Annotated in this window: 60 protein-coding genes (3 of these 60 only partly in view); 34 read left to right on the top strand and 26 right to left on the bottom strand. The window is 70.5% G+C overall.

From position 1 onward, the window contains the following. Positions 1-17, top strand: the end of a protein-coding gene (gene mutT / locus ACO06I_RS11785) for an 8-oxo-dGTP diphosphatase MutT (protein WP_421932760.1). Its footprint begins 394 nt before the window's first position; only the last 17 of its 411 coding nucleotides appear in the window; the start codon falls outside the window, past its left edge; its stop codon occupies positions 15-17. Then, a protein-coding gene (locus ACO06I_RS11780; RefSeq protein WP_421932759.1) for a Flp family type IVb pilin crosses the window boundary here: on the top strand, positions 1-175 show its 3' portion. 68 nt of this gene lie to the left of the window's left edge; the window shows 175 of its 243 coding nt (coding positions 69-243); its start codon lies beyond the left edge, outside the window; its stop codon occupies positions 173-175. Before mutT ends, ACO06I_RS11780 begins: the two co-directional genes overlap by 85 nt. Positions 176-207: 32 nt before the next feature. Then, entirely contained in the window at positions 208-1,065 is an 858-nt protein-coding gene (locus ACO06I_RS11775; RefSeq protein WP_421932758.1) for a kinase, read from the top strand. On the opposite strand, the gene ACO06I_RS11770 is transcribed toward ACO06I_RS11775, so the two are convergent. Beyond that, positions 1,062-1,817, bottom strand: coding sequence for a helix-turn-helix transcriptional regulator (locus ACO06I_RS11770; protein WP_421932757.1), 756 nt, complete (start codon positions 1,815-1,817; stop codon positions 1,062-1,064). The two genes, ACO06I_RS11775 and ACO06I_RS11770, sit on opposite strands and share 4 nt — an antisense overlap. An 83-nt stretch (positions 1,818-1,900) precedes the next feature. Between ACO06I_RS11770 and ACO06I_RS11765 the strand changes: the two genes are divergently transcribed. After that, complete coding sequence (locus tag ACO06I_RS11765) at positions 1,901-2,644, top strand: glutathione S-transferase family protein (RefSeq protein ID WP_421932756.1); 744 nt, start codon at positions 1,901-1,903, stop codon at positions 2,642-2,644. A gap of 195 nt (positions 2,645-2,839) precedes the next feature. On the opposite strand, the gene ACO06I_RS11760 is transcribed toward ACO06I_RS11765, so the two are convergent. After that, a complete protein-coding gene (locus ACO06I_RS11760; protein ID WP_421932755.1) occupies positions 2,840-3,751 on the bottom strand; it encodes a methyltransferase domain-containing protein in 912 nt (303 codons plus the stop codon). On the opposite strand from ACO06I_RS11760, the gene ACO06I_RS11755 reads away from it, so the two are divergent. From ACO06I_RS11755 to ACO06I_RS11730, 6 genes are all read left to right on the top strand, one after another. Continuing rightward, complete coding sequence (locus tag ACO06I_RS11755; RefSeq protein ID WP_421932754.1) at positions 3,750-4,535, top strand: ComF family protein; 786 nt, start codon at positions 3,750-3,752, stop codon at positions 4,533-4,535. The genes ACO06I_RS11760 and ACO06I_RS11755 overlap by 2 nt on opposite strands. Positions 4,536-4,568: 33 nt before the next feature. Further along, positions 4,569-4,826 carry a glutaredoxin 3 gene (grxC, locus tag ACO06I_RS11750; protein WP_421932753.1) on the top strand — a complete coding sequence of 86 codons (258 nt, stop codon included), beginning with the start codon at positions 4,569-4,571 and terminating at the stop codon, positions 4,824-4,826. A 40-nt stretch (positions 4,827-4,866) separates the two neighbouring features. Continuing rightward, positions 4,867-5,700: a carbon-nitrogen hydrolase family protein gene (locus ACO06I_RS11745; RefSeq protein ID WP_421932752.1), complete on the top strand. Its 834-nt coding sequence runs from the start codon at positions 4,867-4,869 to the stop codon at positions 5,698-5,700. Next, entirely contained in the window at positions 5,697-6,128 is a 432-nt protein-coding gene (locus tag ACO06I_RS11740) for a DUF1178 family protein (RefSeq protein WP_421932751.1), read from the top strand. The genes ACO06I_RS11745 and ACO06I_RS11740 overlap by 4 nt, the downstream gene beginning before the upstream one ends. 95 nt (positions 6,129-6,223) lie before the next feature. After that, positions 6,224-7,633 (top strand): M20/M25/M40 family metallo-hydrolase, encoded by a 1,410-nt coding sequence (locus tag ACO06I_RS11735; RefSeq protein WP_421932750.1) that lies wholly within the window; start codon positions 6,224-6,226, stop codon positions 7,631-7,633. A gap of 75 nt (positions 7,634-7,708) precedes the next feature. Further along, positions 7,709-9,940 carry an arylsulfatase gene (locus ACO06I_RS11730; protein WP_421932749.1) on the top strand — a complete coding sequence of 744 codons (2,232 nt, stop codon included), beginning with the start codon at positions 7,709-7,711 and terminating at the stop codon, positions 9,938-9,940. Positions 9,941-9,942: 2 nt separating this feature from the next. Here the strand turns inward: ACO06I_RS11730 and ACO06I_RS11725 are convergent, their stop codons facing one another. Then, a complete protein-coding gene (locus ACO06I_RS11725; RefSeq protein WP_421932748.1) occupies positions 9,943-10,455 on the bottom strand; it encodes a TetR/AcrR family transcriptional regulator in 513 nt (170 codons plus the stop codon). Positions 10,456-10,609: 154 nt separating this feature from the next. On the opposite strand from ACO06I_RS11725, the gene ACO06I_RS11720 reads away from it, so the two are divergent. The 3 genes from ACO06I_RS11720 (at position 10,610) to clpB (ending at position 14,963) form a co-directional block, all read left to right on the top strand. Next, a complete protein-coding gene (locus tag ACO06I_RS11720) occupies positions 10,610-11,584 on the top strand; it encodes a class I SAM-dependent methyltransferase (protein ID WP_421932747.1) in 975 nt (324 codons plus the stop codon). 64 nt (positions 11,585-11,648) lie between these two features. Continuing rightward, positions 11,649-12,269 (top strand): pyridoxamine 5'-phosphate oxidase family protein, encoded by a 621-nt coding sequence (locus ACO06I_RS11715; protein WP_421932746.1) that lies wholly within the window; start codon positions 11,649-11,651, stop codon positions 12,267-12,269. Between the two features lie 111 nt (positions 12,270-12,380). Continuing rightward, positions 12,381-14,963: an ATP-dependent chaperone ClpB gene (gene clpB, locus ACO06I_RS11710; protein ID WP_421932745.1), complete on the top strand. Its 2,583-nt coding sequence runs from the start codon at positions 12,381-12,383 to the stop codon at positions 14,961-14,963. 79 nt (positions 14,964-15,042) lie between these two features. Here clpB and ACO06I_RS11705 read toward each other — a convergent pair whose 3' ends face one another. Beyond that, positions 15,043-15,399, bottom strand: coding sequence for a hypothetical protein (locus tag ACO06I_RS11705; RefSeq protein ID WP_421932744.1), 357 nt, complete (start codon positions 15,397-15,399; stop codon positions 15,043-15,045). 170 nt (positions 15,400-15,569) lie between these two features. Here ACO06I_RS11705 and ACO06I_RS11700 point away from each other — a divergent pair, with 170 nt between their 5' ends. Together ACO06I_RS11700 and ACO06I_RS11695 are read left to right on the top strand one after the other, a co-directional pair. Then, complete coding sequence (locus ACO06I_RS11700; RefSeq protein ID WP_304699325.1) at positions 15,570-15,908, top strand: hypothetical protein; 339 nt, start codon at positions 15,570-15,572, stop codon at positions 15,906-15,908. 74 nt (positions 15,909-15,982) lie between these two features. After that, a complete protein-coding gene (locus tag ACO06I_RS11695) occupies positions 15,983-16,699 on the top strand; it encodes a DUF899 family protein (protein WP_421932743.1) in 717 nt (238 codons plus the stop codon). A gap of 3 nt (positions 16,700-16,702) precedes the next feature. Here the strand turns inward: ACO06I_RS11695 and ACO06I_RS11690 are convergent, their stop codons facing one another. Both ACO06I_RS11690 and arfB read right to left on the bottom strand, forming a co-directional pair. Continuing rightward, positions 16,703-17,245 (bottom strand): hypothetical protein, encoded by a 543-nt coding sequence (locus ACO06I_RS11690; RefSeq protein WP_421932742.1) that lies wholly within the window; start codon positions 17,243-17,245, stop codon positions 16,703-16,705. Positions 17,246-17,307: 62 nt separating this feature from the next. Continuing rightward, on the bottom strand, positions 17,308-17,733 hold the full coding sequence (gene arfB, locus ACO06I_RS11685) for an alternative ribosome rescue aminoacyl-tRNA hydrolase ArfB (RefSeq protein WP_421932741.1): 426 nt from the start codon (positions 17,731-17,733) through the stop codon (positions 17,308-17,310). Positions 17,734-17,940: 207 nt separating this feature from the next. Between arfB and ACO06I_RS11680 the strand changes: the two genes are divergently transcribed. Then, the gene (locus tag ACO06I_RS11680) at positions 17,941-18,432 is read left to right on the top strand and encodes a GNAT family N-acetyltransferase (protein WP_421932740.1); all 492 of its coding nucleotides are present in this window, start codon (positions 17,941-17,943) and stop codon (positions 18,430-18,432) included. Position 18,433: 1 nt separating this feature from the next. Here the strand turns inward: ACO06I_RS11680 and ACO06I_RS11675 are convergent, their stop codons facing one another. From ACO06I_RS11675 to ACO06I_RS11660, 4 genes are all read right to left on the bottom strand, one after another. Beyond that, a complete protein-coding gene (locus ACO06I_RS11675) occupies positions 18,434-18,910 on the bottom strand; it encodes a Fur family transcriptional regulator (protein ID WP_421932739.1) in 477 nt (158 codons plus the stop codon). 106 nt (positions 18,911-19,016) lie between these two features. Beyond that, a complete protein-coding gene (locus ACO06I_RS11670) occupies positions 19,017-20,084 on the bottom strand; it encodes a DUF4167 domain-containing protein (RefSeq protein ID WP_421932738.1) in 1,068 nt (355 codons plus the stop codon). Positions 20,085-20,351: 267 nt separating this feature from the next. Further along, the gene (gene prmC / locus ACO06I_RS11665) at positions 20,352-21,221 is read right to left on the bottom strand and encodes a peptide chain release factor N(5)-glutamine methyltransferase (RefSeq protein WP_421932737.1); all 870 of its coding nucleotides are present in this window, start codon (positions 21,219-21,221) and stop codon (positions 20,352-20,354) included. Next, the gene (locus ACO06I_RS11660; RefSeq protein ID WP_421932736.1) at positions 21,218-21,994 is read right to left on the bottom strand and encodes an MOSC domain-containing protein; all 777 of its coding nucleotides are present in this window, start codon (positions 21,992-21,994) and stop codon (positions 21,218-21,220) included. Before ACO06I_RS11660 ends, prmC begins: the two co-directional genes overlap by 4 nt. Positions 21,995-22,157: 163 nt before the next feature. Between ACO06I_RS11660 and ACO06I_RS11655 the strand changes: the two genes are divergently transcribed. Continuing rightward, positions 22,158-23,408 (top strand): YihY/virulence factor BrkB family protein, encoded by a 1,251-nt coding sequence (locus tag ACO06I_RS11655; protein WP_421932735.1) that lies wholly within the window; start codon positions 22,158-22,160, stop codon positions 23,406-23,408. Here the strand turns inward: ACO06I_RS11655 and prfA are convergent. Beyond that, on the bottom strand, positions 23,366-24,442 hold the full coding sequence (prfA, locus tag ACO06I_RS11650; protein ID WP_421932734.1) for a peptide chain release factor 1: 1,077 nt from the start codon (positions 24,440-24,442) through the stop codon (positions 23,366-23,368). The genes ACO06I_RS11655 and prfA overlap by 43 nt on opposite strands. A 149-nt stretch (positions 24,443-24,591) precedes the next feature. Between prfA and ACO06I_RS11645 the strand changes: the two genes are divergently transcribed. The 3 genes from ACO06I_RS11645 to ACO06I_RS11635 all read left to right on the top strand — a co-directional run bounded on the left by ACO06I_RS11645 (position 24,592) and on the right by ACO06I_RS11635 (position 26,384). After that, positions 24,592-25,176, top strand: coding sequence for a hypothetical protein (locus ACO06I_RS11645; protein ID WP_421932733.1), 585 nt, complete (start codon positions 24,592-24,594; stop codon positions 25,174-25,176). Between the two features lie 126 nt (positions 25,177-25,302). Then, on the top strand, positions 25,303-25,914 hold the full coding sequence (locus tag ACO06I_RS11640) for a hypothetical protein (protein ID WP_421932732.1): 612 nt from the start codon (positions 25,303-25,305) through the stop codon (positions 25,912-25,914). 98 nt (positions 25,915-26,012) lie between these two features. Beyond that, the gene (locus tag ACO06I_RS11635) at positions 26,013-26,384 is read left to right on the top strand and encodes a hypothetical protein (protein WP_421932731.1); all 372 of its coding nucleotides are present in this window, start codon (positions 26,013-26,015) and stop codon (positions 26,382-26,384) included. Here the strand turns inward: ACO06I_RS11635 and ACO06I_RS11630 are convergent. The 5 genes from ACO06I_RS11630 to ACO06I_RS11610 all read right to left on the bottom strand — a co-directional run bounded on the left by ACO06I_RS11630 (position 26,381) and on the right by ACO06I_RS11610 (position 30,207). After that, the gene (locus tag ACO06I_RS11630; protein WP_421932730.1) at positions 26,381-26,851 is read right to left on the bottom strand and encodes a DeoR family transcriptional regulator; all 471 of its coding nucleotides are present in this window, start codon (positions 26,849-26,851) and stop codon (positions 26,381-26,383) included. The genes ACO06I_RS11635 and ACO06I_RS11630 overlap by 4 nt on opposite strands. Positions 26,852-27,060: 209 nt before the next feature. After that, complete coding sequence (locus ACO06I_RS11625; RefSeq protein WP_304700977.1) at positions 27,061-27,354, bottom strand: hypothetical protein; 294 nt, start codon at positions 27,352-27,354, stop codon at positions 27,061-27,063. Positions 27,355-27,453: 99 nt separating this feature from the next. After that, complete coding sequence (locus ACO06I_RS11620; protein WP_421932729.1) at positions 27,454-27,918, bottom strand: hypothetical protein; 465 nt, start codon at positions 27,916-27,918, stop codon at positions 27,454-27,456. A 95-nt stretch (positions 27,919-28,013) separates the two neighbouring features. Beyond that, positions 28,014-29,150, bottom strand: a complete 1,137-nt coding sequence (gene ispG / locus ACO06I_RS11615) for a flavodoxin-dependent (E)-4-hydroxy-3-methylbut-2-enyl-diphosphate synthase (protein WP_421933622.1) — start codon at positions 29,148-29,150, stop codon at positions 28,014-28,016. Between the two features lie 52 nt (positions 29,151-29,202). Then, entirely contained in the window at positions 29,203-30,207 is a 1,005-nt protein-coding gene (locus ACO06I_RS11610; protein ID WP_421932728.1) for a RodZ domain-containing protein, read from the bottom strand. Between the two features lie 288 nt (positions 30,208-30,495). Between ACO06I_RS11610 and ACO06I_RS11605 the strand changes: the two genes are divergently transcribed. Beyond that, positions 30,496-31,281 (top strand): class I SAM-dependent methyltransferase, encoded by a 786-nt coding sequence (locus tag ACO06I_RS11605; RefSeq protein WP_421932727.1) that lies wholly within the window; start codon positions 30,496-30,498, stop codon positions 31,279-31,281. A gap of 39 nt (positions 31,282-31,320) precedes the next feature. Here ACO06I_RS11605 and ACO06I_RS11600 read toward each other — a convergent pair whose 3' ends face one another. Then, on the bottom strand, positions 31,321-32,082 hold the full coding sequence (locus ACO06I_RS11600) for a hypothetical protein (RefSeq protein WP_421932726.1): 762 nt from the start codon (positions 32,080-32,082) through the stop codon (positions 31,321-31,323). Between ACO06I_RS11600 and ACO06I_RS11595 the strand changes: the two genes are divergently transcribed. From ACO06I_RS11595 to ACO06I_RS11580, 4 genes are all read left to right on the top strand, one after another. After that, positions 32,081-32,227 carry a hypothetical protein gene (locus ACO06I_RS11595; RefSeq protein ID WP_421932725.1) on the top strand — a complete coding sequence of 49 codons (147 nt, stop codon included), beginning with the start codon at positions 32,081-32,083 and terminating at the stop codon, positions 32,225-32,227. The genes ACO06I_RS11600 and ACO06I_RS11595 overlap by 2 nt on opposite strands. Positions 32,228-32,244: 17 nt before the next feature. After that, positions 32,245-33,396, top strand: a complete 1,152-nt coding sequence (locus ACO06I_RS11590; protein ID WP_421932724.1) for a saccharopine dehydrogenase family protein — start codon at positions 32,245-32,247, stop codon at positions 33,394-33,396. 46 nt (positions 33,397-33,442) lie between these two features. Further along, positions 33,443-33,922 carry a transcription elongation factor GreA gene (gene greA / locus ACO06I_RS11585; protein WP_421932723.1) on the top strand — a complete coding sequence of 160 codons (480 nt, stop codon included), beginning with the start codon at positions 33,443-33,445 and terminating at the stop codon, positions 33,920-33,922. A 168-nt stretch (positions 33,923-34,090) separates the two neighbouring features. Continuing rightward, positions 34,091-34,876, top strand: coding sequence for a hypothetical protein (locus tag ACO06I_RS11580; protein WP_421932722.1), 786 nt, complete (start codon positions 34,091-34,093; stop codon positions 34,874-34,876). Here ACO06I_RS11580 and ACO06I_RS11575 read toward each other — a convergent pair. Then, positions 34,873-35,883, bottom strand: a complete 1,011-nt coding sequence (locus ACO06I_RS11575; protein ID WP_421932721.1) for a nucleotidyltransferase domain-containing protein — start codon at positions 35,881-35,883, stop codon at positions 34,873-34,875. The genes ACO06I_RS11580 and ACO06I_RS11575 overlap by 4 nt on opposite strands. 155 nt (positions 35,884-36,038) lie before the next feature. After that, on the bottom strand, positions 36,039-38,300 hold the full coding sequence (gene ptsP, locus ACO06I_RS11570) for a phosphoenolpyruvate--protein phosphotransferase (RefSeq protein WP_421932720.1): 2,262 nt from the start codon (positions 38,298-38,300) through the stop codon (positions 36,039-36,041). Positions 38,301-38,571: 271 nt separating this feature from the next. On the opposite strand from ptsP, the gene ACO06I_RS11565 reads away from it, so the two are divergent. The 4 genes from ACO06I_RS11565 to ACO06I_RS11550 are packed head-to-tail and all read left to right on the top strand — an operon-like array spanning position 38,572 to position 41,245. After that, positions 38,572-39,339 carry a DUF2189 domain-containing protein gene (locus tag ACO06I_RS11565; protein ID WP_421932719.1) on the top strand — a complete coding sequence of 256 codons (768 nt, stop codon included), beginning with the start codon at positions 38,572-38,574 and terminating at the stop codon, positions 39,337-39,339. A 45-nt stretch (positions 39,340-39,384) separates the two neighbouring features. Beyond that, complete coding sequence (locus ACO06I_RS11560) at positions 39,385-39,867, top strand: MarR family winged helix-turn-helix transcriptional regulator (RefSeq protein WP_421932718.1); 483 nt, start codon at positions 39,385-39,387, stop codon at positions 39,865-39,867. A gap of 14 nt (positions 39,868-39,881) precedes the next feature. Next, entirely contained in the window at positions 39,882-40,523 is a 642-nt protein-coding gene (locus ACO06I_RS11555) for a glutathione S-transferase family protein (RefSeq protein WP_421932717.1), read from the top strand. 59 nt (positions 40,524-40,582) lie between these two features. After that, a complete protein-coding gene (locus tag ACO06I_RS11550; RefSeq protein ID WP_421932716.1) occupies positions 40,583-41,245 on the top strand; it encodes an SOUL family heme-binding protein in 663 nt (220 codons plus the stop codon). Here ACO06I_RS11550 and ACO06I_RS11545 read toward each other — a convergent pair. The 3 genes from ACO06I_RS11545 to ACO06I_RS11535 all read right to left on the bottom strand — a co-directional run bounded on the left by ACO06I_RS11545 (position 41,229) and on the right by ACO06I_RS11535 (position 42,646). Next, entirely contained in the window at positions 41,229-41,618 is a 390-nt protein-coding gene (locus ACO06I_RS11545) for a hypothetical protein (protein ID WP_421932715.1), read from the bottom strand. The two genes, ACO06I_RS11550 and ACO06I_RS11545, sit on opposite strands and share 17 nt — an antisense overlap. A gap of 14 nt (positions 41,619-41,632) precedes the next feature. Next, positions 41,633-42,319: an ankyrin repeat domain-containing protein gene (locus ACO06I_RS11540; RefSeq protein ID WP_421932714.1), complete on the bottom strand. Its 687-nt coding sequence runs from the start codon at positions 42,317-42,319 to the stop codon at positions 41,633-41,635. 114 nt (positions 42,320-42,433) lie between these two features. Further along, on the bottom strand, positions 42,434-42,646 hold the full coding sequence (locus ACO06I_RS11535; RefSeq protein ID WP_421932713.1) for a DUF4287 domain-containing protein: 213 nt from the start codon (positions 42,644-42,646) through the stop codon (positions 42,434-42,436). Between the two features lie 160 nt (positions 42,647-42,806). On the opposite strand from ACO06I_RS11535, the gene ACO06I_RS11530 reads away from it, so the two are divergent. Further along, positions 42,807-44,543: an alpha/beta fold hydrolase gene (locus ACO06I_RS11530; protein WP_421932712.1), complete on the top strand. Its 1,737-nt coding sequence runs from the start codon at positions 42,807-42,809 to the stop codon at positions 44,541-44,543. Positions 44,544-44,582: 39 nt separating this feature from the next. Here ACO06I_RS11530 and ACO06I_RS11525 read toward each other — a convergent pair whose 3' ends face one another. Together ACO06I_RS11525 and ACO06I_RS11520 are read right to left on the bottom strand one after the other, a co-directional pair. Beyond that, entirely contained in the window at positions 44,583-44,996 is a 414-nt protein-coding gene (locus ACO06I_RS11525) for an RcnB family protein (RefSeq protein ID WP_421932711.1), read from the bottom strand. A gap of 64 nt (positions 44,997-45,060) precedes the next feature. Next, positions 45,061-45,675: a helix-turn-helix transcriptional regulator gene (locus tag ACO06I_RS11520; RefSeq protein ID WP_421932710.1), complete on the bottom strand. Its 615-nt coding sequence runs from the start codon at positions 45,673-45,675 to the stop codon at positions 45,061-45,063. A 74-nt stretch (positions 45,676-45,749) separates the two neighbouring features. Here ACO06I_RS11520 and ACO06I_RS11515 point away from each other — a divergent pair, with 74 nt between their 5' ends. After that, positions 45,750-47,153 (top strand): MFS transporter, encoded by a 1,404-nt coding sequence (locus tag ACO06I_RS11515; protein ID WP_421932709.1) that lies wholly within the window; start codon positions 45,750-45,752, stop codon positions 47,151-47,153. On the opposite strand, the gene ACO06I_RS11510 is transcribed toward ACO06I_RS11515, so the two are convergent. Next, entirely contained in the window at positions 47,150-48,400 is a 1,251-nt protein-coding gene (locus ACO06I_RS11510) for an aspartate kinase (RefSeq protein ID WP_421932708.1), read from the bottom strand. The genes ACO06I_RS11515 and ACO06I_RS11510 overlap by 4 nt on opposite strands. Positions 48,401-48,514: 114 nt before the next feature. Between ACO06I_RS11510 and ubiG the strand changes: the two genes are divergently transcribed. Both ubiG and ACO06I_RS11500 read left to right on the top strand, forming a co-directional pair. Then, the gene (gene ubiG, locus ACO06I_RS11505) at positions 48,515-49,261 is read left to right on the top strand and encodes a bifunctional 2-polyprenyl-6-hydroxyphenol methylase/3-demethylubiquinol 3-O-methyltransferase UbiG (RefSeq protein WP_421932707.1); all 747 of its coding nucleotides are present in this window, start codon (positions 48,515-48,517) and stop codon (positions 49,259-49,261) included. Between the two features lie 26 nt (positions 49,262-49,287). Then, positions 49,288-50,091 carry an FkbM family methyltransferase gene (locus ACO06I_RS11500; RefSeq protein ID WP_421932706.1) on the top strand — a complete coding sequence of 268 codons (804 nt, stop codon included), beginning with the start codon at positions 49,288-49,290 and terminating at the stop codon, positions 50,089-50,091. A gap of 4 nt (positions 50,092-50,095) precedes the next feature. On the opposite strand, the gene ACO06I_RS11495 is transcribed toward ACO06I_RS11500, so the two are convergent. Continuing rightward, positions 50,096-50,989, bottom strand: coding sequence for a LysR family transcriptional regulator (locus ACO06I_RS11495; protein ID WP_421932705.1), 894 nt, complete (start codon positions 50,987-50,989; stop codon positions 50,096-50,098). Positions 50,990-51,102: 113 nt separating this feature from the next. Between ACO06I_RS11495 and ACO06I_RS11490 the strand changes: the two genes are divergently transcribed. Next, positions 51,103-52,305 carry the 5' portion of an NADH:flavin oxidoreductase/NADH oxidase family protein gene (locus tag ACO06I_RS11490; RefSeq protein WP_421932704.1) on the top strand. 51 nt of this gene lie beyond the right edge of the window, so the window shows 1,203 of its 1,254 coding nt (coding positions 1-1,203); it begins with the start codon at positions 51,103-51,105; its stop codon lies beyond the right edge, outside the window.

Below are 52,305 nucleotides of genomic sequence, written 5' to 3'. Positions count from 1 at the left end.
TGCGCGATCTTATCTGAGCCGTTTCCTGCGCGACGAGCGCGGGGCGACCATGATCGAGTACGCCATCCTGGCCGGGGTTCTGGGCATGGCCGTGGTGGCCGCCATCGGGGCCTTCCAGACCGTCCTGTTCGACCTGATGAACAAGGCCGCCAGCGCCATCGAGGCGGCGATCTAACCAAGCCGCCAGGCTTGCTCTAGGCTCGTCCCATGGACGCCTGGCTTTCCGACTTCATCGCCGCCGAAGGGTTGCCCGCGGACTTCGCCGACATCGCCCAGGCGATCTGCGCGCCGCTGACCGAGACCATCCTGGAGCGGGTCAAGGAGCCGGGCTTCGTGGCGGGGATCTGCGGGACCCAGGCCAGCGGCAAGTCCACCCTCACCGCCGTGCTCAGGCGCATGCTGGAGGTCCGGGGCCTGAAGGTGGCCTCCCTCTCCCTGGACGACCTCTACCTGACCCACGCCGCCCGCCAGGTCCTGGCCCACGAGGTCCATCCCCTGCTGGCCACGCGGGGCGTGCCCGGAACCCATGACGTGGCCCTGGGTCTCGCCGTCCTCGACGGCCTGGCCCGGCCCGGCGAGACCCTGCTGCCGGTCTTCGACAAGAGCATGGACGACCGCCGCCCCGATGGCGTCCCCGTCGCCGGTCCGGTGGACGTGATCCTGTTCGAGGGCTGGTGCGTCGGGGCGGTTCCCCAGGACGCCGCCGCCCTGGCCGAGCCGGTCAACGCCCTGGAACGGGAGCGCGACCCCGACGGTCGCTGGCGGCGCTTCGTCAACGCGGCCCTGGCCGGCCCCTACCAGGACCTGTTCTCCCGCATCGACCTGCTGGTCCTGCTCAAGGCCCCCAGCTTCGAGGTGGTCCTGGCCTGGCGGCGCGAGCAGGAGGCAAAGCTCCGCGCCCGCCTGGCCCGCGAGGGCGGCGACCTCAAGCGCGCCATGACCGACGATCAGGTGGCCGCCTTCATCGCCCATTACGAACGGCTGACGCGCCACATCCTGGCCGAGATGCCGGGGCGGGCCGATGTGGTGGTGGAGTTGGACGCGCGGCGGCGGCCGAGACTCTAGCCGTCACGCCCCTCCGCGGCCGCCACCCTTGCCGCGTGCCGCGCCTCCATCCTTTCGATGTCCTCGGCGCGGCGCTCCTCCATCACCCGTCGCCACTTGGCGCGCAGGACGGCCGGGCGCTCTGGATAGCGATCCTCCATGAACTCCGCGCCCGTCACCCGATCGGCGCGGAAGGAGCGGAAGTCCTGGCGCATCTCGCACCAGGCCATCAGCATACGGACGGTGTCGTGATAGCCGATGGTCACGGGCCATATCACCCGCTGGCTGTCGCGCCCCTGCTCGTCCTTGTAGTGGATGGAGATCTTGCGGCCCGCATGGATCTGGGCGCGCACCTGGGCCATGTCGATGGCGTCGGGATGGATCTTCCACGACGTGGCGGCGCCGAGCGAGGGCGCGTCGATATAGGGACGCAGGCGCTCTGGGATGGCGGCGCTGATCTTGGCGATCAGGTCCTCGGCGGCCCGGGCCAGGGCCGGGTCGCCGCGACCCGCCACCCATTGGGCGCCCAGCACCGCGGCTTCGATCTCGTCGGGGGTCAGCATCAGGGGCGGCAGGTCGTAGCCCTGGTCGAGGACATAGCCGATGCCCGCCTCGCCCCGCACCGGCACCCTCTGGGCCATCAGGTCGGCCACGTCGCGATAGACCGTGCGCTTGGAGGTCTCCAGCTCCTCGGCGAGCGCATCGGCGGTCACCGGCCTGCGCGCCCGGCGCAGGATCTGGATGATCTGGAACAGGCGATCCGCGCGTCTCATCGGCTCCAAGCTCCACCACTGCCGCCACCACGTTGTCAGCAGGATGGCAATAGAACGGGCGTCGACGCAACCGGAGAACCGCCATGACCAAGCTTCTTACTCTTTATGCCTGCGGCGAGGGCTTCGGCCTGCCGGAGGTGAGCCCCTATGTCACCAAGAGCGAGATCCAGCTGCAGATGGCGGGCCTGGCCTATGTGAAGGTCCAGGGCTGGCGAGAGGACTCGCCGAAGGGCCAGCTCCCCTACATCGAGGACGCCGGCCAGAAGATCGCCGACTCCACCTTCATCCGCGGCCACATCGAGGCGCGCTACGGGGTCGACCTCGACGCCGGGCTGGACACCGTGCAGCGCGCCCAGGCCTGGGCCATCGAGCGGATGTGCGAGAACCAGCTGGCCTGGACGTCGGGCTATTTCCGCTTCCTGCTGCCGGAGAATTTCGAGAAGGGTCCGGCCCACTGGTTCGACAACGCCCCGGAGACCGCCCGCCCGGTGCTGAAGGCGCAACTGCTGGAGGCGGTCTCGGCCAATATCCGCGCGGTGGGCGTCGGCCGTCATTCCGAGCATGAGATCCTGGCGCTCGCCGCCCGCTCCCTGATGGCGCTGGACGCCCTGCTCGGCGACAAGGCCTTCATGATGGGGGACGAGCCCACCAGCGTGGACGCCTTCGTCTTCGCGGTCCTGGCGGGGATGCTGACGCCCTTCTTCGACTCTCCCCTGCGCCGCCGCGCCGAGCGCTTCCCGCGCCTGGTCTGCTACACCGCCCGGATGATGGCCCGCTTCTACCCCGACTTCGCCTGGACCACGGCGCCCGAGGCCGTGGCGGCTTAAAGTTAGATCCTCCCCCAGCGCGCCAGCGCGATGTGGGGGAGACGGGCCGCCGCTTAGCGGCGGGACGGAGGGGGATCGACGTAGTCGACCCCTACCGGCCTAAAACCAAGTGTCAAAGTCCCCCTCAGGCGCTCCGCGCCAGCTCCCCCAGAGGGGGAGCATCTCAATCGCCCAGCCTACCGGCGGTCGGAACCCCTAGTCCTCTTCCCGCGGCAGCGGCTGCTCGACCGTTCCCAACGCGTCGGCCAGGCGCATCTTGGCGCTGCCGGGCTTCAGCGGCTGCTGCTGGCTGGCGTCGGGGGTCCAGCCGGTGAGGGTGAGGATCTCGAAGGTGGCCGGCACGCGGCCATCGGGCTCGGCGAACCGCTCGACATAGAGCTGCATGGCTCTAGCCAGGATGGTCTTGGTGAGCGTCCGGGGGTGGCGGTCGGCCAGCACGCTGGTCTCCCCCATGGCCCGCAGGTCGGCCAGCAGCTTGATGGGGTGGCTGTAGCGCACGGTCACCCGGTCGACGTCGGCGACGGGGAGCGCAAATCCTGATCTCTGAAGTAGCCCCGCGGCGTCATAGGCGTCGGCGAAGGGGGAGATGCGCGAGCCGGCCCCGCCGGTCAGCTCGATCTCGGCCGACAGCAGGGAGGCCCGCAGCTCGGTCAGGGTCGCGCCGCCGAACATCGAGCCGATGAACAGGCCGTCGGGCTTCAGGGCCCGGCGGATCTGGATCAGGGCGCCCACCACGTCGTTGGTCCAGTGGAGGGCGAGCGTCGAGACCACCAGGTCCAGGGAGCCGAAGGCGAAGGGCAGGCGCTCCTCGTCGGCGACGATGCGGGGGCCGTCGCGGCCGGCCAGCATGGCCGCGGAGAGATCGGCCTCCACCAGCAGGCCCACGCGGGCGGCGGCGTCGCTCCGGGCCAGGGCCTGGCGGAAGGCCCCGTTGCGGGCCCCCAGGTCGACGGCGCGGGGAAACTCGCGCAGGATCGCCTCCAGGCGAACCACGGCGTCCTCCGCCGCGCGGCGCTTGAGAAAGTCGGCGTTCCCGTAGCCGGGGGCGGCGCGGGTGAGGCGGGCGCGCAGGGTGGCGCGGTCGAAGAGCAGGGGTGGGGCGGACATGAGCCTGCAAGATGGCCTGTCGGAGGCCTGGTGGAAACCAGGGCCGCGAATGAAATCCGCCGCGCGGTCCGCGCTCGACCTACTGTTCCCGCCCCAGGCCCTGGATGACGGCCCCCGGCCGCTGGCCACGGGGCTCACGGCGGCGGGCTGGAGCCAGATCAGCTTCCTCGACGATCCCGTCTGCGACGGCTGCGGGACGCCCTTTGAATATCCCCTGGGGGAGGGGGTGCGCTGCGCCGCCTGCATGGCCAGGCCGCGGGCCTTCGATCGCGCCCGCGCCGCCTGCCTCTATGACGACGCCTCGCGCGGTCCGATCCTGCAGCTCAAGCACGCCGACCGCACCGACCTGGCGCCCCTGTTCGCCCGCTGGATCAGCCGCGCGGGGCGGCGCCTCCTGGAGGACGCCGACGCCATCGCCCCGGTCCCCCTGCATCCGACCCGCCTGCTGGGCCGCCGCTACAACCAGGCCGCCGAGATCGCCCGGCCGCTGAGCCGGCTGGCGCGCGTCGCCTATCTGCCCGACGCCCTGGTCCGGGTGCGCGCCACGCAGACCCAGGGCGGCAAGTCCGGCTCGGGGCGGCGCAGGAATGTGGCGGCGGCCTTCCATGTCCCCGCCTCACGGGCGAAACAGGTGGCGGGCAAGCGAATCCTGCTGATTGATGACGTCATGACCACCGGGGCCACCGTCGAGGGCTGCGCGCGGGCCCTGCTGAAGGCCGGGGCGAGCTGCGTCGATGTGGCGGTGGTGGCCCGGGTGAAAGAAGCCGCGAACACCACCATATAGGACCCATCAACCCCTTTCGGCGTTAGTTGAGACATGGCCCAAGTCACCATCTACACCAAGCCCTACTGCCCCTACTGCGTCCGCGCGGTCTCCCTGCTGGAGAAAAAGGGCGTCGAGTTCACCGAGATCGAGGCCGCCTTCGATCCGGAGAAGCGCAAGGAGATGATGCAGCGCGCCAATGGGCGCGCCACCTTCCCGCAGATCTTCATCGGCGAGGAACATATCGGCGGCTGCGACGACATGATGGCCCTGGAGCAGGCGGGCAAGCTGGACCCCCTGCTGGCGGCTTGAGCCTTGCCAAGCCAGGGCTGACCGGCTTCTAGAGACGACCATGACCTTGCGCGTCGGACTGATCCAGACCCGGACTCCCGCCAGCCACGCCGCGGCGCTGGAACACCTGACGCCGCTGGTGCGCGAGGCCGCCGCCCGGGGCGCGACCTTCATCGCCACGCCTGAGGGCAGCAACATCCTGCAGAAGGACAAGGCCGCCCTGCTGCCGCAGCTGACCCTGCTGGCCGACGATCCGGTGGTCCAGGGGATGCAGGCGCTCGCCAAGGAGCTCGGCGTCTGGCTGCTGATCGGCTCGGCCTTGGTCAAGCGGGAGGACGGCAAGGCCGCCAACCGCGCGGCGCTCATCTCGCCGCAGGGCGAGATCACCGCCACCTACGACAAGCTGCACATGTTCGATGTGGATCTCCCCACCGGCGAGACGGCCCGCGAGAGCGAGACCTATGAGCCCGGCGACCGCGCCGTGACCGCCATGGCCGGTGAGACGCCGCTCGGCCTGACCATCTGCTACGACATGCGCTTCCCGGCGGTCTATCGGGCCTTGGCGCTCGCCGGCGCCCAGGTGATGCTGGTCCCGGCCGCCTTCACCCGGCCCACCGGCGAGGCCCACTGGGAGATCCTGCTGCGCGCCCGCGCCATCGAGACCGGCAGCTTCGTGCTCGCGCCCGCCCAGGGCGGCTTCCACGAGGATCGCCGCGGCACCTGGGGCCACACGATCGCCATCGCCCCCTGGGGCGAGATCCTGGGCCAGCTCGCCCATGACGAGCCCGGCGTGCTGGTGGTGGACCTCGACCTCGACGCCGTCGCCAAGGCGCGTTCGGCGATCCCGGCGCTGGCCAACGCCCGGCCCTTCGCCGCCCCGACGCCCCTGTCATGATCCGCTACGCGCTGGCCTGCGACCACGCCCATGAATTCGAGGGCTGGTTCGGCTCCTCGGACGACTACGAGGCCCAGGCCGCCGCCGGCCAGATCGGCTGCCCGGTCTGCGGCTCCACCGCCGTCACCAAGCAGATCATGGCTCCCATGGTGGCGGGCACGAAACGCAACGCCCCGGACATGACGCCCGCCGCCCGCGAGGTGATGATGCAGGCCCTGGCCCAGGTGCGGCAGCACGTGGAGGAGAACTTCGACTATGTCGGCGAGGACTTCGCCGACGAGGCCCGCGCCATCCATGCCGGCAAGTCCGAAGAGCGCGGCATCTACGGCGAGGCCTCCCTGGCCGAGGTCCGCGAACTCGCGGAAGAGGGCGTCAACATCGCCCCCCTGCCGCCCGCGTCGCCGCCTACAAAGAAGGCGGTGCATTAGGCGCTCCGGCGCGATCCAGGCCAGACGCGTGACATGCCTTGCGGCCGATCCCACCGGCGCCTACGGTCGGCGCACAGCGTAACCGGGGCCTCCACATGATCCGCACCGTCCTCCTCGCCGCCATCGGCGCCGCGACCCTTTCGGCCTCCGCCGCCCAGGCCCAGACGCGGCCCGATCAGGCCGCCTTCCGGGCGCTCTACAAGGAGCTGGTGGAGACCAACACCACCCTGTCGTCGGGCAGCTGCACCGCCGCCGCCGAGAAGATGGGGGCGCGCCTGAAGGCCGCCGGCTACGCCGACAAGGACGTCCAGGTCCTGGTCCCCGCCGAGCGCCCCAAGGACGGCGCCCTGATCGCCACCCTGGCCGGCAGCGACCCCAAGCTGAAGCCGATCATGCTGCTGGCCCATATCGACGTGGTGGAGGCCAATCGCGCCGACTGGGTGCGCGATCCCTTCACCCTGATCGAGGAGGGGGGCTATTTCTACGCCCGCGGGGCCAGCGACGATAAGGCCATGGCCTCGGTCTTCACCGACTCCATGATCCGTTACAGGACTGAGGGCTTCAAACCCCGCCGGGGCCTGAAGCTGGTGCTGACCTGTGGCGAGGAGACCTCCGACACCTTCGACGGGGTCGAGTGGCTGCTGAAGAACCACCGCCCGCTGATGGACGCGCAGTTCGCCCTGAACGAGGGCGCCGGGGGCCGGCTGAACGAGAAGGGCGAGCGCCAGTTCCTGGGCATCCAGGCCGGCGAGAAGGTCTATCAGGACTTCACCCTGGTCACGACCAACCCCGGCGGCCATTCCTCGCGGCCGTCGAAGGACAACGCCATCTACCACCTGGCCGCGGCTCTGGACCGGCTGGCCGCCTACGACTTCCCCATCCGCCTCAACGAAGCGACGAAGAACCACTTCGAGAAGATGGCGGTGATCGAGGGCGGCGCCTCGGGCGCGGCCATGGCCGCCGTGGCCAAGGACCCCACCGACGCCGCGGCCGTGGCCGAGGTGATCAAGGACGCCAGCCGCAACTCGATGATGCGCACCACCTGCGTGGCCACCATGGTCAATGCCGGCCACGCGCCGAACGCCCTGCCGCAGCGGGCCGAGGCCAACGTCAATTGCCGGATCCTGCCCGGCGAGAGCCTGGACTCGGTGAAGGCCCAGCTGATCAAGGTGTTCGCCGACGACAAGATCGCCGTCTCCATGGTGGGGGTCCCCAGCCCGGTCTCGCCGCCGCCGCCGCTCACCAAGGCCATCGTCGGCCCCATCGAACAGGTCTCCCACAAGATGTGGCCCGGGGTCGCCTTCGTGCCGGCCATGTCCACCGGCGCCACCGACAGCCGCTTCACCAACGCCGCCGGTATCCCCAGCTACGGCCTCTCGGGCATGTTCGGCGACCCGGACGGCGGCGGCGTCCACGGCCTGAACGAACGCATCCGCGTCCGCTCCCTCTATGAGGGCCGCGACTTCCTCTATGAGGTGGTGAAGCTCTACGCGAACCAGAAGTAGGGGCGCAACCGGCCCCTCTTTCCGTCCTCCGGAAAAACTGGCATCTCTTCTGCCAATAGTTTTCCGGAGGTCGAGATGGCGGCGAAGATCGGGCGGACCCTGGCGGACTCGACGCCCTATTGGCCGCCGGCGCCCAGGGCGCCGAAGGGCGCGCCCAACATCCTGGTGGTGCTGTTCGACGACGTCGGCTTCTCCGACTTCGGCTGCTACGGCTCGCCGATCAAGACGCCGACCATCGATGCGCTGGCCGCCGAGGGGCTGCGCTACACCGGCTTCCACACCACGGCCATGTGCTCCACCACCCGAGCGGCCCTGCTGACCGGGCGCAACCACCACTCGGTGGGGATGGGCTGCCTGTCGAACTTCGATTCAGGCTTCCCCGGCTATCGCGGCAAGATCGCCCGCGAGGCCGGGACCCTGCCGGAGATGCTCAAGCCCCACGGCTACTCCACCTACATGGTGGGCAAGTGGCACGCGACGCCGCTCACCGAGACCGGCCCCAGCGGGCCCTTCGACGGCTGGCCCCTGGGCCGCGGCTTCGACCGCTTCTACGGCTTCATGGACGCCGAGACCGACCAGTTCGCGCCGGAACTGGTGCGCGACAACACCCCCATCGAGCAGCCGGCGAGCTACGCCGAGGGCTACCACCTCACCGCCGACCTGGTGGACCAGTCGATCCGCTACATCGCCGACCATGAGGCCGATGCGCCCGACAAGCCCTGGCTGCTGTGGCTGGCGCCCGGCGCCTGCCACGCCCCGCACCAGGCGCCGCAGCACATCATTCGCCAGTACGACCCGCTCTTCGAACACGGCTGGGACGTGGAGCGCGAGCAGCGCCTGGCCCGCCAGAAGGCCATGGGGATCGTGCCCGAAAACACCGTCATGCCCGAGCGCAACGACGGCATCCGCCCCTGGGACGAGTGCCTGCCCGAGGACAAGCGGGTCTTCACCCGCCTGCAGAGCGCCTATGCCGGCATGCTCGACCACGCCGACCGGCATCTGGCGCGGCTGATGGCCTTCCTGGAGGAGGCCGGGATCAAGGACGACACCCTGATCTTCGTCATGTCCGACAACGGCGCCAGCCAGGAGGGCGGGCCGCTGGGCATGGTCAACGCCATGGGGCCGTACAATCTGAAGTTCGAGCCCATGGCCGAGAAGCTGGCCCGGCTCGACGACATCGGCGGGCCCGACAGTCATTCCAACTTCCCGCAGGGCTGGGCCATGGCCTCCAACACGCCCCTGCGCCGCTACAAGCAGAACACCCACGGCGGCGGTATCCGCGATCCCCTGGTGATCAGCTGGAAGAACGGCCTGGCGGCGCGGGGCGAGCTGCGCACCCAGTTCGCCCACGTCTGCGACTTCACGCCCACCCTGCTGGACATTCTGGGCCTGGAGCCGCCGGCGGTGATCGCCGGCGTGCCGCAGATGCCGCTCGAGGGGGTGAGTTTCGCGGCCTCCCTGAAGGACCCCGCCGCCCCCAGCAAGACCAAGCCCCAGCACTTCGAGATGTTCGGCCATCGCGGCCTCTGGAAGGACGGCTGGAAGGCGGTGGCCTTCCATCCCCCGGGCACGGCCTTCGACACCGACGTCTGGGAGCTCTACCACCTGGACGCCGACTTCTCGGAGACCCGCGACCTGGCCGCCGCCGAGCCGGAGAGGCTGGCCGCCCTGGTGGCCGAATGGTGGAAAGCCGCGGAGGCCTACAAGGTCCTGCCCCTGGACGACCGCTTCGGCCCGCGCTTCGCCGAGAACGCCCTGCGCTATCACGGGGCCCGCAAGCGCTTCGTCTTCCACCCTGGCATGGGCCACCTGCCCGCCGACGTGGCGCCGGATGTGCGCAGCCGGTCGTACATCATCGAGGCCGAGGCGATCATCCCGCCCGGCGGCGCGGAAGGGGTTCTGCTGGCCCACGGCGACGCCACCTGCGGCTATAGCTTCTACCTTCAGGACGGCCGCCTGTATCACACCCTGAACGTCGGCGGGGCCCTGGCCACGGTCAGCTCCGCCGAGCCCATCGCGCCGGGCCTGCGCAAGCTCGCCCTGCGTTGCCGCCAGGGCTCCGACGGCCGCACCTTCACCCTGGCGGTGGACGGTAAGGTCGTGGGCGAGGTGAAGACTCACATCGGCTTCGCCACCTTCATCTCCTGGTCGGGCCTGGACATCGGCCGCGACCGGGGAAGCCCCGTGGCTCCCTATGCCGCCCCCTTCACCTTCACCGGCAAGCTGCGGCGGGTGGTGGTGACCATGGACGCCGACCAGGCGCTGGACGGCGAGTTGCTGGGCGAGGCGGAGATGGCGCGGCAGTAGGCCTAGACCCGGGCGGCGGCGTAGAGCATGCCGGCGATCGCCGCCGGGGTGGCCGGCGCCTGGCCCGAGAGCCAGGCGGACAGCAGGCCCATCTGCCCCCCGGCCAACTGCGCCGCCCGAAGGGTTGCGTCGCCGCTCTCGTCCCGAGCCCGCAGCCGCGTCTCGATCAGCCCGGCCAGGGTCTTGGCCAGCAGCGGCCGGGTCGGGCCGGCGAACAGCACGTTGCCCACCCGGCGATTCTCCCAGAAGTGCTCCACCACCGCCAGCAGCCGGGCGTCGTCGTGCTGCGGGCCGAGCATGTCGGCCAGGACCCCGAAGGGCCCCGACAGGCCGGCCTTCAGCAGCTCGTCCTTGCCCTCGTAGTGCTCGTAGAAAGTCGATCGCCCGACCCCGGCGCGGGCGATGATGTCGGCCACCTTCAGCTGGTCGTAGCGGCGCTCCAGCACCAGCTCGACGAAGGCGTCGAACAGGGCGGCCTTGGTGCGCTGGACCGGCCGACTGTCTGCGAGATCCACTACGATCACCTCCGGTCCGGACAATGCGGGCGCGGTGTCCGGAAACCGGACAGTCCGCGCGCCGTGTCCGGCCAGGGCGGGCCGGACTGGCGCTAGAGGTTAGGGCCAGGGCGGGGCGACGCAAGACCCCGCCAAACCTTGTCGGAGCCTGCCCATGACCGCCAAAGCTGACCGTCGAAATCCTCACAGCCACATGTGGCTGATGGGGGTGCTGGGCGTAGCGGCCGGCCTGGCCTTCATGGTCTTCGTTCCCCGGCTGACCGTGGTGTCGAAGTCCCTGCTGCTGTTCGCCGGCTTCCACCTGGTGGGCGGGGTGGTCCTTCTCGGCAGCCTCTATGTCTCGGGCCTGCGAAATCCGGTCCGCAGGCTCACCGGCGCGGCCGCGCGGCCGGCGGCGACCTACGACTTCGGCTGGGGGCCGGGCTGGATGAACGGCCTGGCCATCGCCGCCCTCATCGTCCTGGCCGCGGCGGTCGTCCTGCAACTGACCCATCCCGGCGCCTGGCCCCTGGCCTTCGGCCTGGTGGCGGCCTCGGGCCTGCTGATGGTGGGCAATGCGGTGATGCGCAGCTTCCGCCGCACCGACCACGTCGTCCTGCCCATGGTGGACCTACTTTCAGGCGACCATGACCTGGTGCTCGACGCGGGCTGCGGCAGCGGCCGGACCACGATCGCGCTCGCCCGCATCCTGAAGTCGGGCCGGGTGGTGGGCCTCGACCGTTTCGACGCCGGCTATATCGACGACGGGGGCCGGGCCCTGCTGGACAACAACCTCAAGCTCGCCGGCCTCACCGGCAAGGTCCAGGTGGAGACCGGCGACCTGACCGCCATGGTGTTCGCCGACAACCACTTCGACGCCGCCGTCAGCACCCACGTCTATGATCATCTGGGGACGGGGAAGGCCCAGGCGCTACGCGAGACCGCGCGCGTGCTGAAGCCCGGCGGCCGCTTCCTGATGGCGGTCTGGGTCCCCGGACTGACCATGTTCGCCGTCGCCAATATCCTGTCCCTGTTCCTCACCACCAAGGCCCAGTGGCGGAGTTTGGCCGAGGGGGCAGGGTTCCGGGTGTTGGACGAAGGCATGTTCAACCACGCCTGGTTCGTGCTGCTGGAGAAGCCGGCCGCCTAGGCCCCGGGGTTGCCTTCGGCGGCGGGGAGCACGATCTAGCGGGCACGCCCTGGAGCCCGTCGTCATGGCCTACCGATACCTCGACCTGCTCGCCACCCCCAGCGTCCAGGCGGCCCAGGCCGCCAACGGCGCGCGCAAGATCTGGGAGCGGTTCGAGGGCGACCGCGCCTCGGATCGTTTCACCGAGAACGAGGCGGCCTTTATCGGCGAGCGCGACAGCTTCTATCTGGCCAGCGTCTCGCAGAGCGGCTGGCCCTATGTGCAGCACCGGGGTGGGCCCGAGGGCTTCCTGAAGGTGCTGGACGACACCACGCTGGGCTTCGCCGACTATCGCGGAAATCGCCAGTACATCAGCCTGGGCAATACGGCGGCCGACGACCGGGTGGCCCTGATCCTGATGGACTACCCCAACCAGGCGCGGCTGAAGATCCTGGCCCACATGGAGTCCCGCGACCTGGCGGCCGATCCTGACTTGGCGGCCCGGCTGGTGGACCCCGGCTATAGGGGCCGCCCCGAACGCGGCCTCGTCCTGAGGCTGGAGACCTTCGACTGGAACTGCCCCCAGCACATCACCCGGCGCTTCACCGGTCCGCAGATCGAGACCGTGCTGGCGCCCCTGCGCGACCGGGTCGCCGAGCTGGAAGCCGAGAACCAGGTTCTGCGCGATCGCCTGGCGGCGCGCTGAGTTTTCCGCCCCGGGGTCCCTTGTGTGGCGCAAAGGCCACACCTACATCGAGCCCGTGGAGGTTGCGCTTGATCAAGGCGACCCCGCTAATCCGCCTTACGAGGGGACCTCATGAATATCGACCTCTATTCCGATCGCGCCAAACAGGCGATCCAGTCCGCCCAGAGCCTGGCCATGGCCCGCGGCCACCAGCAGCTCGCCCCCGAACACCTGCTCAAGGTTCTGCTTGAGGAGAAGGACGGCCTCTCCCGCGCCCTCATCGAGAGCGCCGGCGGGCGGCCCGATGTGGTGGAACAGGCGACCGACAGCCTGCTCACCAAGCGCCCCCGCGTGGAGGGCGGTTCGGGCCAGATCTACATGGCCCCGGAGACTGCGCGGGTCTTCAACGAGGCCGAGACCGGCGCCAAGGGCGCGGGCGACGCCTTCGTCACCACCGAGCGCCTGCTGATCGCCATCGCCAAGGAAGGCGGCGAGGCGGGCAAGGCCCTGTCGGCCGCCGGCGCCACGAACGCCGGCCTGGAGGAGGCCGCCAAGGCCGTCCGCAAGGGCCGTACGGCGGACTCGGCATCGGCCGAGGAGGGCTATGACGCCCTGAAGCGCTACGCCCGCGACCTGACCCAGGCCGCCCGCGACGGCAAGCTCGACCCGGTGATCGGCCGCGACGAGGAGATCCGCCGCACCATCCAGGTCCTGCAGCGCCGCACCAAGAACAACCCCGTCCTGATCGGCGAGCCCGGGGTCGGCAAGACCGCCATCGTCGAGGGCCTGGCCCTGCGCATCATCAATGGCGATGTGCCCGAGGGCCTGAAGGAGAAGAAGCTCCTGTCGCTGGACATGGGCGCCCTGATCGCCGGGGCGAAGTACCGCGGCGAGTTCGAGGAGCGCCTGAAGGCCGTGCTCAACGAGGTGATCGCCGCCGAGGGCTCGATCATCCTGTTCATCGACGAGATGCACACCCTAGTGGGCGCCGGGAAGAGCGACGGGGCGATGGACGCCTCCAACCTGCTCAAGCCCGCCCTGGCCCGCGGCGAGCTGCACTGCGTCGGCGCCACCACGCTCGATGAGTACCGCAAGCATGTGGAGAAGGACCCGGCGCTGGCCCGCCGCTTCCAGCCAGTCTTCGTCGACGAGCCCACGGTGGAGGACACCGTCTCCATCCTGCGCGGCCTGAAGGAGAAGTACGAGCTGCACCACGGGGTGCGGATCTCCGACAGCGCCATCGTGGCGGCCGCGACCCTGTCGCACCGCTACATCACCGACCGCTTCCTGCCCGACAAGGCCATCGACCTCATCGACGAGGCCGGCAGCCGCGTGCGCATGGCCGTCGACTCCAAGCCCGAGGAGCTGGACGAGATCGACCGCCGGGTCGTGCAGCTGAAGATCGAGCGCGAGGCCCTCACCAAGGAGACCGACGCGGCCTCCAAGCACCGCCTCGAGAAGCTCGAGGAGGAACTCACCGAGCTCGAGGCCGAGTCCGAGGAGATGACCGCCAAGTGGCGCGCCGAGAAGGAGAAGGTCGGTCAGTCCGCCCAGCTCCGCGAGGCCGTCGACCGCCTGCGGGCCGAACTCGTCGCCGCCCAGCGCCGCGGCGACCTGCAGCGCGCCTCGGAGATCGCCTATGGCGAGATCCCCGGCCTCGAGCGCCGCCTGGCCGAGGAGGAGGCCAAGGAGCCCGCCGACGCCGTCAGTCCCGAGGTCGTCGACGCCGAACAGATCGCCGCCGTCGTCAGCCGCTGGACCGGGGTGCCCGTCGAGAAGATGCTCGAGGGCGAACGCGAGAAGCTGCTGAAGATGGAAGACAGCCTGCGCAACCGCGTGGTCGGCCAGGAGGAGGCCCTGGTCGCCGTCTCCGACGCCGTGCGCCGCGCCCGCGCCGGCCTGCAGGATCCCGCCCGTCCGATCGGCTCCTTCCTGTTCCTCGGCCCCACGGGCGTGGGCAAGACCGAGCTCACCAAGGCGCTCGCCGAATTCATGTTCGACGACGAGGCCGCCATCACCCGGATGGACATGAGCGAGTACATGGAGAAGCACTCGGTCAGCCGCATGATCGGCGCGCCCCCCGGCTATGTCGGCTACGACGAGGGCGGGGCGCTCACCGAGGCGGTCCGCCGCCGGCCCTACCAGGTCGTGCTGTTCGACGAGGTGGAGAAGGCCCACCCCGACGTCTTCAACATCCTGTTGCAGGTGCTGGACGACGGTCGCCTGACCGACGGCCAGGGCCGCACCGTCGACTTCCGCAACACCATCCTGATCATGACCTCCAACCTCGGTTCGGAGTTCCTGGCCGGACAGGCGGACGGCGAGGATGTGGATGAGGTCCGGCCCATGGTCATGGACGTCGTGCGCCGCCACTTCCGGCCCGAGTTCCTGAACCGGATCGACGAGATCATCCTCTTCAAGCGGCTGGGCCGCTCGGAGATGGACAACATCGTCGGCATCCAGATGCAGCGGGTCGAAAAGCTGCTGGCCGCCCGGCGGATGTCCATCACCCTGGACGCCGCCGCCAGCCACTGGATCGCCGAACGTGGCTATGACCCCGTCTACGGGGCCCGGCCGCTGAAGCGGGTGATCCAGAAGGAGCTGATCGACCCCATCGCCAAGCGGCTCCTGGCCGGCGACTTCCAGGACGGCTCGGTGATAGAGGTCGGCGCCAGCGACGAGGGCCTGGAGATCGGCAAGGCCAAGGTCCACTAAGCCGCCCGTTCGAGACCCTTACGAAAACGGCCCCGCTCATTGCTGAGCGGGGCCGAATTCTATCTGAGATCAGGCCAGCCTAGAGCCGGCAGCGCACCCAGGCGCGACCGGTGAAGTACATGTCGCGGGCGGGGTTGTAGCTGCGATAGCGGACCTGGCAGGCGCGGACGTGGCCATACCAGTTGCCGCTGTGACGCCAATGGCGGGGCGGCGGAGTCGGGTGGCGGCCCCAGCGGTTGTCCCAGCGGCCATAGCGGTTGTCGTACCCGTCATTGCGGTTTCGGACCCCGTCTCCGTCGCGGTCGCGGTCGTAGCGGTTGGGAACGCCGTCACGGTCGAGGTCGCCGTATGGCCGCGGCTGGGCCGACGCCGCGCCAACGCCAGCCGATGCGGCCAACGTGATCGCAGCCAGGCCAATAGTGATGAGTTTACGCATCCAGTCACTCCCTTGGGTTCCGTCCCGGCAGAGTTAACGCCCTGGTCATGGGTTAGTTCGGCAAAACCCGCCGATCTGTGCTATAGATGTGGATATGACAGATCGCGTCTCTGCTGTTCGCGCCTGCGAACGCCTGCGCGTCTCCCACGACCAGTAAGGAATCCCGCCCCATGCCCGAGGAACAATTCATCCAGATGTATGTCCGCGACTTCGCCACCATGGCGTCGCGGGTCGAGGCCGGGTCCGACATCGAGGCCCAGCTCAACAAGCGCATCTCGGAAACCCGTTCGCACGCCGCCCTGATGGACGCGCGCAAGGCTGAGGGTCACCTGGCCGCCGTGATCGACCGCCTGCGCTCGGAGGCCCGTAAGGACGCCTCCCAGGCGGTGAAGAACACCCCCGACCCCATCGCCGCCGCCGCGCGCCGCCAGGAATTCATGCTGCGCGTGGCCGACATGCTCGACGCCGAGATGGCCGAACCCGAAAAGCGCGGCGCCGCCCGCTTCTAGGCGGGCTTGCCAGCCGCCGCTGCAACCCGTCACCCTGCTGGCGGGTTGATTTCCCCTGTTCGGAGGAACCAGCGATGGACGCCAAGACCGGCCCCCTGATCCCCGCCGCCGATCTGGCGCGCGACAACCCGGTTCGCTTCCCCAACGAGAGCGCCGCCTACCGCGCCGCCCGCACGGCCCTCCTGGCCGAGGAGATCGAGCTACGCCGCCATATCGAACGCGTCGCCGCCCAGCGTCGCGCCCTGCCGCCGGGCGGGGAGGTGTCGGGGGACTACCGCTTCGAAGGCGAGGACGGCCCCACCGACTTCGCCGGCCTGTTCGGCGACAAGCCGACGCTCGGCGTCTACAGCTACATGTTCGGGCCGCAGCGCGAGCGCCCCTGCCCGATGTGCACCAACCTGCTGGACGCCTGGGAGGGCAACGCCGCCGACCTGGGCCAGCGCATGTCCCTGGTGGTGGTGGCCCGCTCCCCGGTCCAGCGCCTGGCGGACTGGAAGCAGGAGCGCGGGTGGCGGAACCTGCGCCTCTACACCGACCTCAACGGAGCCTATTCGCGGGACTATTTCGGCCTGCTGCCCGACGGCTCGGAGGTCCCGGCCTTCAACGTCTTCACCCGCCGCGACGGGACGATCCGCCATTTCTGGTCCGGAGAGATGACGGGATCGACCGCCGATCCTGGGCAGGACCCTCGCGGCGCCCCCGATCCGGGGCCCCTGTGGGGGGTGCTGGACAACACCCCCGAGGGACGGGGGACCGACTGGTATCCGAAGCTCGACTACGAGAGACCCTAGGGCCTAGAGCTCGATCGCCACGGCCTTGCCCTGGCGGATCTCGACGCGGCGCATGATCGCCATGTCGGGGCCGCCGCCGCTCACCGGCTTGGCCACCGTGATCACGAACCACGCCCCATTGGCCAGGCCCTGGAAGCTGAAGTGGTCGGCGGCGTCGCAGGTGGTGCGGCGCACGAAGGCCGAATAGTCGCCGCTGGGGGCCGAGGGCGTGCGGGCCCGCACCTGTTCGGCCGGCAGGGCCGCGCGGTCGGGCGAGTTGTAGAGGATGGTCATCCGCCGGCGGGTCCACAGGGTCTCCGGCGTCAGCACCACCCCGGCGCCGGCGCAGGTGTAGCGCGACACCCCGCTGCGGAAGGTCATCTTCCCGTCGATCCGTCCCTTGCCGGGCACAGCCGACCAGGAGAAGTCGCCCGGCCTGAAGACGCCGGCCGACGGCGGCCCCCCCACGCCCGGCGGCGGCGGCGGCGGGCCCATGGGCGCGGTGGTCGCGCAGGCCGAAAGCCCAATCAGGGCGGCGGAGATCAGGAGGAGACGAGTGGGGGTCATGGCGAGGGCACCATAGGCAAGGGGAGGGGCGCGCGCCAAGAGGCTTCATCGCCCTGCGTAAGCTAGTCCTCCCCGCGCACCCTGCCCCGGGTGGCCTTCACGCCGCCGCGCTTGACCTTGGAGTCCACCCGCCGGGCCTTGGCCGCCTTGCTGACCTTGGTCTTCTTGCGGGGCGGGGGCGGCGGTTCGGCGGCCTTGCGGATCAGCTCCAACAGGCGGGCCAGGGCGTCGGCCCGGTTCCGCTCCTGGGTGCGGTGGGTCATGGCCACCAAGACCAGGACCCCGTCCAGGGTCACCTTGCGCCCCCCCAGCTTCATCAGCCGGATGGCCACGTCGTTGGGAAGGGACGGCGAGCCGCGCACGTCGAAGCGCAACTCCACGGCGGTGGAGACCTTGTTGACGTTCTGCCCGCCGGGTCCCGCGGCGCGGATGAACCGCTCCTGGACCTCGTCGTCGTTCAGGCTGATGTCGGGGGTGACTTCGATCATGGGTTCCAGCAGCGCTTGTGACTCGCTACTCTCACAGGATGCGCAGCGTAGCGACCCTTATGCAGATTTGCACCGCCCGGCCCGGGCTGGTGAGAGCTGCTGTGCGCTAGGACACGCTACGACACACCGCAGATCACCAGCCCCGCCGGCGACGGACGGGGCTTTTTCTTTGTCCCGACCTCCGCCCGCATCCACGGAGAGAGACCCATGAGCGACATCCTGATCCGGGCCCGGGAGCCCGCGGACATGGCCGACCTGACCGAACTGCTGAACCAGCCGCGCGCCATCTGGGGCACCCTGCAGATGCCCTTCGTCAGCCTCGACGCCCGCCAGAAACGCGCCGCCGCCAGCCCGCCGGGCGACCTGCACCTGATGGCGGTGATCGACGGCAAGGTGATCGGCTCGGCCAGTCTCAACCGTTTCGAGAACCGCCGGGCCCACGCCGGCTCCATCGGCATGGCGGTGCACGACGCCTATGCCGGGCGCGGGGCGGGCACGGCCCTGATGGCGGCCCTGGTCGGACAGGCCGACAACTGGCTGAACCTGAAGCGGCTGGAGTTGAACGTCTGGTCCGACAACGCCCGCGCCATCGCGCTCTATGAACGCTTCGGCTTCGAGCGCGAGGGCGAGTTCCGGAACTATGCCTGGCGAGACGGCGCCTATGCGAACTCCGTCGCCATGGCGCGGCTGAGACCCTGACCTACTGGCAGGCGGGGCACAGGCCCCGGGCCTCCAGCGTCACCGCCCGTACGGCGTAGCCCGCCGGCGCGGCGGCGGCGATCGGGGCGTCGAGGTCGGGCTCGAACTCCTCGGCCGCCCCGCAGCAGTCGCAGATCAGGAAGGCCGCCCGATGGCCCTGGTCCTCGCGGCGGCAGGGGACGTAGGCGTTGAGGCTCTCGATGCGGTGGGCGAAGCCCAGGCGTTCGAGGAATTCCAGGGCGCGGTAGACGGTGGGGGGCTTGGCCGGCTCCCCGTCGGCGCCGAAGGCCGCGATCAGATCATAGGCCTTCAGCGGGCCGTCGGCCTTGAGCAGCAGCTCCAGCACCCGGCGGCGCGGCGTGGTGAGGCGCTCCTGGGTCAGGGCGCAGCGGCTCTCGGCCTCCACCAGGGCATGGGAGAGGTCCGCGCCCCGGATGCCCGGATGCGCACCGTCCTCGTGATGGCAATCGGTTCCCATGTCCCTTGGCTACCCGTCCGCGCGGTTTCCCGCAACCAGCGGAATATGGGGGCGTGACCCCCAAAATGCGAAGGCCGGGATCATCGATCCCGGCCTTGCTGGCGTTCTAGGCGTCTTCGGTTTCCGAAGGAGGGCCGCCTTCGCCGCCCTCGAAGCTGCGCGGGGCGCGGCGACGCTTGGGCTTGGCGGGGGCCTCGTCCGTCGCCGCGGCGGCGGCCGGGGCCTCGGCGCGGGGCGCGCGGGGCGCCCGCGGCGGGGCGGCCTTCAGGAAGGCCGGGGCGTGGCTCTCGCCGCCGTCGTCGTCGCGCAGGACCGGGGAGCCGCGGGTCTCGGCGGCCACCAGGGGCGCGCTCTGCGGCTCCACCACGGCGAGGGGATCGCGCTCGGGGCGGTCCTCGCGGGGGCGGTCGTCACGCTCGCGCCAGCGGTCACGGCGTCCGCCGCCCTCGGTCCGGGGGCCGTCCGTGCGCTCGCCACGGGGGCGATCGTCGCGCGGCCGGTCGTCACGGTTGCGGGCCTCGCCCTGGGGACGGTCCTCCCTGGGGCGGTCGTCCCTCGGGCGGTCGTCGCGATTGCGGTTCTCGCCCTGGGGACGGTCGTCGCGGTTGCGGTTCTCGTCGCGGGGCCGGTCCTGGCGATCCTGCCGGGGACGGTCGTCGCGATTGCGGTTCTCGTCCCGGGGCCGGTCGTCGCGGCTGCGGTTCTCGCCCTGGGGACGGTCGTCGCGGTCGCGCCAGCCCCCGCCGCTGCGGTCGCGGCTCTCGACGGCTTCGGAGCCGGCCTCGGTGCCGTCTTCCTTGTCGGCCTTCTCGGCGGCGTCGGCGTCCGCCTGGGCGGCGGCCTGGGCGCCGCTCTCGTCCTCGAAGTCGATGTCGAAGCCGGAGGAGAATTGATCGCGGCCCAGAATCTCGCTGGCCGGACGGGTCGGCTGCATGGCGCGCACGACCCGGAAATAGTGTTCTGCGTGTTGCAGGTAGTTCTCGGCGAGGACCCGGTCCCCGGCGGTGGAGGCGTCTCGCGCCAGCTGCTGGTATTTCTCGAAGACGTGCTGGGCGTTGCCGCGGACCTTCGCGCCTTCCGGCCCGTTGGAGTCGAACGCCCGGTTGGCGTTCTGCTGCTGCGGTTTCCCGCCGCCACCACCGCCGCCGCGATTGCGACCGCGCTGACGCTTCATACCCTTGAAATCTCTCATTATTCGCTAACCGTTCCGCCGGCGCTCCAGCTCATGCTGGTATGCGCGGACTTGCCTTTTCGCCTTTGCCTTGGGCCAGGGGCCCAAGATCCGTGTTGAAGACGTAAGTGTTCCCCGTCATCCGCCCTGAGCTGAGGCGAGCGCCACTTGAAGCCGCGCCTGTCGGTGTGGTGCTCGATTCCTGCTTTTCAGGAGGCCGAACCCCGGGCGCCGACGAATTGGGTGGAGACAGGTATCTGATCTAGCGATTCAGACCCGAGTTTCCAAGGGGTTTTTCGTGCCCGTGACAACACGGTCGCGGGTGGAGAGGTCGCGGATGGTCGTCACCCCCCGGGCGCCGGCCGCGCGGAAGAGATCCTCGACGGCCTGTTTCTGGTCAAAGCCGATCTCCACGGCGAACATGCCGCCGGGCTTCAGCACCCGTAGGATCTCGGGCGCCAGGATGCGGTAGTGGTCCAGGCCGTCGGGGCCGCCGTCCAGGGCCAGGCGCGGTTCGTGGTCGCGCACCTCCGGCTCCAGGGTCTCGATGACCTCGGTGGCGATGTAGGGCGGGTTGGAGACCACCAGGTCGAAGCTCTCGTCCCCCAGGCCCGCGGTCCAGTCGCCCCGCAGCAGGGCCAGGCGGCCCGCCAGACCCAGGTTGGCGGCGTTCTCGCGGGCCACGGCCAGGGCCTCTTCGGAGACGTCGATCCCCAGACCCTTGGCGGCGGGCCGCTCGGCCAGGATGGCCAGCAGGATGGCGCCCGAGCCCACCCCCAGGTCCAGGACGTTGAAGGCCATGTCCTCCGGGAAGGCCGGCAGGACGGCGTCCATGATGGTCTCGGTGTCCGGGCGCGGGGTCAGGACGTCGGGGGTGACCGACAGCATGATCTTCCAGAAGCCCTTGCGGCCCAGGATGTGGCTCACCGGCTCGCGGTTCTCGCGGCGGCTCAGATAGTCGGCCAGCGTCGCCTCCTGTTCGGCGGTCAGCTGGCGGTAGGGATCGCCGACGATGTCGGCCCGGGTGGCGCCGGCCGCGGCCTCCACCAGCAGGCGGGCATCGATCACCGGCCCGCCCAGACCGGCGGCCTCCAGCCGGGCCTTGGCGCTCTGCCAGGCCTGCAACAGGGTCAGGCTCATCGGACGGGCTCCATCTGGGGGGCGGTGCAGGCGTCGCCCACGGTGATCCGGCCGCCGTCGGTGACGTGCAGGTAGATGCCGCAGAACATGTGGCCGTAGTTGTCGAACAGGGCCTTCACCACGTCCATGTCCCGCTCCGCGGTCTCCGGATCGACGTGGGTGGCGGCGCAGCGGACGATGGGCTTGAACACCTTGGCCCGCGCGAAGCCCAGCATCAGCTCGCGGCCGGCCCAGTCCATCTCCGCCCAGGGCGCCCAGCCCTCGACATAGAGGTTGGCCCGGAATCGCAGGGGATCCAGCGGACGGCCCATCCTCTGTTCCAGGTCCCGCAGGCTCGCCAGGTTGATGATCGAGACGTGCCCCAGGGGGTGGTCCATGAACCGATGGCCGGGCGCCTCGATGACCTTCAGCTCGCCGCGCACCTCCTCGCCCAGGAGGGCGGTAAGCCAGGCGGCGAAGGCCGCGCGGCCAGCCGGGTCGGTCATCACGCCCTCGAAGTCGGGTTGGCCCTTGGCGCTGGCGCGCAGGGTCCCGGTGGCCTCGTCATAGGCCGTCCGCGCCCTGGCCACGTCGGCTATGGCCATCAGGACGGTGAACTTCTGCTTGGGGATGAAGGCCGGAGCGGCCGGATCGAATCCCGAGGGGCCGTTCTCCACCGCCCACATCCGGTCGCAGGGGAACGGCTGGCCGACCGCCAGATCGGCGAAGTTCAGGCGCTCGGGCGTGAACCCCTTGATCGGGTGGCGATAGAGGGCGGCGAGGTGACCGGTCATCCCGCCCTGTTGCCGCAAGCCTCGGCGAGGCGCAACCGAAGCCGCGCCACATTCATGGCGCCGCTCGGGACCAGCCTTGGGGTTAAGGTGGCCCAGGGCCCACGGAACGCCTGTCGCAAATGGGTGTTCAAGCTGTGGCCTTGCGCCTGGAGGGTGGGAGAACTTGCGCAGGCTGTTTGCGAGGAAATGGACGGCGAAGCAGGTGGCCCCCCTGGTGATCCAGGCCGCCCCCTGGCTGGCGCTCGCCGCCCTGGCCGCCTTCTGGCCCCGCGGTCACGGCAAGCCCAAGCCGGGGCTCAGCGTCCAGGCCGCCGCCGAACCGGAATCCTTCGAGGTGGCCGAGCCCGGCCGCGGCCGCCTGGCCGACGCCCCCCACCGCATCCCCATGCGCGGCTGGAAGGACGTGCTCTGGCGCACCTATCGCGAGATCACCTGCGACCGGCTGAGCGCGGTGGCCGGCGGCGTGACCTTCTACACCCTGTTGGCCCTGTTCCCGGCCATCGGGGTCTTCGTCTCGCTCTATGGCCTGATCAACGACGTCACCGCCGTGCAGACCCAGCTCGTCCAGTTCGCCGCGGTGATTCCCGGCTCGGTCATCGACATCGTCGGCGACCAGATGCTGCGTCTGGCCACGCGGCCGCACGCCTCCCTCAGCGCGGCCTTCGTCATCTCCCTGCTGCTGTCGGTCTGGAGCGCCAACGCGGGGATGAAGGCGCTCTTCGACGGCCTGAACATCGCCTATGACGAGTCCGAGAAGCGAAGCTACGTGGTCCGCACGGCCATGACCTACGCCTTCACCCTGGGCCTGCTGGTCTTCCTGACCCTGGTCACCGCCATCTTGGTGGCCGTGCCGCTCTATCTGAAGGACGCGGGCCTCGCCGACTTCGCCCTCGTCTGGGTGCCGATGCGCTGGCTGGTGATCCTGGGGCTGGCCGCGACCGCCTTCGCCATGGTCTACCGCTATGGCCCCAGCCGCGCCCAGGCCCGCTGGCGGTGGGTCAGCCCGGGCGGGGTGTTCGCCGCCCTGCTGTGGCTGGGGGGCTCCCTGGGCTTCTCCTGGTACGTCAACAACGTCGCCCACTTCGACGCCACCTACGGCTCCCTGGGGGCCGTGATCGGCTTCATGATGTGGATCTGGTTCTCGGTGATGGTGGTGCTGATCGGCGCCGAGCTGAACGCCGAGATCGAGCACCAGACGGCGCTGGACTCCACCACCGGCGCGCCCCAGCCCATGGGCGCGCGCGGGGCGGCCATGGCCGACACGGTGGGCCTGGCCTTCCACCTGGACCTGAAGAAGCTGACCTCGAAGGTCTGGATCGACGGCCGCGACCAGGCCGAGCGGGTGCTGACCGCCGCCCGCCTGCGCAAGCCTCAGCCGAACTCGTCTTCCAGCGCCGAGAGCCGGGCGGCCTGATCCTCGGCGATCAGCGGGTTGATGATATCGTCGAGATCATCGCCGCTCATCACCTTGGGCAGGTTGTAGAGGGTCAGGTTGATGCGGTGGTCGGTGACCCGGCCTTGCGGGAAATTGTAGGTGCGGATGCGCTCGGAGCGGTCGCCGGAGCCCACCTGGCTCTTGCGGGCGTCAGCCCGGGCGGTGTCGAGGGCCTCGCGCTTCTGGTCGTAAAGGCGGGCCTGCAGCACCTTCATGGCCCGCGCGCGGTTCTGGTGCTGCGACTTCTCCGAGGAGGTCACCACGATGCCGGTGGGCAGGTGGGTGATGCGCACGGCCGAGTCGGTCTTGTTGACGTGCTGGCCGCCGGCGCCGGAGGAGCGATAGGTGTCGATCCGCAGGTCGGCGTCGTTGATGACGATGTCGACGTCCTCCACCTCGGGCAGGACCGCCACGGTGGCCGCCGAGGTGTGGATGCGGCCGCCGGCCTCGGTCTCGGGCACCCGCTGGACGCGATGGACGCCGCTCTCGAACTTCAGCCGCCCGAACACCCCGTCGCCGGTGATGGAGGCGATGATCTCCTTGTAGCCCCCGACCTCGCCCTCCGAGATGCTGTCGATCTCCATCTTCCAGCCGTGCAGGGCGGCGTAGCGCTGGTACATGCGGAACAGGTCGCCGGCGAACAGGGCCGCCTCGTCGCCGCCGGTGCCGGCCCGGACCTCGAGAATCGCCGAGGCGTTCTCGTCGCGGTCCTTGGGGGCCAGCAGCAGGGCCACCTCGCGCTCCAGGGCCGGCAGCTTGTCGCTGAGGATCTGAAGCTCGTCGCGGGCCATGGCCGCCATCTCGGGATCGCCGGAGGCGGCCATCTCCTCAAGCTCGGGCCCCTCGGCGCGCACGCGGGCGAGGGTCATGACGGCGTCGGCCACCGGCTTGAGCTCGGCATGCTCCTTGGACAGGCGCACGATCTCCTGGCCGTCCGAGGCCGCGCCCATGCGGGCCTCGATCTCGCGGAAGCGGTCGAGAACCTGGTCGAGTCTGGCTTGGGGAAGGCGCACGGGGTGATCACCGGAGAAAACGGAGGCTTCCTCTAACGCCCCCGGGCGGGCTTGCCAAACGTCTGGCGCCGCGCGGCACGTTGCGCGCGCGAGCGGACGCGGCGATGATCCCCCGGGCGAGGGGCGGCGCGAGGCGCCGGTGGGACGGCATGGTCGAGCGGAACGAACCCGACGGCGCCGCCTTGGCGGCCCTGCGCGCGCAGCTCAATCCGGGCGAGGCGGTGCTCTGGCGCGGCCGGCCCGATCCGGCCTTCGACACGGCCGGTCGCCTGCTGGGCTGGGCCGGCTGGGCCGTGGTTCTGCTGGGCGCCCTGGCGTCGGCGGCCTTCCTGCTCACCGCCCTGGGCGCCGACGCCCGGGGCCGGCTGGTGCTGCTGTTCTTCAGCCTGGCCCCCCTCAGCGTCCTGGCGGTGGGGATCGCGCTGATCGTCCTGCCCCTGCGAGCCCACGCGCGGGCCCGGCGCTCGATCCACGCCATCACCGGCGAGCGGCTGCTCACCCTGATCCGCAACCCCTCGGGCGATGAGCTGGTGTTCATCGCGGCGCGGAGCATCGGGCCGGTGCGGTTGAGGATGGCCGGCGGCGGCCGGGGCACGATCATGATCGAGACCCACAGTAATTCAGGCTCCGGCGCCGGGATGCGGATCACCCAGACCTACGACTGGTTCGGCGTGGCCGACGCACAGAAGGCCTATCAGCTGATCGCCGCGCTGCAGGCGCCGCGCCCCTCCTGATCTTCACTCGCCCGTCACGGGGCGCCGGCTTGCCAAAGCCAGGCTTTGGTGGTCGTTAACCATGACCATGGGGGCATGTCGTTCAGGGGCGTGGGCGGTTGAGTCGCGGAATCGGGAGGCTGGGCGGTGAGTGACCACGGCGCGCCCGCGACGCCGGCGGCGACGCCTGGGCATTCGGCCATCTGCCGCTGCGGCTTCGCGGGATTCGCCCAGCCGATGATGGTCTGCACCTGCCCGCTGCACCCGGCCCCGACCAAGCCCGAGGCCCCCAAGAAGCCCGAGCCCCCCGCCTTCAGCGACCAGGTCCCCGAGGCCTTCGCCAAGGGGTTCAAGGATGTCTGGGCCGGCGTCGCCTCGGGCCGCTCGCCGGTGGGGCTGATCGCCGACTGCCGGATGCTGCTGGCGGTGCTGCTGGTGGAGCTGGAGCGGCGCACGGGCGGCCCCCAGAGGTCGCCCTGGCCCAGCCGCCAGGCCAAGGCCGGGCTCAAGGCCAAGATCGATTCGCTGGTGGCCCGCCATGTCCTGCTGCAGGGGGTCGCCGACCTCGCCCGGCGCATCTCCCAGCTGGAGCCGGGCTCGGAGGTCAATGTCCTCTATCCCATGGGCGATCCGGCCCAGGCTCGCGACTACATGAACCTGATCTGGCAGGTGGCCGAGCAGGGTTTCGAGCACGACCGCTGGAGCCGCACCGGAGAGCTCCCTCCGCGTGTGGCGCCGGCCGCCAAGGACCATCATTGAGGGAGTTGTTCGCCTCCCACCCCAGTCTGGGCGCCGATGTTTCGCCTACGGCGCGTTGACGGGTTTCGCCCCGGCGAGAGCCCACGTAAGGTTGCGACATGCCGTCGATCCTAGAGCCCGAAAAACGCCGACCGCGCCGGACCAAGACGTCCGGCCGCGTCGATCCGCTGGTGGGCGAGATCGCCGAGGCCCTGCTGCGCTTCGGCGGCTCGGCCCATCGTGACCGGGTGATCGAGTACCTGGCCCTCAACCGTTCCCCGGAGGGCGGCGTCCAGCTCAGCCTGCGGGCGCGGGCGGTGGCGGCCTTCGACGCCCATAGCGGCTCCGACCGCGACAGCCGCGGGGCGCGGCCCCTGTTCCGCAAGCCCTTCGGTCCGGGCTCGCATCGCTGGGCGCTCACCGCCGAGGCCGAGGCCTTCCTGCGGGCCGGCGGCGCCGCCCGCGACGTGGAAAGCGCCGCCAGCCTCTAGGCGGGCAGGGCCTCCAGGTCCGAGCCGTCGTCCTCGAGGCTCACCCCGATCCGCTTCAGGTGGATGTAGAGGCGACGCAGGTTCAGGAAGCTGGCCCGGCAGATGCGGGTCATCTGTTCGCCGGCCATCACCTGGGTCGGCACGATCAGGCCGCCCTCGACCCGCGCCAGCAAGCCCTGGGAGATCAGGGTCTTCACCTTGCGGCGCACCGTCTCGTTGGGAATCCCCAGGGTCGCGGCCAGGGCCACGCCGGTGACCGGCCGGCGCATGCTGTCGGGGGGCACGCGGTCCATGCCCTCCAGGCCGGCCGCGGCCTCGGGCGTGCGCGACAGGTGGCCGATATTGGCCTCCAGCACGGCGGCGAAGACCAGGGCCAGGGTGATGTCCCCGCCCAGTTCCTTGTTCACGGTGTCCACGGCGCGCAGGATCGCGCTGATCGCCATGCGTACGGCAAGGCGTTCCTTCAACTCACTGTCCAAGACCAAGCCCCCGATTGGCCCGCGGCGACGGTCCGCGGAGGCGCCCATTATGGGGAGGGTCGTGGGTCAGTGCGATCTCCGACTCACCCGAATTGGGGAGTTTTGACAATGGTTTACATTCTCAGGTCGGAGGCGCGAAAAAGGGCGGCCCGGCATGGTCGCCGAACCGCCCCCTCGAAATCTGAACGCAGTGAGCCTTAGGCGCGCGTGCCGGTCAGCGGCGCGTTGCCGAAGGCGCCCAGCTTCACGTTTCCGGTCATCGTGTCACCGCTGACGGTGGCCTCGAATTCCAGGGTCATGGGCATGGGCTGGGTGATGGCGGTGGACCAGGTCAGCTTGTCGCCGTCGACCTTGCCTTCGATGGCCTGTTCACCGGCAGGCGTTTGGGTGGTTCCCGTGAAGGCGCCGCCATTGGTCTTGATGGTGGCGGTGACCTTCTGCGCGCCCATGGGCGAGTTGATGGTGATGTTCCAGTTGCCGTCCGCGGACATGGTGTCCCTCCCTTATGGAGGCGGCACCTAATCAAGGCTCTCGCTCACGCGCAAGTGGTGACGCTGGCGTCATCTTTGAATTCGTCGGCGGACCGCCGGTCAGGCCGGCTCCCCGAAGCTGAACCCGACCCCGCGCAGGGCGCTCACCAGGCTCATCACCCGGGCGTAGAGCTCGTTGTTGCCGTCCAGCATCGCCGGCCGGGTGAAGACCGCCGCCGGCACCACCAGCCCGCCGGGGACCCGCTCGACGATCCCGTCGGCCTCGAGGGTCTCGACATAGCGGGCCACGATGTCCTCGGGCATGCAGAGCATGTGGACCAGGTCCTCCTGCGGGATCGGCCGGCGCTGGCTGTCGGGCGGGATGTCGTTCTGTTCGGCGTAGCGGCCCTTCATGCCCAGCAGGTGCTGGGTGTTGGCGCTCCAGATCCCGCTGAACACCAGGAACTGGATCATGTCCCCGCCGCCCGACCGCGCCATCGCCGCCAGGCCGCGGAGCACCTCGTGGGTCATGATCCGGGCCAGGACGCGGCGGTTGTCGACTGACTTGGGCGGGGGAACTGACATCATACTGCACCGAACACGTTCAACGAGGAAACAGTGTCAGGCGTTCATGACGGCGGGGTAAACGCGCGCCGCCGCCGCGGGCGGCCCGCCTGCGGCTATTCCGCCGCTTCCAGGGTCCTGGCGGCGGCGTCCAGCTCGGCGGCCTTGGCCTCCACCAGGGCGACGATGTGGTCGACCATCCCCTCGTTGTCCATCTTGTGGTCGGGCTTGCCGGCCAGATAGACCATGCCCGCCCCCTTGCCCCCGCCGGTGAAGCCGACATCGGTCATCAGGGCCTCGCCGGGGCCGTTCACCACGCAGCCGATGATCGACAGGCTCATGGGGGTGGAGATGTGCGCCAGGCGGCTCTCGAGGGCCTCCACCGTCTTGATGACGTTGAAGCCCTGCCGGGCGCAGGACGGGCAGGCGATGATGTTCACGCCCCGGTGGCGCAGGCCCAGGGACTTCAACATGTCGAAGCCGACCTTGATCTCCTCGACGGGGTCGGCGGCCAGGCTGACCCGGATGGTGTCGCCGATCCCGGCCCACAGCAGGTTGCCCATGCCAATGGAGGACTTGATGGTGCCCGAGCGCAGGCCGCCGGCCTCGGTGACGCCCACGTGCAGGGGGCAGTCGATGGCGTCGGCCAGCATCTGATAGGCCGCCACGGTCATGAAGATGTCCGAGGCCTTCACGCTGATCTTGAACTCGTGGAAGTCGTGGTCCTGCAGGATGCGGGCATGATCGAGCGCGCTCTCCACCATGGCCTCGGGGCAGGGCTCGCCGTACTTCTCCAGCAGGTGGGGCTCGAGGGACCCGGCGTTGACGCCGATGCGCATGGAGCAGCCGTGGTCGCGGGCCGCCTGGATCACGTCGCGCACCCGGTCGGGGCGGCCGATATTGCCCGGATTGATCCGCAGGCAGGCCGCCCCGGCCTGGGCCGCCTCGATGCCGCGTTTGTAGTGGAAGTGGATGTCGGCCACGATCGGGACCTTGGAGGCCTTCACGATCGTGCTCAGCGCCGCCGTCGACTCCACGTCGGGGCAGGAGACGCGGACGATGTCGGCGCCGGCCTCCTCCAGCTGACGGATCTGGCCGATGGTGGCGTTGGCGTCCGCCGTCAGGGTGTTGGTCATCGACTGGACGGTGATCGGGGCGTCGCCGCCGACCTCCACGTTCCCGACCCGGATCTTGCGCGAGGGCCGGCGCGAGATGGCGCGCCACGGACGGAGATGGGTGTGATCGGTCATGATGCCCTCGAAAATAGGCGGCTTGGGCGGAAATCCCAAGCCCGTCCCTTCGAGACTATTCGGCGGTGAGCTTGGCCACCGAGGTCTGGGCCGCCGGCAGCAGACCCTTGCTCTGTCCGCCGACGAAGACCTGCATGGCCGCGGGGTCGGAGACGTCCACGGTCAGACCCTTCAGCATGGGGGCGCGATAGGCCTCTCCGGCCGCCAGCTGGCGGGCGAAATAGACCGCGTTGTCGGCTCCCCGCACGATCAGCGAGGTGGGCTTGCGCGCCTGCAGGGTCAGGATCGAGGCCGCCGCCGGGGCGCCGTAGACCGGGCCCTTGGCGGTGAAGGTGCTGGCCAGGGGCTCGCTGGGGGCGGCCACCACGTTCTCGGGATGCTCGCGGGCCAGCTTGGCGGCGTCGTCGGCGGCCTTGCTGGAGCCGTCGCCGGCGGTGGCGGCCTCCAGGCCCGGGGTCTCGTAGGGGGTCGGGGTGGTGGATTCCACCGGGGCCGGCAGGGGCGCGCCCAGCGCCACGGGGCCTTCGGTGACGGGCGCCAGGGCCACGCCGACGGCGGCGGCCTCCGGGGCGGTGGGGGGCGGGGGCGCCTGCTCGCTCATGGCGCGCTGGGCGATGTTCCACATGACGATGGCGCCGACGATCAGCAGGCCGACGATGACGATGGCCATGACCCGCGGGTCGCCGTCGCGGCGCACGCCGACCGGGGCACGCAGGGGCTCGTCGGGGGCCGGCTCGTCGGACTTGAAGCGCTCGACCGCCGCCTCGCCGTCCATGCCGAGCGCGTTGGCGTAGGCGCGGACATAGCCGATGGTGAAGGGCCGCGAGGGCAGCTCGTCCAGGCGCATGTCCTCGATGGCCGCCAGGTAGGCGCGGCGGATGCGCGTGGAATCGGCGACGTCCTGCAGCGTCAGGCCGCGGAACTCGCGCGCCGATTTCAGGGCCGCGCCAATGTCTGGTCCGGTGTCCATGGTGGGCATGTAGGAGTCCGGCAGACCGGGATCGCGATCCCCGTCCGCTCGCAAATGCAGATTTGTAACCCCGCCAGTATCGAGAGGCATGGCTACCTGACACCCCACTGTTTGACCGCGACTTAACTTCGCGACGACGCCCCGCTCCGCGCGTTCGCGGAGTTGTTAATTCAATAGTGTGGATATCACGCTAGGTTACGGAATTCAATGCGTTATTTGGTCACCGATGGTTAACTCGCGCGACGGGCGAAGCCCGCGAGCTTGGCCATATTTCTGCAGGTTCCGGCGCCGCTTGTTCTGAAACGGGACGCCTTGCGCTCTCGCCGCGCCGGGGAATGTCGCGCTATAGGCGGCAGGTCGAGCGAGGGGACCCGCCACATGCGCGCGCAGGACGTTCCAGGGATCAACCAGGCCGGCTGGGACCGCCGGGTCGAGGCCGCCGACATCTGGACCCGCCCGGTCTCGGCCGAGGCGGTCGACCGCGCCCGCCGGGGCGACTGGTCGGTGGTGCTGACCCCCAACAGGCCCGTCCCCCGCGACTGGTTCGGCGAGGTCGCCGGCAAGGACGTCCTGGGCCTGGCCTCCGGCGGCGGCCAGCAGGGCCCGATCCTGGCGGCGGCCGGCGCGCGGGTGACGGTGTTCGACGCCTCGCCGCGCCAACTGGCCCAGGACCAGGCCGTGGCGGCCCGCGACGGCCTGTCGCTCGCCACCCGCCAGGGCTTCATGCACGACCTCTCGGCCTTCGGGGAGGCCAGCTTCGACCTCGTCTTCCACCCGGTCTCCAACTGCTTCGCCCCGGAGGTCCTGCCGGTCTGGCGCGAGGTCGCCCGGGTGCTGCGGCCCGGCGGCGCCCTGCTGGCCGGCTTCATGAACCCGATGGTCTACATCTTCGACGCCGAGGCCCAGGACCGGGGCGAGTTGGTGGTGCGCCACCGGCTGCCCTATGCCGATATCGACGACCTGCCGCCCGAGGAGTTGGAGCGGCTGGTGGCTCGCGACCACACCGTTGAGTTCAGTCACAGCCTGGAGACCCAGATCGGCGGCCAGCTCCAGGCGGGCCTGGTCCTGACCCACCTGTTCGAGGACCACGACAGCGGCGGCGGCGAGACCGGCCGCTCGCGCTACTTCCCCACCTGCCTGGCGACCCGGGCGGTGAAGCCCTGAGGTAGGACCGGGCGCCTGCGCGTCCGGCCCTAGGCTCGACTAGGCGGTCGCGGTCACCGGCGGCAGTTGGTAGGGCGGAGCGCCGGGCGGGCGGCCGATCCAGATCTGGCCGCTGCGGGCCATGACCTTGCCGTCGGCGTCGAACAGGGCGACGCCAGCGAAGTGCTTGCGGCCCTCGACCTTGTCGGCCCAGGCGACGACGACATAGGTCTCGCCGGCCTTCGGCTTGACCAGGACCTCGCCGGCCATGGTGCCCAGCAGGCCCACCGGTGTGTCGGTCTTCATCCACCAGGCCATGGAGCCCGAGCAGTCCAGCGCCGCCCAGGTGATCTCGTCGGGGATGGTCCCGTCCGGATTGGCGAAGTTGACGTGCGGGGTCCAGGTCCCGGCGCAGACGCCGGGCTCGGCGCCCTCGATCTGGCCGACATGGACCCCCAGGCCCTCGCCGGCCTCGCGCTCCACGCAGCAGGAGAAGCAGCCGCGGTGCAGGGACTTCTGCGCGAACCGCGAGGCCGCGGCGTAGCGCTTGGCGTCCTCGACGCTGGGCGGGGCCGGCGGCATGGGGATGGCGTCGTCGGCGGCGGGCTTGGCCGAGCCCAGGGGCTGGCCCTCGGCGTTGCTCAGCACCACGCCACCGTCCTCGGTGGGCGTCAGGGTGACGGGGACGTCCAGCGGGACCCCGCTGCGCAGCATGGCGCTGCCGCGGCCGCCGACCGCGTTGGAGAGCACGCCGCAGATATAGCCGCCGTTGGCGGTGACGGGCGGGCCGCGGAATTGTCTCGGAACAATGATCTCAGACATGGAAATGGATCTCAGGTTCGTTGAAATGAAGAAGGCTATGACCGTTCTCTGCCGTCGCACGGCCAAGATCGCAATGGGTCTGGGCGCCACAGGCCCTCAAGAATTGCGCAGCGGCCTCAATCGCGGCAGGGTCGCCGCCAATTGAAAAGGGAGGGTGCGCTCATGAACCCCAAGGCCGAATTCGACATCATCGTCTATGGCGCCACCGGCTTCACCGGCCGCCTGGTGGCCGAGTATCTCGCCCAGACCTACGGGGTTGGCGGCGAGGTGAATTGGGCCATGGCCGGCCGATCCGCCGACAAGCTGGCCGCCGTTCGCGGCGAGATCGGCGCCCCCAAGGACACCCCCCTGGTGGTGGCCGACGCGTCGGACCCGGCCTCGGTCAAGGCCATGGTCGCCCGCGCCAAGGCGATCCTGACGACGGTCGGCCCCTACCAGCTCTATGGCTCGGACCTGGTGGCCGAGTGCGCGGCCCAGGGGACCGACTATCTCGACCTGTCGGGCGAGCCCAACTGGATGGCCGAGATGATCGGCAAGCATGAGGCGGCGGCCAAGAAGAGCGGCGCGCGCATCCTCTTCTCCTGCGGCTTCGACTCCATCCCCTTCGAGCTGGGCGTCTACTTCGCCCAGGCGACCGCCAAGGCGAAACTCGGGTCCATGGTCCCCCGCGTGAAGGGCCGGATGCGCAAGATGCGCGGCGGGCTCTCCGGCGGCACGGCGGCCTCTGGCCGGGCCACCATGGCCGCCCTGCAGAAGGACCCCAGCCTCTTCGCCCTGATGATCAACCCCTTCGCCCTGACCCCCGGGTTCGAGGGACCCGCCCAGCCTCCGGGGAACAAGCAGGAACACGATCCCGACGTCGGCGCCGATGTCGGCCCCTTCATGATGGCGGCCATCAACACCAAGAACGTCCACCGTTCGAACCTGCTGCAGGGCCACCCCTACGGGACCGACTTCGTCTATGACGAGATGTCGATCATCGACCCCAACACCCCGGCCGCCTTCGCCGACATGCCCGCCGAGGGCGGTCCGCAGCCGGGCGAGGGGCCCAGCAAGGAAGAGCGGGAGGCCGGCTTCTACGACGCGCTCTTCATCGCCATCGCCCCCGACGGCCGCAAGGTCCAGGTGTCGGTCTATGGCGACAAGGATCCGGGCTACGGCTCCACCTCGAAGATCATCGCCGAGACCGCCATCGCCCTGGTGAACGCCCCCGACGTGGCCGGCGGCGTCTGGACGCCCGGCGCGGCCCTGGGGGACCGGCTGGTGAAGCGGCTGTCGGACAAGGCGGGCCTGACCTTCAAGGTCGAGAGCTGAAAGCGGTTCTCGGGCGTTACACGCTCCAGAGCCCGAGGAACTGTCCATGAGCGTTGCGTTCACCAAGGAAGGGGATGCCGAGGCCACCGCCGCGGATCTCCCCGACCGCCCCATCTCGCCCCACCCGAACCTGGTGACCGTCGAGGGCCTGGCCGCCATCGACGCGGCCCTGGCGCAGGCGCGGGCGGCCTATACGGCGGCCCAGAGCGCCGGCGGCATCGAGGCCGACCGCACCGCCATGGCGCGCGCCACCCGCGACCTGCGCTACTATTCCGCCCGCCGCGCCAACGCCCAACTGGTGGAGACGACGGGCCAGACCGACACCGTGCGCTTCGGCGGCGGGGTCACCATCGACCGCGAGGACGGCCGCCGCCAGACCTTCCGCATCGTCGGCGAGGACGAGGCCGACCCCGCCCACGGCAGCGTCTCCCACGTCTCCCCCCTGGCCCGCGCCCTGCTGGGCAAGCACGTCGGTGACCCCGCGGTGCTGGCGGGCGCCGAGGTGGAGATCGTCGCCGTCGACTGAGGCCCTCAAAGGTAGGATTCGCGCCCGGCGTCCGCGGCCAGGCCGATCGTCGAGCCATGGTTGGGAAAACGCCGTTCGCCGCTTGGCGGGGTCGACAACCTGCACAATAGTGTCGGTGCAGTCGACCGGCCTGATCGGTCGGCGTCACATGGTCCAGGGGGGAACGAGATGGCCACAGTGGCTTACGGATCGCCGGCGCCGGCCGGCCGCGACGAGGGCTTCTTCCTGCGCGGCGCCGGCGTCATGGCCCTGCTGATCGTCGCCGGATTCTCGGTGCAATTGGCGATGGGGCGATCAACCTTTTCCTCACCGCCGCTCGTCCACGCCCATGCGATCGTGTTCATGGGTTGGGTCACGATCTACTTGCTGCAGAACGTCTTCGCGGCGACGGGCCGCATGACGTTGCACCGCCGTCTTGGCTGGGTCGCCGCGGCCTGGATCATACCCATGCTGGTGCTCGGGTTCGCCGTGACGATCGCGATCGTGCGCCGAGGCGGGGTCCCGTTCTTCTTCCGGCCGCTGCAGTTTCTGGTCTTCGACCCGGTGACGCTGCTCACCTTCGCGGGCCTGACCACGGCGGCGATCCTGATGAGACGCCAGACAGACTGGCACCGGCGCCTGCATTTCTGCGCGATGTCGATCCTGCTCGGCCCCGGCTTCGGGCGGCTGCTGCCGATGCCGCTCCTCGCGCCCTGGGCGTGGGAGGCGATCCTTGCGGTGTGCCTGATCTTCCCCCTCGTTGGGATGTGGGCCGACAAGCGGCGGAGCGGTCGGGTTCACCCGGCCTGGCTCTGGGGCGTGGCCGCGATGATCGGGTGCCTGCTGGTGACGGAGGCGATCACCTACAGCCCGGTCGGCGAGACGATCTATCGGAGCGTGGTGGCGGGGACGCCGGGCGAGGCCGTGGCCCCCCTGGCCTTCGCGCCCCCGCCCGGGCCGCCGCCCGCGCCCTAGCCCCTTCGGCCCCGACCGCCGGGACGGATGGGGGAAGGGGCCGACTGTCCGCCGCGCGTGCGGCCGCCGGCGTCCTGCCAGCGCGGCCGCGAGGCGCCGTGGGCGCCCTTGGACGCCGCGCCCGCCATCGCCTCCCACTTCACGACGTAGCGGACGAAGGCCAGGGTCTGGGCCACGGCCTGCGGATCGGCGGGCGCGAGCTTGGTCGTCAGGTCCGAGCGCCCGATGGCCCAGGCGCCGTCGATCAGCCCCGCCCATTTCGGATCGAGACGGGCCTTCGCCCAGGCGCTGGCCGCCTTCTTGGAGGTCACCGTCCCGGTCTCCAGGCTGTGCAGCATCCGGCAGTAGAGGGTGACGATGAAGGCCTGCAGCCAGGCCTGGTCGATCTTCCCCGGCGCGCCGAGCCACAGCGCCGTGACCCGTCGGAACAGGGGCAGGATCTCGGCCCGCAGGGCCTGGGGCGTCACCGGGTCCACCAGGTCGGCCGGCGGCGGGCCGGCCAGGACGATCCCCTTCTCCCGCAGGCACCAGCGGACGACCTGGTTGTTGTCGTGCTCGGAGCGCACCAGGCGGTCGGCGCCGTTGTCGAGATAGAGGAAGGGATAGGCCCGGGCCGGCAGGTTCGACATCCCTGGATCCCCCCAGCCCGCCGGCCTGGGCTCATCGGGCGCATCGCGGGGCTCCGTGCTCCAGCGGCGGAGGATGGCGGCCGGCGCGTACGAGCCCTCCAGATGTTGGGCCCAGGGAGACGGCAGCTTGAAGAGCTCGGCGTGCATCGCCTGCAGGGCCGGCTGTTCGGCGAGCGTCACGTCGCGGCGGGTGACGATCAGGAAGTCGACGTCGCTGGCCTGGTCGGCGTCGCCCACCGCGAAAGAGCCCTGCAGGTAGGCGCCGACGAAATTGTCGCCGAGCACCGCCTGGGCGCGGGTCACGAGCTGGTGGAGCACCTGGTTCAGGTCGGCGAACGGAGTCGCGCCCGCGGGCGCCGGGGTGTGGGATTGGGTCATGGAATATCCGTGGCGAGCCGGCGCGCGACGGCGCGGGCTTGAGAACGATGAACGGGGGAAAGCTGGCGCGCCTGGCGCCGCCCGATCAGCTGTCTGTGGCCACGAAGAGTCCTCCAGCAGGAGGCGGCAGCCTAACCCGCCTTTTCGGCGTCCGTCTAGATCGCCGAGATCTTGCGGGCCAGGGTCTCGATCTCGTTGCGGATCGAGCCGGCCGAGCTCTTGATCAGGGCCGAGACCCCGCGCCGGGCGGCCTCCCGGTCGCAGGCCAGCACCATCTGCTTCACCGGCCCGATGCCGGCCGGCGGCATGGACAGCCGGTCGAAGCCCAGCGCCACCAGGACGAAGGCCTCCAGGGGGCGGCCGGCCATCTCGCCGCAGACCGAGACCGGGGTGCCGGTCTCGGCGCAGGCCTGCTGGATCTGCTGCAGGGCGCGCAGGGCCGGGGGCGACAGGAAGTCGTAGCGGTCGGCCACCCGCGGGTTCCCGCGGTCGGCGGCGAACAGGTACTGCATCAGGTCGTTGGTCCCGACACTGACGAAGTCGGTCATCGGCAGCAGGGCGTCCAGGTGCCAGATCAGGGACGGCGCCTCGATCATGGCGCCCACCTCCAGCCGCGAGGGCGCCGCGCGGCCCCGCCGCTGGGCCCAGGCGATCTCGTGGTCCACCAGGGCGCGGGCGGCCCGGAACTCGTCCACATTGGCCACCAGGGGGAACATGATCCGCAGCGGCCGTCCGCGCGCCGCGGCGATCAGGGCCCGCAGTTGCAGCCGCAGCAGGGCCGGGCGGTCCAGTCCCATGCGGATCGCGCGCCAGCCGAGGGCCGGATTGTCCTCCCGCTCAGCCTCCAGATAGGGCAGCACCTTGTCGCCCCCCAGATCCAGGGTGCGGAAGGTGACCGCCAGGTCGCCGGCGGCGTCCATCACCCGGCCATAGAGGGCCGTCTGGGCGTTGAAGCGCGGCATCTCCTCGGCGACCATGAACTGGAACTCGGTGCGGAACAGGCCGATGCCCTCCGCTCCGGTCTCCCCCAGGATGTCGAGATCGACATCCAGGCCGGCGTTCATCAGCAGGGTGATCTTGTGGCCGTCGCGGGTGAAGGCCGGGGTGTCCCTCAGCTTGGCGAACTCCGCCTGCCGCTGCTGGCGGACCTCCAGCCGGGCCTGCAGGGCCTTGATGACGTCGGGCCGGGGCCGCAGATAGGCCTCGCCGGTCTCGGCGTCGACGATGACGGGATCGCCCTCGGAGACCTTGTCGCGCAGGCCGGCCAGGCGTCCCACGCAGGGGATGTCCAGGGCGCGGGCCACGATGGCCGCGTGGCTCGCCGCCGAGCCCTCCTCCAGCAGCAGGCCCTTGAGCTTGGTGCGGTCGTATTCCAGCAGGTCGGCGGGGCCCAGGTTGCGGGCGATCAGGATGGCGTTGGGGGGCAGCTCGCGGGCCTTGTGGCCGTCGCCCGACAGGTGGCGCAGCAGCCGGTCGTTGAGGTCCTCCAGGTCGTGCAGCCGCTCGCGCAGATAGGGGTCGCGGGCCTGGCCCAGGCGGGCGCGGTGCTCGGAGCGCACCCGCTCGACGGCGGCCTCGGCGGTCAGGCCGTTGCGGACGGCGTCCTCCAGGCTGCGGTTCCAGCCGCGGTCGTGGGCGAACATCCGGTAGGTATCGAGCACCTCGTAGCTGGCCTCGACGAGTCCGTGCTGGCCCTCCAGCATCTCGTCGATCTGGGCCTGCAGGCTGGCGATGGCCTCGGCCAGCCGGACCTCCTCGGCGGCCACGTCGTCGCTGAGCAGCTTGCTGGTGGCCACCGGCGGCTCGTGCAGGACCACCACCCCGAGCGCCAGGCCGTCGGCGAACTTGGCGCCCTTCAGCCGTTCGGGCCGGTGCGGCACCAGGTCGACGTTCTTCAGGGCGCCTTCGCTGGCCAGCTCGCTGCCGGCCACCATCTCGGCCAGGACCATGGCGACGATCTGCAGGTCCTCGACCTCGTCGTCGGAATAGACCCGCTCGGTGCGGTTCTGGACCACCAGCACCCCGATGGCCCGGCCGCCGCGCAGCAGGGGCACCCCCATGAAGGCGTGGAACGGGTCTTCGCCGGTTTCCGGGCGGTAGGAGAAGGCCGGATGGTTCGGGGCGTCCGACAGGTTCAGCGGCCGGCCCAGGCGCATGATCTCGCCCACCAGGCCCTCGCCGGGCTTCAGGCGGGTGACGTGGACGGCGGTGGGGTCCAGGCCCTCGGTGGCGAACAGCTCCAGGTCGTTGGAGGCGCCGCGCATATAGAGCGAGCAGACCTCGGCCACCATCGAGCGGGCGATGATCCGCACCACCATGTCGAGTCGCTGCTGCGCGGGCCCGCCGCCGGCCAGCGCCTCGCGGATCTGCCGCAGCAGGCTCCGCTGTCCTCGAATGGCGATGCCTGGAATGGCCATCGTCCCCGTCTCACTCCCTCAACTGACCGCCCCTTCGGACGGCCCCGCGGCCAGCCCGACCGTCTTGTCCGCTCCCTAGCAGCTTTGGACGTCGGAACGGAGACGGAAATGCGGTGGTTGCGCGCAGGAATGTTGCGGATGGCGGAAGTTTAGGCGCTGGAACGGCCACGCTCGAACCCGTCTTGATCTGGCTCAATGCGGCTTAAGCCGTCCGCACCCGACCCTGCCGGCGCCGACGCGCAACGACGCGGCCGGCTTAGGGGAGGGAACCATGACGTCATCGGGCGGGCTGCCGCGCGTGAACAAGATCGGCGTGGGCGCGCCGTTCCGCTGGCTGGGGGGCGCCTGGAAGGATCTCTGGCGGGCCTGGCCGCCGCTGCTGGCCTACGGCCTGGCGCTCGCGGCCTTCAGCCTCTGGATCAGCCTGAGCTTCGTGGCCACCGGCGGCGCCTTCTGGGTGTTCGCGCTCACCTGCGGCTTCGTCTTCGTGGCGCCCATGCTGGCCATGGGGCTCTACGAGGCCGGCGCCCTGCTGGCCCGCGGCGAGCGCCCGACGCTCGCCCGCATGCTGTTCGTGCCCCGGGCGCTGTCGGCCGACGTCGCCATCCTGGGCTTGGCCCTGCTGATGATCTTCTTCTTCTGGCTGCAGATCGCCCAGATCGTCTACGGCCTGTCGACCTGGGTCATCTACCGCACGGTGGCGACCCTGGCGGCCTTCGCCCTGACCACGCCGGAGGGCCACCGCATGCTGATCGCCGGCTCGCTGATCGGCGGCGCCATCGCCTTCCTCACCTACGGCCTGGTGGTGGTCTCGGCCCCCATGCTGCTGGACCGGGGCACCAGCGTCTTCGTCGCCACCATCACCAGCTTCCGCACCGTGGCCGCCAATTTCGGGCCGATGATCGTCTGGGCCCTGCTGATCTCGGTCCTGACCCTGTCGACCATCCTCACCGGCTTCCTGGCCCTGGTGATCGTCTTTCCCTGGCTCGGCCTGGCCACCTGGCGCGCCTACGGGGACCTGGTGGCGGCGCCCGCCTGAGCGGGTCGCTTGACTCATTAGGTTGATATCAACTTAAATTGCCGCATGCCCGACGCCCCCGCCGTCTCCCTGCAGACCACCCTGGCCGTCCGCGACACCTGTCTGTGCCTGCACACCCAGCGGGCGGCGCGCGCCCTGGCGCGGCGGTTCGACGAGGTGCTGCGGCCGGCGGGCCTCACCAACGGCCAATTCTCCCTGCTCAACGCCCTGAACGGGCCCGCCCCCGCGCCGATGAGCCAGGTGGCCGCCACCCTGGGGGCCGACCGCACCACCCTGACCGCCGCCCTGAAGCCCCTGGTGCGCGAGGGCCTGGCCCTGGTCAGCGTCGATCCCGACGACCAGCGCGCCCGCCGCGTGGCCCTGACCGCCGCCGGCCGGGCTCGGCTCGCCGCCGCCCTGCCCCTGTGGGCGGCCGCCCATGCGGCGCTGGAGGCCGAGCTCGCCGACCCCGACCGGGCCCGCGGCGACCTGCTGGCCCTGTCGGCGCCCCGTCCGGGACTGGCCGCCGCCCCGATTTGCGATTCCTGAGAGGAGCTTCCCCCATGACCATCCAGTTCACCGCCTTCCGCTGGGTGCCGCCCTTCGCCCAGGGGTTCGTCCGCGACCTGCGCATCCGATGGGCCCTGGAGGAGGCGGGCCTGCCCTATCAGGTGGTGCTGATCGACGGGAACACCGAGAACTACCGCCAGTGGCAGCCCTTCGGCCAGGTGCCGGCCTATCGCGACGACGAGGTGGAGATGTTCGAGTCCGGCGCCATCGTCCTGCGCCTGGCCGGCATGTCCGAGGCGCTCGCCCCTCGCGACCCTGCCGCCCTGGCCCGGGTCAGCACCTGGATCTTCGCCGCGCTCAACTCCATCGAACCCCACACCCAGAACCTGCTGAGCCTGGACTCCTTCTATGCCGGCCAGCCCTGGACGGAGGGCCGCCGCCCCTCGGCCAAGGCCCTGCTGGACCTGCGCCTGACCTCCCTGGCCAACGCGCTGGGCGACAAGGACTATCTGGAGGGCCGATTCACCGCCGGCGACATCGTCATGGCCACGGTGCTGCGCGAGCTGGAGGAGAACGGCATCCTCAAGGCCTATCCCAATCTGGACGCCTACCGCGCCCGCGCCCTGGCCCGCCCCGCCTTCGCCAAGGCCCTGGAGGACCAGCTGGCCACCTTCCGCGAGAACGAGCCGGCCTGATCGCCCTTGCATCCGCCGCTGGGTCGGGCGCGTACCTGCGGCGACGAGGAGACGATCAGATGGCCAATGCGTGGGAGCTGGGGGCGGCGATCCTGGGGGGCCTCGGCGCCCTGGTGGGCGTTCGCGCGGGGACCGAACAGCCTCGCTACACCCTCGTCGAGCGCCTGGGAGACGTGGAGATCCGTCATTACGGCCCCAGGCTCGCGGCGCAGGCCACGGTCTCCGGCTCGGCCACCGCGGCGCGCAGCGCCGGCTTCGAGGCGGTGGCCGGCTACATCTTCGGCGGCAACACCACCAAGGCCTCCATCGCCATGACCGCTCCGGTGGCCCAGAGCGCGGCGGGCCGCTCCCAGTCCATCGCCATGACCGCTCCTGTGACCCAGACCGCCGACGGCGCGGGGTCGTGGAAGGTGCAGTTCATCATGCCGGCCCGCTACACCCTGGCCACCCTGCCGGTCCCCACCAGCGACCAGGTCGCCATCGTCGAACTGCCGGCCCAGGACTACGCGGTCCTGCGCTTCTCCGGCGCCCGCGACGGGCCGGCGGTCGAGCGCCGCACAGGCCAGCTTGTCGCAGCCCTGGCCGGCCGGGGCTGGAAGGTCTCCGGTCCGCCCACCGCCTGGTTCTACGACCCGCCGTGGACCCCGTCCTTCCTGCGCCGCAACGAGGTCGCCGCCCCGGTGGCGCGCGCCGGCCAGGCGGGTCCTACGGCGTCACGGTGATCCGGTAGCCCGGCGGCAGGCCCTTCAGGGTCGCGGCCACGTCGCTGGCCTGCTCGACGCCGAAGGCCGCCAGGCCGGCGTTCTTGCCGCCGCACTCGGCGGCCTGGCCGGTGTCGCGCCCCGAGCCGGTGGCCGCCCCCACCAGGCGCGGTTCGAAGACCTGGTTGAGCCCCAGCAGGTCGGCCTCGATCAGCCGCTGGAACTGGGCGCGCCGGGCCTCGTCCAGCTCATGGCAGCGGCCTTCCCAGATCCAGGCGGCATAGGCGACGGCGAAGACGGTCAGCGCCCCGATGGCGCGGTCCTGGGGCGTCTTGGCCTCCTGCGCCGCGGCCGCCGGGGCCGCGAGGCAACCGGCCAGCGCCAGGGCCGCCATCCCCCGCCGGACCCTCACTTCACCGCCCCGTGGGCGATCAGCAGGGCCTGCACCTGGCGGCAGGCGGCCTGCTTGGACGGATCGTCGGCGTAATATTCAGGATGCAGGCGCCCCAGCACCGTCTCCCCGGCCGAGCGGAGGTTGGGCGAGGCGCCGTGGTCCAGCAGCACCCGGACCATGGGCAGCTGGCAGAAGCGGCCGGAGTCGGCCAGGGCGGTGTTGCCGAACCTGTCCTGCGCGTCGACCGGAAAGCCGTGGTCCAGCAGCAGCTGGGCGATGGCCGCCCCCTCGGCTTCGGAGATCAAACCCGGGGTGTTGGAGGCGACATGGCTCAGGGTCGAGGCGCCGTTCTTGTCGCGGGCGCCGACCTTGGCGCCCCGGGCGATCAGCAGCCGCGCCGCCGCCGCGCTCTGCACCGAGACGATCGGGGCCTGGCCCTGGTAGCCGTGCGGGTCGTTGGCGTCAGCGCCGGCCGCCAGCAGGGCCTCCAGGGCGCCGAGATTGTTCTTCGAAACCGCCGTGTGGATGGGGTGGTAGCCGTACTCGCACGACGCGGTCAGGCTGGCCCCGCCCGCCAGCAGCGCCTTGACCTCCGCCCCCGTTCCCCCGGCCGCCGCCTGGCAGATGGGCGTGGTCTCCTGGGCGGCCGCCGGGCCGGCGAAGAGCCCGAGAAGAAGTCCGAGGCAGGCGAGATGGCGCATGGCGTCCTCCACGGGTTTCCCCGCAGCATAGACGCAACGGCCAAGTTCGTCGAACGACGTTATTTCGACGGGCCCCGCCGCTCGATAGCCGTCTTCCGCGGGCGTAGCGAACCCCTAGGGCGCGTCTTCGGCGAGTGTGTGCGCGACGATCGCATTGGCGTGGCCGTGACCCATCCCATGCTCGTCCTTGAGCATGGCCACGAGTTCCATGTGCTTGGCCGGATAGCGCTTTCGCACCAGGGCTTTCCATTCGGCGATGGGGCGGCCGTATTTCTTCTCGATGGAGGGGAAATAGGACGCAGGACCCTTGATCGGTTCGTCGGTCATGTCGTGATTTCAAGCGCTGAAGACCGCGCGGGTCAAGATTGTCGCCTTCCGGCCCGCCAAGGGCGCGGATCGGTCCCTGACCCATCCCATCCCGACGCCTGGACCAACCTCCCCGCCACCCCCATAGTCCTCGCCGACACACCGTCTGGGGAGGCGACCGATGCTGCGCAAATGGGGGCTGCTGGCCCTGGGTCTGATCCTGATCCTGGCGGGCTCGGCCCTGGCCCACGCCGTCCAGACCACCCACGGCGTCACGGTCACCGACGTTCGGTTTCCCGGCGAGAAGGGGGTGGTGATGAGCGGCCTGCTCTATCGTCCCGCCACCGCCACGGCGGCCCATCCGGCGCCGGGCGTCCTGGCCAGCCACGGCTATATCAACACCCGCGAGATGCAGAGCCCCTTCGCCATCGAGCTGTCGCGGCGCGGCTTCGTGGTCCTGGCCATGGACATGACCGGACATGGGGGTTCCGGCGGCGCGGTGGGGAGCCAGGGCTTCGGCGGACCCGCGGCCCTGCGCTACCTTCGGGGTCTGCCCTTCGTGGACGCGCACAATATCGGCCTGGAGGGCCACAGCCTCGGGGGCGGGCCGGTGGTCGCCGCCGCCGAGACCTATCCCGGCGGCTACCAGGCCGTGGTGCTGGAGGGCTCGACGCCGGCCATCGGCGCGGTGTTCGGCCAGGGCGCCAAGGCCCCCCTGCGCAACCTCGCCGTGGTGTTCGGCCGCTATGACGAGTTCGCCCCCCTGATGTGGCAGGTGGCCAAGGGCGCCGACGTGGCCCGGTCAAAGGCCCTGCAGGCCATGTTCGGCTCGGCCGGTCCTGTCGTGGAGGGCCGCGTCTATGGCGACCCCGCCGCCGGGACCGCCAAGGTGCTCTACAATCCCCCCGTCACCCACCCCTGGGAGCACTTCTCCTCGGCCGGGGTCGGCCACGCGACGGACTGGTTCCAGACGAGGCTCTCGGGCGCGGCCCGGCCCCTGCCGCCCGGCGACCAGATCTGGCTGTGGAAGGAGGTCGGCACGGGCGTCGGCTTCCTTGGTTTCGTCCTGCTGCTCCTGGGGACCTTCCAGGTCCTGATGGCGACGCCGGTGTTCGCGGGCCTCGCCCATCCCGCCGAGCCGGCGGCCTCCGCGCGCGACGGCCGCTGGTGGCTGGCGGCCATGCTGACCGCGGTGGTCCCGGCGGCCACCTTCTTCACCTTCATGGAGCTGGGGAACCTGTTCTTCCCCATGAGGCTGTTCCCGCAGTTCATCACCAACCAGCTGCTGGTCTGGGCGCTGCTCAACGGGGTGCTGACCCTGGTCCTGGGGCTGTTCCTGAGGGGCGGCAAGCCGGCCTTCTCCAACGCCTGGCTGCTCGGGCCCGTCATCGGGGTCGCCACGGTGGCCGTGGGCTACCTGGCCCTGGTCGCCGTCGACGCGGTGTTCAAGGTGGACTTCCGCTTCTGGGTCCTGGGGCTCAAGCCCCTGGACGGCCCCCACGCCCTGATGGCCCTGGCCTATCTGCCGCTGTGGATGGCCTTCTTCCTGGTCTCCCTGAGGGCCCTGCACGCCAACCTGGCGGTGCGGGGGGAAGGGGCGGGGCGGGCCTGTCTCACCGCCGCCCTGGCCATGAGCCTGGGCTTTGTCCTGCTGCTTGCCATCCAGTACGCCAGCCTGTTCGTCACCGGCCTGCTGGCCGTGCCCAACGAACCCCTGAACACCATCGTGGCGATCCAGTTCGTGCCGCTGCTGGCCATGGTGGGGGTGATCGCGGCCTTCACCTACCGGCGCACCAATTCCTACGTGCCGGGCGCGGTGATCTGCGCCCTGGTGATCTGCTGGTACGTCACGGCGGGGACGGCGACCCACTGGTCGCCGGACGCCAAGCCACCCGGGCCGCCGGCGGCGACCCGATAGGCCAAGACCCCTCCCCTGGCGGGGAGGGGCCGGTCTTGTCTAGCGGATGAGGGCCGAGACCACCTCGGCGATCACGCCGCTGCGGGTCTGGGCCAGGTAGTACTGGTTATCCACCTGGACCCAGCGATAGCCGGCCGGCGGCTCGCGCAGGCGGTTGGCCTCGGGATTGGCCACGTAGTAGCGCGGGGCGATGTAGCTGCTGGGCAGGCGCTGGCCCTGGCGATACATCTTCTTGTACTGGCCGGGGGGCATGCCGCCCGGCTTCTTGGCCAGGCCCGGCGGGGTCCAGGCGCCGTTGTGGGGCTCTTCGCCCTGATAACGTGAGGCTTCGTGGCCCTTGTCGTGACCCTTGTTGCCGTGGCCGTTTCCGTGACCGCCCGGATCGGCCTGGGCGGCGAGGGGCGCGCCGAGCGCGAGGCTGGCGACGGCGGCGGCGGCGAGAAGCGTTTTCATGGGCTATCCTTCGAGGTGGTCCCTCAGGCCACCCCAACGCCCCGTTCGCCCATAGGCTCCCTGCTCAGGTGGCGACCCGATAGGCGCAGCGGCGCGCCCCGGCCAGGATGTGCTCGGTCCGCTCCACCCGGGCCGGGGCCAGCAGCATCTCGAACAGCGCCAGCTCCGAGCGGCAGAAGCCCTGGCAGGCCGCCGCCGCCGCGCAGATCGGACAGTGGTTCTCCACCAGCAGGTAGGAGCCGTCCGCCTGCCGCGACCACTCGGCCATGTAGCCCTCGGCGGCGCGCAGGGCGGCCAGGCGGGTGAGGCGGTCCTCGAGGCCAACGTCCCCCACCGCGGTCCTGTAGCCCTCCGCGATCGCCTGCTCCCGGCGGGCCACCAGCCGCTCCAGGCCCGTGACCCCGAACTCCTCGCGCACCGCCTCGATCAGCTCGACGGTCATCTGGGCGTGGGTGTCGGGGAAGCGGCCGTGGCCCTTGTCGGTGAGGGACCAGGTGCGCTTGGGTCGGCCCACCCCGGCCCGCGCCGTGACGTGCTGGGCCAGCCCCTCGGCCGCCAGCTTCTCCAGGGCCTGCCGCGCCGCCTGGCGGCTGGCCCCCGCGCGCTGCGCCAGGGCCAGGGTCTGGCTGGGGCCCCGGGTCTTCATCGCAAACAGCAGGTCGTCGGCCAGGCTTCGCATTTGACAACCAAACTATTGCAAATACCCGCCGCCCCGTCTACCCATCGCCGCCAGACCCGGTTGAGCCTGTCGACATGAAACCACCCCCCACCCCCGATGGCGGCTGGGCCGACGTCCTCGGCGAGGGCCGGGCGCCGCGCTTCATCCTCATCTGCCTGGGAGTCTGGATCGGCGCCGCCGACAGCCTGGTCACCGCCACCATCATGCCCAGCGTCGGCGCCGATCTCGGCGGCTACGCCTATTTCGGCTGGGCCACGGCGGGCTATCTGCTGGGCTCGGTCATGGCCGGCGCCAGCTCGGGCCTGCTGGCCCAGCGCTTCGGCCTGCGCCGCGCCACCGCCTGCGCGGCCCTGCTCTACGCCCTGGGCTGCGGGCTCAGCGCCGCGGGACCGGACATCACGAGCTTCCTGGTGGGCCGCCTGCTGCAGGGGATCGGCGGCGGCTGGGTCACGGGCTTCTGCTCGGTGGCCATCGGCCTGCTGTTCCCCAACCGCCTGCTGCCCCGGGTCTACGCCGCCATCACCGCGGTCTGGGGGATCGCCAGCCTGGTGGGCCCCATGATCGGCGGGGTCTTCGCCGACGCCGGCGTCTGGCGCTGGGTCTTCTGGTTCTTCGCCGCCCAGGCCGTGGCCGTGGCGGTCGCCGCCTACGCCATGCTGCCCCGCGGCGAGGACGGGGAGGGCGGCTCGGGCGTCGCCTGGGGCCAGCTTGGTCTGATCGCCGCCGGGGTCGTCGCCATCGGCGCGGCCGACATCGCCGGGACCTTCGCCCGCTCGGCGGGGCTGACCGCCGTGGGCGTCTTCCTGCTGCTGGCCATGGTCTGGCTCGACGAGCGGGCCATCGTCCGCCTGCTGCCCCAGGGCTCGGGCTCCCTGCGCACCATCCCCGGCTCCGGCTACGCCAGCATGTTCCTGCTGACGGCCGCCTCCATGGGTTTCTCCATCTACGGTCCTGCGATCCTGCAGCAGCTCGCCGGTTTGTCTGCCCTGACCGCCGGCTATGTGATCGCGGGAGAGGCGGCGGCCTGGACCCTTGCGGGTCTGGCCGTCGCCCATCTCACCGGGCGCTGGCCGGGGCGCATGATCCTGATCGGCGCCGTCTGCGCCACCGCCGGGGTCGGGGCCAGCGCCCTGGTCTTCCCTACCGGCTCGGTGGTGGGGGTGGTCCTGGCCGGCGCGGCCCTGGGGGCGGGGTTCGGCCTCTCCTGGGCCTTCATGAGCCAGGCCATCCTCGGGGCCCTGCCCGATTCCGAGCGGGCCATCGGGGCGGCCGGCATCACCACCGTGCGCCTGACCGGCTCGGCGGCGGGCGCGGCGGTGGCCGCGGCGGTGGCCAATCTGGTGGGCTTCTCCCACGGACTGACCGACGCCACGGCCCGCTCGGCCGGGGTCTGGGTCTTCGTCGCCGCCCTGCCGGTGGCCCTGGCGGGCCTGTGGACCGCCCGGCGCCTGGCCGGCTACCGCGCTGAGTCGGCCTAGAGCTGGTCCAGGCCGTAGGCGGCGTGCAGGGCGCGGACCGCCAGCTCGGTATAGGCCGCGTCGATCAGCACGCTGATCTTGATCTCGCTGGTGGAGATCACCTGGATGTTGACGCCCTTCTCGGCCAGGGCGCTGAACATGGTCTTGGCCACGCCGGTGTGGCTGCGCATGCCCACCCCGATCACCGAGACCTTGGCGACGTCCTCGTTGACGGCCACGTCCTCGAAGCCGATCTGCGGCTGGGCCGCGCGGACGATCTCCACCGCGCGCTGGGCGTCGCGCTTGCCCACCGTGAACTCCATGTTGGCGGTGTCGGCGGTGCGGGCGTGGCTCTGGACGATCATGTCCACATTGACGTTGGCGTCGGCCAGGGCGCCGAAGATCGCCGAGGACACGCCGGGGTGGTCGGGCAGGCCGTACAGCGTGATCTTGGCCTCGTCGCGGCTATAGGCGACCCCGCTCACGATGCGCTTTTCCATGATCTCTTCCTCGTCGCACACGATGGTGCCTTGGCCGGGCGCTTCGCCGGGCTCGACAAAACTGGACAGCACCCGCACCGGCACGTTCTTGGCCATGGCGAGTTCGACGGAGCGGGTCTGCAGGACCTTGGCGCCCAGGGACGCCATTTCCAGCATCTCCTCGTAGGAGATCTTGCTGAGCTTGCGGGCCTTGCTCTCGATGCGCGGGTCGGTGGTGTAGACCCCATCGACGTCGGTGTAGATGTCGCAGCGGATGGCGCTCACCGCCGCGGCGATGGCCACCGCGCTGGTGTCGGAGCCGCCGCGGCCCAGGGTGGCGATGCGGCCGTCGCGGGTCACGCCCTGGAAGCCGGCGATCACCGCCACCTGGCCCGAATCCATGGCGGCCACCAGGTTCTCCGGCGGCACGTCGTCGATGCGGGCGCGGCCGTGGGCGTCGTCGGCGATGATCGGAATCTGCCAGCCCATCCAGGAGCGTGCGGGCAGGCCCATGTTGCGCAGGGTCATGGCCAGCAGGCCGGCGGTCACCTGTTCACCGGAGGCCACCACGACGTCGTACTCGTCGTCGGAGGGCTCCAGGCCCTGCGCCGCGGCGCCGGCGCCGTCGGTCCAGGCCACCAGCTCATTGGTCTTGCCGGACATGGCCGAGACCACCACGGCCACCTGATGGCCCGCGGCCACCTCGGCGGCCACCAGCCGACCCACGCGCCGGATGCGCTCCAGGTCGGCGACGGACGTACCGCCGAATTTCATCACCAGCCGGGACATGGGCGTGGTCACAAGCTCCTTGAGGGGAGAGGGAAGGGCCGCGTTCTAGCGACGCTGGGAGCCGGGGGCAACGCCGGGCTTCGCCTTGGCGCCGATGGCGAGTAGAAGGAGGCCATGACCGTCGCCTCCAGCATCGACCCCGCGGACGTCGAGCGCTTCTCCCGCATCGCCGCCGAATGGTGGGATCCGCGGGGCAAGTTCGCGCCCCTGCATAAGTTCAACCCGGTTCGCCTGGCCTTCATCCGCGAGCAGGCCCTGATCCGCTTTGGCCGCGACAGCCAGGCGCGCAGGCCCTTCGAGGGGCTCAAGCTGCTGGACATCGGCTGCGGCGGCGGCCTGCTCAGCGAGCCCATGGCGCGCCTGGGCTTCTCGGTCACCGGGGTCGACGCCTCGGAACGCAATATCGGCACCGCCAAGACCCACGCCGCCGAGCAGGGCCTGGTCATCGACTACCGCGCCGGCACCGCCGAGGGGCTGGAGGCCGAGGGGGCGGGCCCCTACGACCTGATCCTCAACATGGAGGTCATCGAGCACGTGGCCGATCCGGGCGAGTTCCTGCGTAGCTGTTCGCGCCTGCTGGCGCCCGGCGGCCTGATGATCGTGGCCACCCTCAACCGCACCCTGAAGGCCTTCGCCCTGGCCAAGGTGGGGGCCGAATACGTCCTGCGCTGGCTGCCCGCCGGCACCCACGACTGGACCAAGTTCCTCAAGCCCGACGAGCTTCGGACCTTCCTCAAGGACGAGGCGCTGCAGGTCCAGGGTCCCTTCGGCGTGACCTTCGACCCGCTCAATGGCCGTTGGTGCCGGTCTTCGGACTGCGACATCAACTACATGATGACGGTCACGCGCGACGCGTCGTAAAGACGGCACGTTCAAAGGAAGTCCTCATGGCCTCGATCCGCGTGCTCGGCCACGCTTTCCGCGCTTGGCGGCGCAATATGAAGTGGGCGAAGCACGAGCCGGAGACGCCGTATCTGGCCGACCTGCTGTCGGGGGCGCCGGTTTGCCTGCATGTGGGCGCCAGCGACGGCCGCCATTCCTACGTCATGACCCAGGTGGCGCCCGACGCGCGCATCTACGCCTTCGAGCCGTCGGCCTTCACCTTCGAGGTGCTGAAGCACTGCCTGGCCTGGCACGGCATCTCCCGCCAGGTGACCCCGATCCACGCAGCGGTCTCCGACGCCCCGGGCGAGATGCTGCTGGTGACGCCGAAGAAGACCTCCGGCCGCATGGGCCGCGCCTACGCCTTCGTCTCGGACGCCGCGCCCGAGGGCAAGGTCCGCCCCGACCTCGAGGATGTCGGCGTCGAATTGCAGCCCACCCCGGTGGTGACCCTCGACGGCTATTGCCAGGCGCACGGGATCAATCGCGTGGACTTCATCCGCATGGACATCGAGGGGGCCGAGCAGAAGGCGCTGAACGGCGCCCTGGGCATCATCGACCGCGACCGCCCCCACGTGCTGCTCGAAATCCACCCGGCCATGCTGGAGGCCCGCTTCGGCGGCACCGCCGAGGGCGTGGTGGAGATGTTCCGCTCCCGCGGTTACCGCATGTTCGCCCTCAACGGCGACCGGCTGGAGGAGCGCACCACCGTGGTGCCGAACCTGCCCTGGAAGGACTACTTCTTCGTCCACCCCAGCCGCGCCCCCAAGCTTCCCGACGGCGTCTTCAAGGCGCGGATGGCGGCCTAGGACCCTAGGGCCAACCGGCCGAGAACCGGGCGGCCACGGCGTCCAGGAAGACTCGGGTCTTGGTCGCAAGGTGACGAGATGAGGGCAGCAGGGCGTAGACCGGAGCGGGCGCGGTCCGCCAGTCGGCGAGCACCCGCTCCAACCGGCCCGCCCGCAGGTCCTCGGCCACGTCAATGCTCGACTTCAGCATGATCCCGTGACCCGCGACGGCCCAGTCGTGGACGGCGTCGCCATTGTCGGAGCGAAGGCGTCCTAGGGCGGGCAGCTCCGCCACCGCGCCGCCAGGTCCCTCGAGTCGGATCGGGTCGCCGCCGTCGCCGTATCGAACCCAGGTGTGTCCCTTCGTCTCCTCCGGCGTCTGGGGACGTCCACGGCGCGAGAGATAGTCCGGCGAGGCGACCAGGATGCGGCGGTTGTCTGTCAGCTTGCGCATCACCGCCGCGCTGTCCCGGGGCGGGCCGATCCGCACCGCGATGTCGATCCGTTCGTCCACCAGGTCGACGATGCGGTCGCTCAGCTTGAGCTCGACGTCGAGTTGGGGGTGCCGATCGATGAGTTGAGCCGCCACGGGGGCGAGGTGGATGCGGCCGAAGGAAATTGGGGCGCTGACCCGTAGCAGGCCCTGCGGCCCTTGCCCGGCTCCGGCGAGGCGGGCCTCGGCGGCCTGCAGTTCTTCCATCATCCGTTCGACGTGCACGAGCAGGCCGAGGCCCTCCTCGGTCGCCGACAGGCTGCGCGTGGTGCGGTTGATCAGCCGCACGCCGGCGCGCCGCTCAAGGGTCGCCAGCCGCTTGCTGACCACCGCCAGCCCGACCCCGAGATCCCGGGCGGCGGCCGACAGACTGCCCAGCGCCAGGATGCGCTGAAAGGTTCTCAGTTCGTTGAGGTCGCCTAGCATTATCAACCAACGTACGATAGTAAATCAAATATGGCGAGGATTCTCTCCCGGGAGGCAAGGGCTTAACCCTGGCTCCCATCCGGCGGTTCTGCCGGGCGACAGGGATAGCTCCGATGACCTCGCCTCTCTCCACACCGCTGACCCTTCCGGGCGGCGCCGTCCTGCCCAACCGGATCGCCAAGGCCGCGATGAGCGAGGGCATGGCCGATCCGGCCAATCGTTCCACGCCGCGATTGCAGGCCCTCTATGGGACATGGGCGGAATCGGGCGCCGGCCTGCTGCTGTCGGGCAACATCCAGGTGGATCGCTGGCATCTGGAGCGGCCCGGCAATGTCGTGCTCGAGGATGAGAGCGGTCTGGCGGAGCTGAGGGCGATGACGGCCGCGGCGACTTCCGGCGGCGCCCATTTCTGGGCTCAGCTCGGCCACACGGGCCGCCAGGTCGAGAGCGCGATCAATCCGGAACCCCTGGCGCCATCCTGCGTCGAGATCGACGTGATGCGCGGCGCCGGGTTCTCCTTCGCCCCACCACGGGCGATGACCGAGGCGGAGATCGGCCACGCCATCGGCCAGTTCGCCGTGTCGGCCCGCTTGGCCAAGGCCGCGGGCTTCACCGGCATCCAGTTGCACGCCGCACATGGCTACCTGTTCTCCCAGTTTCTCAGCCCGCTGGCCAACCGGCGCGGCGATCGTTGGGGTGGCCCGCTGGAGAACCGCGCTCGCTTGCTACTGGAGACCATCGCCGCCGTCCGCGCGGCGGTGGGAGCGGGCTTCCCGATCGGCGTCAAGCTGAACGCCTCGGACTTCCAGAAGGGCGGCTTCACCAACGCCGACTGCCTGCAGCTCACCGATTGGCTGAACGACACCACTCTGGACCTGCTGGAACTCTCCGGCGGCTCGCTGGAGCAACCCAAACAGGTGGGGGTCTCGGTCAAGGACGAGGGCGAGGACTTCCGGCCGCCCAGCACCATCGCCCGCGAGGCCTATTTCGTGAGCTTCGCGGGCGCCGTTCGCGCGGTGGCCACCATGCCCGTGATGGTCACTGGCGGCTTCCGCGGCGCGGCGGGAATGGTGGGAGCGCTGGAGGCCGGCGAGTTGGACCTTGTCGGGATCGGCCGGCCCTTCATCGCCGATCCGCGCACCGGTGTGCGGCTGCTATCGGGCGAGATTGCTCGTGCAGCGACGCCCGAGGACAATATCGGACTCTTCCACCTGCTCGGCTGGAACAACACCCAGCTCGAGCGCCTGGGCGACGGACTGGCGCCGGATCTGGCTCTGGGCGGCGAGGAGGCGACCAAGCTGTTCCGCGCGCGGGAG

The sequence above is a fragment of the Phenylobacterium sp. genome (assembly GCF_965229015.1).
In the GTDB taxonomy this organism is placed as follows: domain Bacteria; phylum Pseudomonadota; class Alphaproteobacteria; order Caulobacterales; family Caulobacteraceae; genus Phenylobacterium.
The sequence above is the reverse complement of the archived record's forward strand: the minus strand, read 5'-3'. Positions and strand labels throughout refer to the sequence as shown.

Excerpts from the sequence above, each read along its gene's own strand:
- ACO06I_RS11775 (WP_421932758.1), top strand. The coding sequence starts at position 208 with ATGGACGCCTGGCTTTCCGACTTCATCGCCGCCGAAGGGTTGCCCGCG.
- ACO06I_RS11770 (WP_421932757.1), bottom strand. The coding sequence starts at position 1,817 with ATGAGACGCGCGGATCGCCTGTTCCAGATCATCCAGATCCTGCGCCGG.
- ACO06I_RS11765 (WP_421932756.1), top strand. The coding sequence starts at position 1,901 with ATGACCAAGCTTCTTACTCTTTATGCCTGCGGCGAGGGCTTCGGCCTG.
- ACO06I_RS11755 (WP_421932754.1), top strand. The coding sequence starts at position 3,750 with ATGAGCCTGCAAGATGGCCTGTCGGAGGCCTGGTGGAAACCAGGGCCG.
- ACO06I_RS11760 (WP_421932755.1), bottom strand. The coding sequence starts at position 3,751 with ATGTCCGCCCCACCCCTGCTCTTCGACCGCGCCACCCTGCGCGCCCGC.
- grxC (WP_421932753.1), top strand. The coding sequence starts at position 4,569 with ATGGCCCAAGTCACCATCTACACCAAGCCCTACTGCCCCTACTGCGTC.
- ACO06I_RS11745 (WP_421932752.1), top strand. The coding sequence starts at position 4,867 with ATGACCTTGCGCGTCGGACTGATCCAGACCCGGACTCCCGCCAGCCAC.
- ACO06I_RS11740 (WP_421932751.1), top strand. The coding sequence starts at position 5,697 with ATGATCCGCTACGCGCTGGCCTGCGACCACGCCCATGAATTCGAGGGC.
- ACO06I_RS11735 (WP_421932750.1), top strand. The coding sequence starts at position 6,224 with ATGATCCGCACCGTCCTCCTCGCCGCCATCGGCGCCGCGACCCTTTCG.
- ACO06I_RS11730 (WP_421932749.1), top strand. The coding sequence starts at position 7,709 with ATGGCGGCGAAGATCGGGCGGACCCTGGCGGACTCGACGCCCTATTGG.
- ACO06I_RS11720 (WP_421932747.1), top strand. The coding sequence starts at position 10,610 with ATGACCGCCAAAGCTGACCGTCGAAATCCTCACAGCCACATGTGGCTG.
- ACO06I_RS11715 (WP_421932746.1), top strand. The coding sequence starts at position 11,649 with ATGGCCTACCGATACCTCGACCTGCTCGCCACCCCCAGCGTCCAGGCG.
- clpB (WP_421932745.1), top strand. The coding sequence starts at position 12,381 with ATGAATATCGACCTCTATTCCGATCGCGCCAAACAGGCGATCCAGTCC.
- ACO06I_RS11705 (WP_421932744.1), bottom strand. The coding sequence starts at position 15,399 with ATGCGTAAACTCATCACTATTGGCCTGGCTGCGATCACGTTGGCCGCA.
- ACO06I_RS11700 (WP_304699325.1), top strand. The coding sequence starts at position 15,570 with ATGCCCGAGGAACAATTCATCCAGATGTATGTCCGCGACTTCGCCACC.
- ACO06I_RS11695 (WP_421932743.1), top strand. The coding sequence starts at position 15,983 with ATGGACGCCAAGACCGGCCCCCTGATCCCCGCCGCCGATCTGGCGCGC.
- ACO06I_RS11690 (WP_421932742.1), bottom strand. The coding sequence starts at position 17,245 with ATGACCCCCACTCGTCTCCTCCTGATCTCCGCCGCCCTGATTGGGCTT.
- arfB (WP_421932741.1), bottom strand. The coding sequence starts at position 17,733 with ATGATCGAAGTCACCCCCGACATCAGCCTGAACGACGACGAGGTCCAG.
- ACO06I_RS11680 (WP_421932740.1), top strand. The coding sequence starts at position 17,941 with ATGAGCGACATCCTGATCCGGGCCCGGGAGCCCGCGGACATGGCCGAC.
- ACO06I_RS11675 (WP_421932739.1), bottom strand. The coding sequence starts at position 18,910 with ATGGGAACCGATTGCCATCACGAGGACGGTGCGCATCCGGGCATCCGG.
- ACO06I_RS11670 (WP_421932738.1), bottom strand. The coding sequence starts at position 20,084 with ATGAAGCGTCAGCGCGGTCGCAATCGCGGCGGCGGTGGTGGCGGCGGG.
- prmC (WP_421932737.1), bottom strand. The coding sequence starts at position 21,221 with ATGAGCCTGACCCTGTTGCAGGCCTGGCAGAGCGCCAAGGCCCGGCTG.
- ACO06I_RS11660 (WP_421932736.1), bottom strand. The coding sequence starts at position 21,994 with ATGACCGGTCACCTCGCCGCCCTCTATCGCCACCCGATCAAGGGGTTC.
- ACO06I_RS11645 (WP_421932733.1), top strand. The coding sequence starts at position 24,592 with ATGGTCGAGCGGAACGAACCCGACGGCGCCGCCTTGGCGGCCCTGCGC.
- ACO06I_RS11635 (WP_421932731.1), top strand. The coding sequence starts at position 26,013 with ATGCCGTCGATCCTAGAGCCCGAAAAACGCCGACCGCGCCGGACCAAG.
- ACO06I_RS11625 (WP_304700977.1), bottom strand. The coding sequence starts at position 27,354 with ATGTCCGCGGACGGCAACTGGAACATCACCATCAACTCGCCCATGGGC.
- ACO06I_RS11620 (WP_421932729.1), bottom strand. The coding sequence starts at position 27,918 with ATGTCAGTTCCCCCGCCCAAGTCAGTCGACAACCGCCGCGTCCTGGCC.
- ACO06I_RS11610 (WP_421932728.1), bottom strand. The coding sequence starts at position 30,207 with ATGCCTCTCGATACTGGCGGGGTTACAAATCTGCATTTGCGAGCGGAC.
- ACO06I_RS11605 (WP_421932727.1), top strand. The coding sequence starts at position 30,496 with ATGCGCGCGCAGGACGTTCCAGGGATCAACCAGGCCGGCTGGGACCGC.
- ACO06I_RS11595 (WP_421932725.1), top strand. The coding sequence starts at position 32,081 with ATGGAAATGGATCTCAGGTTCGTTGAAATGAAGAAGGCTATGACCGTT.
- ACO06I_RS11600 (WP_421932726.1), bottom strand. The coding sequence starts at position 32,082 with ATGTCTGAGATCATTGTTCCGAGACAATTCCGCGGCCCGCCCGTCACC.
- ACO06I_RS11590 (WP_421932724.1), top strand. The coding sequence starts at position 32,245 with ATGAACCCCAAGGCCGAATTCGACATCATCGTCTATGGCGCCACCGGC.
- greA (WP_421932723.1), top strand. The coding sequence starts at position 33,443 with ATGAGCGTTGCGTTCACCAAGGAAGGGGATGCCGAGGCCACCGCCGCG.
- ACO06I_RS11580 (WP_421932722.1), top strand. The coding sequence starts at position 34,091 with ATGGCCACAGTGGCTTACGGATCGCCGGCGCCGGCCGGCCGCGACGAG.
- ACO06I_RS11575 (WP_421932721.1), bottom strand. The coding sequence starts at position 35,883 with ATGACCCAATCCCACACCCCGGCGCCCGCGGGCGCGACTCCGTTCGCC.
- ptsP (WP_421932720.1), bottom strand. The coding sequence starts at position 38,300 with ATGGCCATTCCAGGCATCGCCATTCGAGGACAGCGGAGCCTGCTGCGG.
- ACO06I_RS11565 (WP_421932719.1), top strand. The coding sequence starts at position 38,572 with ATGACGTCATCGGGCGGGCTGCCGCGCGTGAACAAGATCGGCGTGGGC.
- ACO06I_RS11560 (WP_421932718.1), top strand. The coding sequence starts at position 39,385 with ATGCCCGACGCCCCCGCCGTCTCCCTGCAGACCACCCTGGCCGTCCGC.
- ACO06I_RS11555 (WP_421932717.1), top strand. The coding sequence starts at position 39,882 with ATGACCATCCAGTTCACCGCCTTCCGCTGGGTGCCGCCCTTCGCCCAG.
- ACO06I_RS11550 (WP_421932716.1), top strand. The coding sequence starts at position 40,583 with ATGGCCAATGCGTGGGAGCTGGGGGCGGCGATCCTGGGGGGCCTCGGC.
- ACO06I_RS11545 (WP_421932715.1), bottom strand. The coding sequence starts at position 41,618 with ATGGCGGCCCTGGCGCTGGCCGGTTGCCTCGCGGCCCCGGCGGCCGCG.
- ACO06I_RS11540 (WP_421932714.1), bottom strand. The coding sequence starts at position 42,319 with ATGCGCCATCTCGCCTGCCTCGGACTTCTTCTCGGGCTCTTCGCCGGC.
- ACO06I_RS11535 (WP_421932713.1), bottom strand. The coding sequence starts at position 42,646 with ATGACCGACGAACCGATCAAGGGTCCTGCGTCCTATTTCCCCTCCATC.
- ACO06I_RS11530 (WP_421932712.1), top strand. The coding sequence starts at position 42,807 with ATGCTGCGCAAATGGGGGCTGCTGGCCCTGGGTCTGATCCTGATCCTG.
- ACO06I_RS11525 (WP_421932711.1), bottom strand. The coding sequence starts at position 44,996 with ATGAAAACGCTTCTCGCCGCCGCCGCCGTCGCCAGCCTCGCGCTCGGC.
- ACO06I_RS11520 (WP_421932710.1), bottom strand. The coding sequence starts at position 45,675 with ATGCGAAGCCTGGCCGACGACCTGCTGTTTGCGATGAAGACCCGGGGC.
- ACO06I_RS11515 (WP_421932709.1), top strand. The coding sequence starts at position 45,750 with ATGAAACCACCCCCCACCCCCGATGGCGGCTGGGCCGACGTCCTCGGC.
- ACO06I_RS11510 (WP_421932708.1), bottom strand. The coding sequence starts at position 48,400 with ATGTCCCGGCTGGTGATGAAATTCGGCGGTACGTCCGTCGCCGACCTG.
- ubiG (WP_421932707.1), top strand. The coding sequence starts at position 48,515 with ATGACCGTCGCCTCCAGCATCGACCCCGCGGACGTCGAGCGCTTCTCC.
- ACO06I_RS11500 (WP_421932706.1), top strand. The coding sequence starts at position 49,288 with ATGGCCTCGATCCGCGTGCTCGGCCACGCTTTCCGCGCTTGGCGGCGC.
- ACO06I_RS11495 (WP_421932705.1), bottom strand. The coding sequence starts at position 50,989 with ATGCTAGGCGACCTCAACGAACTGAGAACCTTTCAGCGCATCCTGGCG.